General features: G+C 71.4%; 45 protein-coding genes (1 of these 45 running past the window's edge). 15 read left to right on the top strand and 30 right to left on the bottom strand.

What is annotated here, in order from left to right; all coding sequences use genetic code 11:
* On the bottom strand, positions 1-919 hold the 5' portion of the coding sequence (locus tag ABZ823_RS12105) for a histidinol-phosphate transaminase (protein ID WP_361657477.1). It extends 191 nt beyond the left edge of the window; only the first 919 of its 1,110 coding nucleotides appear in the window; the start codon lies at positions 917-919; the stop codon falls past the left edge of the window.
* On the bottom strand, positions 916-2,259 hold the full coding sequence (gene hisD, locus ABZ823_RS12100; RefSeq protein ID WP_361657474.1) for a histidinol dehydrogenase: 1,344 nt from the start codon (positions 2,257-2,259) through the stop codon (positions 916-918). Before hisD ends, ABZ823_RS12105 begins: the two co-directional genes overlap by 4 nt.
* Positions 2,260-2,757: 498 nt before the next feature.
* On the opposite strand from hisD, the gene ABZ823_RS12095 reads away from it, so the two are divergent.
* The 4 genes from ABZ823_RS12095 to ybaK all read left to right on the top strand — a co-directional run bounded on the left by ABZ823_RS12095 (position 2,758) and on the right by ybaK (position 6,842).
* Complete coding sequence (locus ABZ823_RS12095) at positions 2,758-4,338, top strand: oxidoreductase (protein WP_361657471.1); 1,581 nt, start codon at positions 2,758-2,760, stop codon at positions 4,336-4,338.
* Between the two features lie 159 nt (positions 4,339-4,497).
* Positions 4,498-5,535, top strand: a complete 1,038-nt coding sequence (locus tag ABZ823_RS12090; protein ID WP_361657468.1) for a hypothetical protein — start codon at positions 4,498-4,500, stop codon at positions 5,533-5,535.
* Positions 5,536-5,546: 11 nt separating this feature from the next.
* Positions 5,547-6,287, top strand: a complete 741-nt coding sequence (locus ABZ823_RS12085; RefSeq protein WP_361657466.1) for an LON peptidase substrate-binding domain-containing protein — start codon at positions 5,547-5,549, stop codon at positions 6,285-6,287.
* Positions 6,288-6,314: 27 nt separating this feature from the next.
* A complete protein-coding gene (ybaK, locus tag ABZ823_RS12080) occupies positions 6,315-6,842 on the top strand; it encodes a Cys-tRNA(Pro) deacylase (protein ID WP_361657464.1) in 528 nt (175 codons plus the stop codon).
* Between the two features lie 259 nt (positions 6,843-7,101).
* Here the strand turns inward: ybaK and ABZ823_RS12075 are convergent, their stop codons facing one another.
* From ABZ823_RS12075 to ABZ823_RS12060, 4 genes are all read right to left on the bottom strand, one after another.
* Complete coding sequence (locus tag ABZ823_RS12075; protein ID WP_361657461.1) at positions 7,102-7,791, bottom strand: AAA family ATPase; 690 nt, start codon at positions 7,789-7,791, stop codon at positions 7,102-7,104.
* 34 nt (positions 7,792-7,825) lie between these two features.
* Entirely contained in the window at positions 7,826-8,644 is an 819-nt protein-coding gene (locus tag ABZ823_RS12070) for an ABC transporter permease (protein WP_361657458.1), read from the bottom strand.
* A 91-nt stretch (positions 8,645-8,735) separates the two neighbouring features.
* Entirely contained in the window at positions 8,736-9,710 is a 975-nt protein-coding gene (locus ABZ823_RS12065; RefSeq protein WP_361657546.1) for an ABC transporter ATP-binding protein, read from the bottom strand.
* A gap of 110 nt (positions 9,711-9,820) precedes the next feature.
* The gene (locus ABZ823_RS12060; RefSeq protein WP_361657455.1) at positions 9,821-11,035 is read right to left on the bottom strand and encodes an NYN domain-containing protein; all 1,215 of its coding nucleotides are present in this window, start codon (positions 11,033-11,035) and stop codon (positions 9,821-9,823) included.
* A 225-nt stretch (positions 11,036-11,260) separates the two neighbouring features.
* Here ABZ823_RS12060 and ABZ823_RS12055 point away from each other — a divergent pair, with 225 nt between their 5' ends.
* Positions 11,261-11,443, top strand: coding sequence for a hypothetical protein (locus ABZ823_RS12055; protein ID WP_361657452.1), 183 nt, complete (start codon positions 11,261-11,263; stop codon positions 11,441-11,443).
* 107 nt (positions 11,444-11,550) lie between these two features.
* Here the strand turns inward: ABZ823_RS12055 and dnaE are convergent, their stop codons facing one another.
* Positions 11,551-15,090: a DNA polymerase III subunit alpha gene (gene dnaE, locus ABZ823_RS12050; protein ID WP_361657449.1), complete on the bottom strand. Its 3,540-nt coding sequence runs from the start codon at positions 15,088-15,090 to the stop codon at positions 11,551-11,553.
* Positions 15,091-15,385: 295 nt separating this feature from the next.
* On the opposite strand from dnaE, the gene ABZ823_RS12045 reads away from it, so the two are divergent.
* The 4 genes from ABZ823_RS12045 to ABZ823_RS12030 all read left to right on the top strand — a co-directional run bounded on the left by ABZ823_RS12045 (position 15,386) and on the right by ABZ823_RS12030 (position 20,164).
* Positions 15,386-16,711, top strand: coding sequence for a DUF2252 domain-containing protein (locus ABZ823_RS12045; protein WP_361657446.1), 1,326 nt, complete (start codon positions 15,386-15,388; stop codon positions 16,709-16,711).
* Between the two features lie 113 nt (positions 16,712-16,824).
* Positions 16,825-17,511: a hypothetical protein gene (locus ABZ823_RS12040; protein ID WP_361657442.1), complete on the top strand. Its 687-nt coding sequence runs from the start codon at positions 16,825-16,827 to the stop codon at positions 17,509-17,511.
* A gap of 79 nt (positions 17,512-17,590) precedes the next feature.
* The gene (locus tag ABZ823_RS12035; RefSeq protein WP_361657439.1) at positions 17,591-18,409 is read left to right on the top strand and encodes a thioredoxin domain-containing protein; all 819 of its coding nucleotides are present in this window, start codon (positions 17,591-17,593) and stop codon (positions 18,407-18,409) included.
* Between the two features lie 93 nt (positions 18,410-18,502).
* Complete coding sequence (locus ABZ823_RS12030; RefSeq protein ID WP_361657436.1) at positions 18,503-20,164, top strand: alkaline phosphatase D family protein; 1,662 nt, start codon at positions 18,503-18,505, stop codon at positions 20,162-20,164.
* Positions 20,165-20,180: 16 nt separating this feature from the next.
* Here ABZ823_RS12030 and ABZ823_RS12025 read toward each other — a convergent pair whose 3' ends face one another.
* Positions 20,181-20,750 (bottom strand): dienelactone hydrolase family protein, encoded by a 570-nt coding sequence (locus tag ABZ823_RS12025; protein WP_361657433.1) that lies wholly within the window; start codon positions 20,748-20,750, stop codon positions 20,181-20,183.
* A 104-nt stretch (positions 20,751-20,854) separates the two neighbouring features.
* Between ABZ823_RS12025 and ABZ823_RS12020 the strand changes: the two genes are divergently transcribed.
* On the top strand, positions 20,855-22,030 hold the full coding sequence (locus ABZ823_RS12020; RefSeq protein ID WP_361657430.1) for a mechanosensitive ion channel domain-containing protein: 1,176 nt from the start codon (positions 20,855-20,857) through the stop codon (positions 22,028-22,030).
* 12 nt (positions 22,031-22,042) lie between these two features.
* Here ABZ823_RS12020 and ABZ823_RS12015 read toward each other — a convergent pair whose 3' ends face one another.
* From ABZ823_RS12015 to ABZ823_RS11990, 6 genes are all read right to left on the bottom strand, one after another.
* The gene (locus ABZ823_RS12015) at positions 22,043-22,783 is read right to left on the bottom strand and encodes an SDR family oxidoreductase (protein WP_361657427.1); all 741 of its coding nucleotides are present in this window, start codon (positions 22,781-22,783) and stop codon (positions 22,043-22,045) included.
* A gap of 145 nt (positions 22,784-22,928) precedes the next feature.
* Positions 22,929-24,515: a Na+/H+ antiporter gene (locus ABZ823_RS12010; RefSeq protein ID WP_361657544.1), complete on the bottom strand. Its 1,587-nt coding sequence runs from the start codon at positions 24,513-24,515 to the stop codon at positions 22,929-22,931.
* A gap of 84 nt (positions 24,516-24,599) precedes the next feature.
* Complete coding sequence (locus ABZ823_RS12005; RefSeq protein WP_361657424.1) at positions 24,600-25,067, bottom strand: GNAT family N-acetyltransferase; 468 nt, start codon at positions 25,065-25,067, stop codon at positions 24,600-24,602.
* The gene (locus ABZ823_RS12000; protein ID WP_361657421.1) at positions 25,064-26,008 is read right to left on the bottom strand and encodes an RluA family pseudouridine synthase; all 945 of its coding nucleotides are present in this window, start codon (positions 26,006-26,008) and stop codon (positions 25,064-25,066) included. Before ABZ823_RS12000 ends, ABZ823_RS12005 begins: the two co-directional genes overlap by 4 nt.
* A 78-nt stretch (positions 26,009-26,086) precedes the next feature.
* Entirely contained in the window at positions 26,087-26,764 is a 678-nt protein-coding gene (gene lspA / locus ABZ823_RS11995; RefSeq protein WP_361657418.1) for a signal peptidase II, read from the bottom strand.
* 80 nt (positions 26,765-26,844) lie between these two features.
* Positions 26,845-28,542: a histone H1-like repetitive region-containing protein gene (locus ABZ823_RS11990; protein ID WP_361657415.1), complete on the bottom strand. Its 1,698-nt coding sequence runs from the start codon at positions 28,540-28,542 to the stop codon at positions 26,845-26,847.
* Positions 28,543-29,763: 1,221 nt separating this feature from the next.
* Here ABZ823_RS11990 and ileS point away from each other — a divergent pair.
* Positions 29,764-32,904 (top strand): isoleucine--tRNA ligase, encoded by a 3,141-nt coding sequence (ileS, locus tag ABZ823_RS11985; protein ID WP_361657412.1) that lies wholly within the window; start codon positions 29,764-29,766, stop codon positions 32,902-32,904.
* Between the two features lie 204 nt (positions 32,905-33,108).
* On the opposite strand, the gene ABZ823_RS11980 is transcribed toward ileS, so the two are convergent.
* From ABZ823_RS11980 to rsmH, 16 genes are all read right to left on the bottom strand, one after another.
* Positions 33,109-34,299, bottom strand: a complete 1,191-nt coding sequence (locus tag ABZ823_RS11980; protein WP_361657409.1) for a DivIVA domain-containing protein — start codon at positions 34,297-34,299, stop codon at positions 33,109-33,111.
* 52 nt (positions 34,300-34,351) lie between these two features.
* Positions 34,352-34,642 carry a YggT family protein gene (locus ABZ823_RS11975; RefSeq protein WP_361657406.1) on the bottom strand — a complete coding sequence of 97 codons (291 nt, stop codon included), beginning with the start codon at positions 34,640-34,642 and terminating at the stop codon, positions 34,352-34,354.
* A gap of 49 nt (positions 34,643-34,691) precedes the next feature.
* Complete coding sequence (sepF, locus tag ABZ823_RS11970; RefSeq protein ID WP_361657403.1) at positions 34,692-35,333, bottom strand: cell division protein SepF; 642 nt, start codon at positions 35,331-35,333, stop codon at positions 34,692-34,694.
* A 129-nt stretch (positions 35,334-35,462) separates the two neighbouring features.
* Complete coding sequence (locus ABZ823_RS11965; protein WP_361657400.1) at positions 35,463-36,182, bottom strand: YggS family pyridoxal phosphate-dependent enzyme; 720 nt, start codon at positions 36,180-36,182, stop codon at positions 35,463-35,465.
* 6 nt (positions 36,183-36,188) lie between these two features.
* Positions 36,189-36,917 (bottom strand): peptidoglycan editing factor PgeF, encoded by a 729-nt coding sequence (gene pgeF / locus ABZ823_RS11960; protein WP_361657398.1) that lies wholly within the window; start codon positions 36,915-36,917, stop codon positions 36,189-36,191.
* The gene (gene ftsZ / locus ABZ823_RS11955) at positions 36,914-38,107 is read right to left on the bottom strand and encodes a cell division protein FtsZ (protein ID WP_361657396.1); all 1,194 of its coding nucleotides are present in this window, start codon (positions 38,105-38,107) and stop codon (positions 36,914-36,916) included. Before ftsZ ends, pgeF begins: the two co-directional genes overlap by 4 nt.
* Positions 38,108-38,386: 279 nt before the next feature.
* A complete protein-coding gene (locus ABZ823_RS11950) occupies positions 38,387-39,172 on the bottom strand; it encodes an FtsQ-type POTRA domain-containing protein (RefSeq protein ID WP_361657393.1) in 786 nt (261 codons plus the stop codon).
* A gap of 182 nt (positions 39,173-39,354) precedes the next feature.
* Positions 39,355-40,452, bottom strand: coding sequence for an undecaprenyldiphospho-muramoylpentapeptide beta-N-acetylglucosaminyltransferase (gene murG / locus ABZ823_RS11945; protein WP_361657390.1), 1,098 nt, complete (start codon positions 40,450-40,452; stop codon positions 39,355-39,357).
* Positions 40,453-40,458: 6 nt separating this feature from the next.
* Positions 40,459-41,817 carry a putative lipid II flippase FtsW gene (gene ftsW, locus ABZ823_RS11940; RefSeq protein ID WP_361657387.1) on the bottom strand — a complete coding sequence of 453 codons (1,359 nt, stop codon included), beginning with the start codon at positions 41,815-41,817 and terminating at the stop codon, positions 40,459-40,461.
* A 129-nt stretch (positions 41,818-41,946) separates the two neighbouring features.
* A complete protein-coding gene (murD, locus tag ABZ823_RS11935) occupies positions 41,947-43,371 on the bottom strand; it encodes a UDP-N-acetylmuramoyl-L-alanine--D-glutamate ligase (protein WP_361657384.1) in 1,425 nt (474 codons plus the stop codon).
* Positions 43,353-44,426, bottom strand: a complete 1,074-nt coding sequence (gene mraY, locus ABZ823_RS11930; RefSeq protein WP_361657381.1) for a phospho-N-acetylmuramoyl-pentapeptide-transferase — start codon at positions 44,424-44,426, stop codon at positions 43,353-43,355. Before mraY ends, murD begins: the two co-directional genes overlap by 19 nt.
* The gene (gene murF, locus ABZ823_RS11925) at positions 44,423-45,838 is read right to left on the bottom strand and encodes a UDP-N-acetylmuramoyl-tripeptide--D-alanyl-D-alanine ligase (protein WP_361657378.1); all 1,416 of its coding nucleotides are present in this window, start codon (positions 45,836-45,838) and stop codon (positions 44,423-44,425) included. The genes mraY and murF overlap by 4 nt, the downstream gene beginning before the upstream one ends.
* Positions 45,839-45,842: 4 nt before the next feature.
* On the bottom strand, positions 45,843-47,372 hold the full coding sequence (locus ABZ823_RS11920) for a UDP-N-acetylmuramoyl-L-alanyl-D-glutamate--2,6-diaminopimelate ligase (protein ID WP_361657541.1): 1,530 nt from the start codon (positions 47,370-47,372) through the stop codon (positions 45,843-45,845).
* A gap of 171 nt (positions 47,373-47,543) precedes the next feature.
* Entirely contained in the window at positions 47,544-49,514 is a 1,971-nt protein-coding gene (locus ABZ823_RS11915; RefSeq protein WP_361657376.1) for a penicillin-binding protein 2, read from the bottom strand.
* 5 nt (positions 49,515-49,519) lie between these two features.
* A complete protein-coding gene (locus ABZ823_RS11910) occupies positions 49,520-50,107 on the bottom strand; it encodes a septum formation initiator family protein (RefSeq protein WP_361657373.1) in 588 nt (195 codons plus the stop codon).
* Positions 50,108-50,173: 66 nt separating this feature from the next.
* A complete protein-coding gene (gene rsmH / locus ABZ823_RS11905; protein WP_361657370.1) occupies positions 50,174-51,130 on the bottom strand; it encodes a 16S rRNA (cytosine(1402)-N(4))-methyltransferase RsmH in 957 nt (318 codons plus the stop codon).
* Positions 51,131-51,571: 441 nt separating this feature from the next.
* Between rsmH and ABZ823_RS11900 the strand changes: the two genes are divergently transcribed.
* From ABZ823_RS11900 to ABZ823_RS11885, 4 genes are all read left to right on the top strand, one after another.
* Entirely contained in the window at positions 51,572-52,114 is a 543-nt protein-coding gene (locus ABZ823_RS11900; RefSeq protein ID WP_361657368.1) for a carbonic anhydrase, read from the top strand.
* Between the two features lie 271 nt (positions 52,115-52,385).
* On the top strand, positions 52,386-53,411 hold the full coding sequence (locus tag ABZ823_RS11895; protein ID WP_361657365.1) for a MoxR family ATPase: 1,026 nt from the start codon (positions 52,386-52,388) through the stop codon (positions 53,409-53,411).
* A complete protein-coding gene (locus tag ABZ823_RS11890; protein WP_361657362.1) occupies positions 53,411-54,769 on the top strand; it encodes a DUF58 domain-containing protein in 1,359 nt (452 codons plus the stop codon). Before ABZ823_RS11895 ends, ABZ823_RS11890 begins: the two co-directional genes overlap by 1 nt.
* Positions 54,766-57,258 carry a DUF3488 and transglutaminase-like domain-containing protein gene (locus tag ABZ823_RS11885; protein ID WP_361657359.1) on the top strand — a complete coding sequence of 831 codons (2,493 nt, stop codon included), beginning with the start codon at positions 54,766-54,768 and terminating at the stop codon, positions 57,256-57,258. The genes ABZ823_RS11890 and ABZ823_RS11885 overlap by 4 nt, the downstream gene beginning before the upstream one ends.
* Positions 57,259-57,671 lie beyond the last annotated feature (413 nt).

Below are 57,671 nucleotides of genomic sequence, written 5' to 3'. Positions count from 1 at the left end.
ACTCGGTGACGTCGTAGCCGATCGCGCGCAGCTCGGCGATCAGCCGGTCCCGCTCCGACTTCAGCTGCTCGACGTATTTCAGCAGCGTGTCCGTGTGCTCCAGCGCCGCCAGGGCGGTCGCCTGAGTGACCGCCGAGAGGTGGTACGGCAGCCTGACCAGCTGGACGGCGTCCACGACCGCCGGGTGCGCGGCGAGATAGCCGAGGCGGAGGCCGGCGGCCCCGAACGCCTTCGACATCGTCCGCGAGACGACGAGATTCGGCCGACCTTCGAGGAGGGGCAGCAGCGAGTCGCCGTGGCTGAACTCGATATAGGCCTCGTCCACGACGACCATGGAGGGCCTCGCGGCCTGCGCGGCCTCGTACAGGGCGAGGACCGTCCCCGCCGGAACCGCGTTGCCGGTGGGGTTGTTCGGGGTCGTGACGAACACGACGTCGGGCCGGTGCTCGGCGATGGCCTGCTCGGCGGCGCCGAGATCTATCGTGAAGTCCTCGCGCCGCGGGCCCGAGATCCAGCCGGTGCCCGTGCCGCGCGCGATGAGCGCGTGCATCGAGTACGAGGGCTCGAAGCCGAGCGCCGTGCGGCCGGGGCCGCCGAAGGTCTGGAGCAGCTGCTGGATGACCTCGTTGGAGCCGTTGGCCGCCCAGACGTTCTCGACGCCGACCCGGTGCCCGCCGGTCTTCGTCAGGTACTCGGCGAGCCGGGTGCGCAGCTCGACCGCGTCGCGGTCCGGGTAGCGGTTGAGGCTCCGGGCGGCCTCGCGCACACGCTCGGCGATCCGTTCGACCAGCGGCTCGGGCAGCGGGTAGGGGTTCTCGTTGGTGTTCAGCCGTACGGGGACGTCCAGCTGGGGCGCGCCGTAGGGGGACTTGCCGCGCAGCTCGTCCCGTACGGGAAGATCGTCGATTCCGAAGCTCACTTGCTCTCAGGCACCTTCCAGCCGAACCTGGCCCTGATCGCCGCGCCGTGCGCGGGCAGGTCCTCCGCCTCCGCCAGCGTCACCACGTGGTGCGCGACCTCGGCCAGCGCGTCCTTCGTGTAGTCGACGACGTGGATGCCGCGCAGGAACGACTGCACGGACAGGCCCGAGGAGTGGCAGGCGCAGCCGCCGGTCGGGAGGACGTGGTTGGAGCCGGCCGCGTAGTCGCCGAGCGAGACCGGGGCCCAGGGGCCGACGAAGACCGCGCCCGCGTTGCGCACGCGGCCGGCGACCGCGGCGGCGTCGGCCGTCTGGATCTCCAGGTGCTCGGCGCCGTACGCGTCGACCACCCTCAGGCCCTCGTCGACGCCGTCGACCAGCACGATCGCCGACTGCTTGCCCGCGAGCGCCGGGCGGATCCGGTCCTCGATGTGCTTGGTGGCCTCGACCTGTGGCTGGAGTTCCTTCTCCACCGCGTCGGCGAGCTCCACCGAGTCGGTGACCAGCACGGCGGCCGCCAGCGGGTCGTGCTCGGCCTGGCTGATCAGGTCGGAGGCCACGTGCACCGGATCGGCGGTGTCGTCCGCGAGGATCGCGATCTCGGTGGGACCGGCCTCGGTGTCGATGCCGATCTTGCCGGTGAAGTAGCGCTTGGCGGCGGCGACCCAGATGTTGCCGGGGCCGGTGACCATGTTCGCGGGCGGGCAGGACTCGGTGCCGTACGCGAACATCGCGACGGCGGTCGCGCCGCCGGCCGCGTACACCTCGTCGACGCCGAGCAAGGCGCAGGCGGCGAGGATCGTCGGGTGCGGCAGGCCGCCGGCCGGGTCGTTCTCAAAAGCGGGGGGCTGCGCGGGGGACGCCAGGGCGATCGACTCGACGCCGGCCTCCTGTGCGGGCACCACGTTCATGATCACGGACGACGGGTAGACCGAGCGGCCGCCGGGCGCGTACAGCCCGACGCGCTCCACCGGCACCCACTTCTCGGTGACCGTGCCACCGGGGACGACCCGGGTGGTGTGCGAGGAGCGGCGCTGTGCGCGGTGGACGAGACGGGCGCGGCGGATGGACTCCTCCAGGGCGGCGCGCACGGCCGGGTCGAGCCGCTCCAGCGCGTCCTCGAGGGCCTGGGCCGGCACCCGGACCGATTCCAGACGCACGCCGTCGAACTTCTCGGCGAAGTCGATCAGCGCCGCGTCGCCACGATGATGCACGGCCTCGCAGATCGGACGCACCTTCTCCAGGGCGGCCGAGACGTCGAAGTCGGCTCGGGGCAGCAGGTCACGCAGGGCGGGGCCCTCGGGGAGGGCGTCGCCGCGCAGATCGATTCGGGAGATCACAGGGCCAATTCTCTCAGACGGCGACGAGACGCCGGACGGCCGTATCAGTGGCTGATACAGAGCGTGGGCGGGCGGACGGAATCCGTGGCGAGGGGTCCGGCGGCATCGGTCGGTGCGGCGGAGGAGTGAGGCGCCCTGGGCCGCCTGGGGCGACGGCGGCGGGCGGCTCGGGTGCGGGCGCCGCGGGCACCCGGCGGCCGGGCGGCGCAGGCCGGTGCCGCGTCCCCGGAACGTCGGCGTGTCGGGACCATGGTGAGGAGCGGGCGGCGTGCCGGCACCGCGAGGGGCGGCGCCCTCCCGGGCAGGGGCGCCGCTCGCCGAGTGGGTGATGGCCGGATCGGGTGGTTTGGGAGCCGCCGGGGGCCACCGGGGGTGGCCGGATCCGGTGGCTGGTACGGGACCCGGAAGATCACCTTCACCGTCAGCGTTCGGCCCGTCACACAGCGGGCATGAACGGTCGTACGAAACTCGCGAGTAGCCGGGGAGGAAGGAAAAGCCGTGACCCAGGGTGTCGGCATCCACGCCGGGGACCTGCCGGACGACCTGACCGCCACGGAGGCGGGAATGTGGCAGGCCTTCCGCAATGGCAGCGTGTACGACCTGCGCTGCGGCGACCCCGTCATGGACGATCCGCACGGGGGCCACCCCTGGGGTCCCGAACGCAGTGTCCGGGCGCGCATGGTGGCCTGGCTGCTGCTGGACGGACCGCCCGCTCTGCCGGGTCGCGTGGCCTCGCTCAAGCTGACCGGTGTGCGGATCATCGACGCGCTGGACCTGGCGGGCGGCACGATCGTCCCCTTCGTGGAGCTGAAGGGCTGCCGGTTCGAGAAGGAGATCCTGCTGCCCGAGGCCCGCTTCACGACCCTGCGGCTGGTGGACTGCTCGGTGCCGCGTCTGGAGGCGGCGCGGGTGCACACGGAGGGCGATCTGCATCTGCCGCGCTGCCGCTTCCAGGGCGGGGTACGGCTCACCGACGCGCACATCGGCACCGACCTGCTGCTCAACCAGGCCGTCGTCTACCGGGACCGGCGCGGTCGCTCGATCACCGCGGACGGGCTGAGCGTCGGGCAGGACCTCCAGGCCGAGATGCTGGAGTCGCAGGGCGAGCTGAGCCTGCGCAGCGCCACCGTCGGCGTCTCGCTGAGCCTGCGCGGCGCCCGGCTGGCCAACCCGTACACCCGGCTGGCGCTGAACGCCCCGCAGCTGACGGTCGAGCGGACGCTGTATCTGACCCCCGCGGGTGTCGGCAATCCGCTGCTGACCAGTGGCACCACGCCCGCGCGCGGTACGCGGGTGCAGCCGTTCGAGTGCCGGGGCGGGGTACGGCTGGACGACGGGCGGTTCGGAGACTCGGTCGATCTGGACCGGGCCCGGTTCATCCTCGACGACGAGCAGGAGCTGTCCCTGCGCCGGGTCCAGACGCCCGAGCTGCGCTTCCTGGGCGAGCGGCCCGAGCGCGGCAAGGTGGTCCTCTCGGGCGCGCGGATCGTGAACCTGATCGACCGGTGGGCCAGCTGGCCGGGCCCGGGCAATCTGCACATGGGCGGCTTCGCCTACGAGAACCTCGTGCCGCAGGACGCCTTCCCGCTCGCCCGGCGCCTGGAGTGGGTGGCGGCGGCGACCGCCGAGTACAACCCCGAGCCCTACGAACGGCTCGCGGCCGTGCTGCGCGGCTCCGGCGAGGACGAGGACGCGCGCGAGGTGCTGCTCGCCAAGCAGCGGCGGCGCCGCGAGACGCTGCCGCCCGCGGCCAAGCTGTGGGGTTACGCACAGGACTGGACGGTCGCCTACGGCTACCGGCCCGGCCGTGCGGCGGTGTGGATGGCGGTGCTGTGGGCGGCGGCCTCGGTCGCCTTCTCGCACGCGAGCCATCCGCCGGTCAGCAAGGACGGGCACCCGGAGTGGAACCCCTCGCTGTTCGCGCTGGACCTGCTGCTGCCGGTCATCGATCTCGGCCAGGTGAGCCAGTGGCGGCTGAGCGGAGGGTGGCAGTGGCTGTCGGCGGTGGTCATCCTGCTCGGCTGGATCCTGGCGACGACGGTCGCGGCGGGGGCGACCCGGCTGCTGCGGCGCAACTGAGGCCCCGTCCGCGGAGCCGCGGCACAGAGACCGCATACGCCCTCAACAGCGGCGAAACAGTCGTTCTTTGCCCACTCTTGACTGTTGAGAATACAACTAAAACGGGTTACGCATTTGTGCTGGCGCGCCCCGACCTGCGCCTTTTCAATGGTCGACACCATGGCACTGCTACGCGCGTTCATCCACAGGGCACGGATGGCACGTACGACCCCCCACCTCGCCGACGGGCTGCCTGCGGACGACGAGGTGCTGCTCGACGCGCCCGACGAGCGGCTGGCCCCCGCCCTGGCGGCGGCCGGGCTCGGCGACCACGGCCCGGCGGCGGAGCTGCTCGCGGCCACCCGTCAGGCCGGCGAGTGGGAGGACCGCGACCGGTATGCGGCGCGGCTCGCCGCCTTCGCGCGCTCCCGCGACGAGTGGTTCGCGCACTGGTGCGCCACCGCCCCGGACGACCCGGACGCGCTGCTGGTCAGGGCGGAGCTGGCGGTGACCCGGAGCTGGCAGTCGCCGGCTCGCGTCGAACTGCTGCGGGACGTCGGCCCGTTGGTCAGGGCGGCGGCCGAGGGCGACTCCTGGGACCCGGTGCCGTGGCGGGTGGCACTCGACCACGCCCGCGGCGTCGGCGCGGACCACACCGAGTTCGAGCGGCTGTGGGGCGAGGCGGTGCGCCGCTCCCCCCACCACTACGGCTGCCATGTCGCGGCGCTGGAGTACCTCTCGGCGGTCTGGCACGGCTCGCACGGCGAGTGCTTCGACTTCGCCGAGACCGCCGCGCAGGACGCGCCGTCCGGCTCCCTGGTTCAGGCGCTGCCCCTGCGCGCCGCCTACGGGTATCTGACGGACGACGGCGGGGCGGTGGTCTCCCGCGGCCGGCTGGACGCGGCGGCGGACCGGGCGATGGCGTTGTCGTCGCGGTACGCGCCCGCGGATCCACGGCCTGCCGAGGTCCGCAACCTCCTCACCTGCGTCCTGGTCGGACTGGGGCGCCGGCAGGACGCGCTGACGCAGTTGCGCCTGATCGGGCCGTACGCCACCTCGTTCCCCTGGGACGGGGCCGGTGACGATCCGCTGGGCCGTTTTTTGGACCTGCGCAGGGACCTCCGCCGGGAGGTGGCGGCGGCGCAAGCCCTCCCCTCGACCCGGCCGCTTCTCCCACGGAGTGAACGCGCCGGACGCGCCCCCGCCCGCGACCATTAGGCTTTCCGGTCGTGACCACCGTCCGGCTTCCGCTCTTCCCACTCAACTCGGTGCTGTTCCCGGGGCTCGTGCTCCCGCTGAACATCTTCGAGGAGCGCTATCGCGCCCTGATGCGCACCCTGCTGAAGACCCCAGAGGACGAACCGCGCCGTTTCGCCGTCGTCGCCATCCGCGATGGGTACGAGGTGGCCCCCAGCGCGCCGGGCATGCCGGATCCGACGGCCCAGCCCGAGCGCGGACCCGCGGCGGGCTTCGGCGCCGACCCGGCCAAGGCGTTCCACGGGGTGGGCTGCGTCGCGGACGCGGCGACGATCCGGGAGCGGCCCGACGGCACGTTCGAGGTGCTCGCGACGGGCACGACACGGGTCCGGCTGCTCTCGGTGGACGCGTCGGGTCCCTTCCTGACGGCCGAGCTGGAGGAGTTGCCGGAGGAGCCGGGCGACGAGGCCGGCGCCCTCGCCGAGGGTGTGCTGCGAGCGTTCCGCCAGTACCAGAAGCGGCTCGCGGGCGCACGGGAGAGGTCCCTGTCGACGGGCGCGGACCTGCCGGACGAACCGGCGGTGGTGTCCTACCTGGTGGCGGCCGCGGTGATGCTGGACACACCGACGAAACAGCGGCTGCTCCAGGCCCCGGACACCGCCTCACGCCTGCGCGACGAGCTGAAACTCCTGCGCGCGGAGACCGCGATCATCCGTAGTCTGCCGTCCTTGCCCGCGTCGGAGCTGACGCGGAGTCCGACAAGTCTGAACTGACGTACGACTTTCGAGGAACAGGCCGGGATGGCGAAGAAGGCGAAGAAGCAGCAGGAACAAAGCGCTGCTGGTGGGCGACGGGCGGGCGGGACTCCGGCGACGGTGGCACTGACGGCCGCGGGTGTGGACTTCACGGTCCACTCCTACGACCACGACCCCTCCCACCCGTCCTACGGCGAGGAAGCGGCCGAGGCGATGGGGGTCTCCCCGGACCGGGTCTTCAAGACGCTGGTGGCCGACGTGGACGGCACGCTGGTGGTCGGGGTGGTCCCGGTGGCGGGCTCGCTGGATCTGAAGGCGCTGGCCACGGCGGTGGGCGGCAAGCGGGCGACGATGGCGGACCCGGCGCTGGCCGAGCGCACGACGGGCTATGTGCGCGGCGGCATCTCCCCTCTGGGCCAGCGCAAGAGACTGCGTACGGTCCTGGACGCGTCGGCGTCGTCGTACGACACGATCTGCGTCTCGGCGGGCCGCCGGGGCCTGGAGGTGGAGCTGTCCCCGAAGGACCTGGCGGCCCTCACGGAGGCGACCCTGGCTCCCATCGGCCGGGCCTGACTCGACGAACGGCCCGTCCTCGGCTAGTACGGATATATGTCGAAGAGGACACGCAAGCGCAAATGGCGCATGAAGAAGGGCCACGCGAACCACGGCCACCGTCCGGCGTGACCACGCCCCTCCCCCGGTGCCGGGCAGCCTCGCACGGCTGCCCCGGCGCCCTCGGGAAGGATTCGACGGCCGCGTACGGGCCGCCCCGCCGACGCGCGTCCCCACGGTCCGCGCACGGCCCGGGCGCGTCCCCTCGCCCGCGTAGGGCCTACGCCACCGGCGGCGCGGCCGATCCGTACGGCGTCGTATAGGGGTCGGGGTCCCGGGGGCCGAACAGCGCCGTCAGGCCGAGGTGCACCACCAGTGCCGCCACCGGCCAGGCCAGCAGCGCACCCTTCGCCCCCAGCTTCAGCGGCGCCGAGAACGTCACGCCCTTGCCCACGGCCTTGGCGTGCGCGAGCACGTTCTGCGTGGGCCCGAGCCAGACGCCCGCCCGCCACGCGAGCAGGGAGCCGAGCAGTCCGCCGAGGGCGAGCGCCGCGACCAGCGGCACTCCGCCCCGCTTGCGCACCAGGAACACGACCAGCGCGCTGAGCGCCCCGAACCCGAGCGCGAGCAGCGCGAACGTCCCGTCCACCCCGATCGCCTGCTCCCCCTCGGTGTCCTTCAGATAGACGACCCAGGCGTTGTCGACCACGTCCCCCACCAGCGGCACGCGCGGCGCGAGCCATGACCACAGCACCCCGAGCAGCACCCCGGCGAGCGCGACACCCACCGTGATCACGGCGGCCTCCCGCAGCTCGGTCTTCATACCGGGTCCGTCCGCGCCGTAGGCGGCCGTGGCGCCGTGCGGAGCGGGGCCCATCCCGGGAGGGGCCGACACGGCTTGCCACCCGCCGCGCGAAGAGTGCGGGGGCTGTTCATGCGGCGGCGGAGGCGGAGTCAACGGAGCGGTCACCTTCACATCCTGCCAGTCGTGTCTGTCAGCCGCGTCACCGGACGGCCGCCCGGCGGTAGGCCCAGGTCGCCAGGGCCAGCGAAGCCGTCCCGACCGCGGCGCACACGGCCAGGTCACCGAGGACCAACGGCCAGTCCGGGTGCCCCCCGAAGGTCCGCGCAAACGCCTCGACCCCGTACGTGGACGGCAGCAGATCCCGTACGACCTGGACGGCATCCGGCATCCGGTGGGCCGGCAGCACCCCCAGCAGCAGCGCCGCCGACATGCCCAACTGCCCGAGCAGGGTCGCCAGTTCGGGGCGAGGCGCGAGCAGGCCGAGGGCGGCGCCGAGTCCGGACAGCGCGGCCCCGCAGAGCGGGATCACCGCCGCCAGCACCCACAGGTGGGCGAGCGGCAGCCCGAACAGCGCGCAGCCGAAGACGGCGGTCACCACGGTCCCGGGCACGGTGAAGGAGGCGTAGGCGCCCGCCGCGCCCAGCACCACCGCGGCCGCCGGCACCGGCAGCGTCGCGTAGTGATCGAGCCCGCCGCTGGCGCGCAGCTGACCGAAGTACTGCGCCAGCAGGTTCAGACCGACGTACGCGACCACCAGCACGGACGCCCCGGCGACCACGGACCGGGCGTCGTCCCCACCGTCCACGACCCCGCGCATCATGATCATGATGCCGATCGACTGGAAGGTCGCCACGAACAGCAGGGGAATCCGCGCGACCCGCGCCCGGGAGAGCTGCGCCCGGTAGACGGCGACGAGCGACGGCCACAACCGTGCCCGCGGCCCCAGGTCGGTCTCGCCCGGGGCACCGCTCTCCGCCACACGGGCGCCGGGCAGAACCTCGGCGGGTACGACACTCACGTCGCGCTGCTCCTCTTCGTTCCTGCCGTCGGCCCGTCCCCCACGGACACGACGCCCCTTGCGCTGCATACGGACCCGACGCCGCGGGCGCTCATGCCTTCACCAGTCCCTGCCGGGTGCTGCCGCCGAGCGCCAGGTAGACGTCCTCCAGGCTGGGGGTGGCCAGAGTGAAGTCGTCGAGGGCGGCGAAGGCGGCACCCCCGGTGACGGTGGCGACGGCCGCGCGTGCCTCCTCCGGGGCCATGCGCAGTGACCAGCGGCGCCCGGACTCGACGGCTCGGGCACGCAGTGCCGCCACCTCGGGGACCTCCAGCGGTGCCTGCTCGCGCCACACGAGTTCGACCCGTACCTCGCCGGCGATCCGCTCCTTGAGCCCGGCCGGGGTGTCACAGGCGATGACCCGCCCCCGGTCGAGGACGGCGACCCGGTCCAGGACGGTCTCGGCCTCGATGACATTGTGGGTGACCAGCAGCACGGTCGTCCCGCGCTCGGCCCGCCGCCGGTCCACGGCCGCCCACACCGCGCGCCGTGCGAGGGGGTCCATCCCGGTCGTCGGCTCGTCGAGCACGAGCAGCGGCCGCTCCCCCATGAGCGCGGCGGCGAAGCAGGCCAGCCGGCGCTGGCCGCCGGAGAGCCTCTTCAGCGGCCGCCCGGCGATCGGCGTGAGTCCGAGTTCGTCGAACACCGCGTCCCGCTCCGCACGAGCCCGTCGCGGTTCGAGACCGCGCAGTCGCCCGGTCGTCTCGGCGGCGAGGGAGACGGTCAGCTCGTCGAGGGCGGTGGACTCCTGGCCCAGGTAGGCGAGGACGCGCGCGGCCCGCTCGGGGTGGCGCACGATGTCATGGCCGAGGATCTCGACGCTGCCGCGGTCGGGCCGCATCAGTCCCGTCAGCTGGCGTACGAGGGTGGACTTGCCGGCGCCGTTCGGCCCGAGCAGCCCGAAGATCTCCCCGCGCCCGACGTCCAGCCGTACGTCGTCGGTCGCCCGCACCTCGGGCGTCCCGGGCGTGCCGCGCCGACTCCGTACCGCGGGATAGGTCTTGGTCAGCCCGCGCACGGCGCACACGACATCGCCACCCTGCCGTTGTGCCTGTGCGGTGCGCGTACTCACAAAGGACGAGGGTAAGGGGTGGCGGACGCCGAGCGGCCCTCGGGGCCCGCCCGGTCCTCCGTGGGCTACTCGCCGGCGGGCGCGTGCTCCGCCGTCGTGCGCTGGTCGATCTCCCGCCAGAATCCCGCCCGGATCGCGTACCGGTCGTGCTCGTCGATCTGGTCGTCCTTGTGCGCGAGCAGGCCGAAGCGCGCCGCGTAACGCAGCAGTTCCCCGTCGATGCGGTGCGGCACCCGCGGATACATGCCCGAAAGTCTCGTCAGGTGGGTGTGGTCGGCGAGGCGCCCGATCCAGCGCCGGGCGAACACCTGTCCTACCTCGTAGGGGTCGCCGCCGACCGTGGTGATGTCCTCCTCCCGGTCGGCCCACCGCTGCTCCGCGGTCGTCAGCTGAGCGAGCGTGGGCAGGGAGGCGGCCTCCGGCGACTCCGCTCCGGCCGGCCGGTCCACCCATCCCTTGTCGGACGACCAGCGCAGTGTCGCCCCGGTGGGCTGCTGCGCGATCTGCGGCCCGGGGGCCCGCAGGGCGGCCAGGTCCTTCGGCGTGGGCACGCCCTTGGACGCCGGTACGGGCTCCTGGGCGCCGTTGCGCGACGCGGGCGCCGTGACGTGCTCCGGTTCCGGCGCCGACTGGTCCGTCGTGGCCGCGAGCGCCGACTCGGGCAGCGGCGCGGACAGGATCGCGGCGATCTCCGGACGCGGGGCCGGCGGGGGCGCGCACACCCCGCCCTGTTCCTTGGCGCGTACCGCCTGGGTGATCCAGGCCCGGTCGAGCACCCTCCGCTCGTCGGCCTCGGCGACCAGATCCTCGGACTGGTTGTAGTCGCCGTCAGCGGCCTGCACGGCCCACAGGTGCACGGCGACCCCGTGCTCCTTGGCGGCCATCATGCCCGGCAGCAGGTCCCCGTCGCCGGTGACGAGCACCACGTCGGAGCAGGCGCGGTTGCGGGCCAGCTCGGTCAGCTCGGCGTGCATCGCTGCGTCGACGCCCTTCTGCGCCCACCGCCCGTCGCTGCGGGTCAGCGCGCCCAGCCGCACGGTCACCCGGGGCATCACGCGCAGCCTTCGGTGTTCGGGCTGCGGGACCCGGTCGGGGGCGCCGTCGAACCAGTAGATGCGCAGCAGGGGCCGTTCCGTGTCGGACTCGGCGCGTTCGCGCAGCCCCTGGATGAGGGCGGCGTGGTCGACGGTGATCCGGGACCTCGAGGGCTCCCCGGCGAGCAGGCTGGCGGCAGCCCCCAGCAGATACCCGGCGTCCACCAGGACGATGCAGCGGTCCACGCGTTCCACCCTCTTTCCGGGAGGTTTGCTTCGGGCTTCCTTCGAGTCTGCCCGACCTCGGGGAGGTTAACGGCCCGAACTGGATCTTCGGCGTGGCGGATCGGGGGCGCCTCCGCACAACAGGCGTTATCACACACGGTAATTATCCGACATGCGCCTGTTGTCAGGCTATGTGAATCTGGTCCCGACTCTGGCCCTCAGATCCCCCACAGGAGGCAGATCACCATGGCCAAGAACAAGAACCGCAAGCAGGCGGGCCCGCAGAACCGCTCCTCCAAGGCCGAGCAGGCACAGGAGCAGGGGCAGAGGTCCTCCGCCACCGAGACGCACGAGTCCCCGGTGGCGCAGGTCCAGGGCAGCCCTGCGGACGTCGCACGGAAGAAGAAGCAGAGCTTCGGCCACAACTGAAGCCCGCATCAGGGAACCTGAAGCCCCACGGCCCAAAGGGGCCCCGATACACACCGAGGGGCGCGCCCTTTGCAGGATGCGCCCCTCGCGTACGCCGCTGTGAACGGTCAGCCCGCCAGGCAGGAGGGTCCGAGCAGGACCTTCAGATCGCCGTAGAGCGCGGGGTCCGGCTTGACGCGGTGACGGTCCAGCCTGAGAACGGTCGTCTTGCGCGGCCCCTGGAGTTTGATGCGCACCTCGCTGTCGCCCTTGTGCTGGCTGAGGATCTCGCCGAGGCGGCTCACCATCGGCGGGGTGACCTTCATCGCGGGGATGGTGAGCACCACGGGCGCGTTGGTGCCCGCGTTGGACAGGTCCGGGACCATCAGTTCCATCGCGACCAGCCGCGGCACGTCCTCGCGCTTGTCGAGACGGCCCTTGACGAACACCACGGCGTCCTCGACGAGTTGGGTCGACACCAGCTGGTAGGTCGCCGGGAAGAACATGCACTCGATCGAGCCGGCGAGGTCCTCGACCGTGGCGATCGCCCAGGCGTTGCCCTGCTTGGTCATCTTGCGCTGGAGGCCCGAGATGATGCCGCCGATGGTGACGACCGCGCCGTCCGCGTGCTCACCTCCGGTGAGCTGCGCGATGCCCGCGTCGGCCTTGTCGGACAGCACATGCTCCAGACCGAACAGCGGGTGGTCGGAGACGTAGAGACCGAGCATCTCCCGCTCCTGAGCGAGCAGATAGGTCTTGTCCCACTCCTCGTCGGTGAAGGTGACGTCCAGACCGAAGCCCGGCTCGCTGCTCTGCTCCTCCCCCATGCCGCCGAAGAGGTCGAACTGACCCTCGGCCTCCTTGCGCTTGACCGCGACCACGTTGTCGATCATCGGCTCGTACTGCGCGGTGAGGCCCTTGCGGGTGTGCCCCATCGTGTCGAAGGCGCCCGCCTTGATCAGCGATTCCGTGGTCCGCTTGTTGCAGACCACCGCGTCGACCTTGTCGAGGTAGTCCGGGAAGGACGTGTACTTGCCCTTGGCCTTGCGGCACTTGATGATCGACTCGACGACGTTCGTCCCCACGTTGCGCACGGCGGAGAGGCCGAAGAGGATCACGTCGTCGCCCTGCGCGGCGAAGTTCGCCTCCGACTCGTTGACGTTCGGCGGGAGCACCTTGATGCCCATGCGCCGGCACTCGTTCAGATAGACGGCCGACTTGTCCTTGTCGTCCTTGACCGAGGTGAGCAGCGCGGCCATGTACTCGGCGGGGTGGTTCGCCTTGAGATAGGCGGTCCAGTACGAGACCAGGCCGTACGCCGCGGAGTGAGCCTTGTTGAAGGCGTAGCCCGCGAACGGGACCAGCACGTCCCACAGGGCCTGGATGGCCTCGTCGCTGTAGCCGTTCTTGCGGGCGCCGGCCTGGAAGATGGTGAAGTTCTTCGCCAGCTCCTCGGGCTTCTTCTTGCCCATCACGCGGCGGAGGATGTCGGCCTCGCCGAGCGAGTACCCGGCGATGATCTGGGCGGCCTTCTGCACCTGCTCCTGGTAGACGATCAGGCCGTAGGTGACGTCCAGGACCTCCTTGAGCGGTTCCTCCAGCTCCGGGTGGATCGGCGTGATCTCCTGCTGGCCGTTCTTGCGCAGCGCGTAGTTGGTGTGGGAGTTCATGCCCATCGGGCCCGGGCGGTACAGGGCCGACACGGCGGAGATGTCTTCGAAGTTGTCCGGCTTCATGAGGCGCAGCAGGGAGCGCATGGGGCCGCCGTCGAACTGGAAGACACCGAGCGTGTCACCGCGCTGGAGCAGGTCGAAGGTCGTGGGATCGTCCAGCGGCAGCGCCAGCAGGTCGATGTCGGCGCCCTTGTTGGACTTCACCATCTTGACGGCGTCGTCCATGATCGTCAGGTTGCGCAGGCCGAGGAAGTCCATCTTCAGCAGGCCGAGCGACTCGCAACTCGGGTAGTCCCACTGGGTGATGGTCACGCCGTCGGTGTGCCGGACCCAGACGGGCACGTGCTCGGTGATGGTCTCGCTGGACATGATCACGCCGGCCGCGTGCACACCCATCTGCCGCACCAGGCCCTCGACGCCCTTCGCGGTGTCGATGACCTTCTTCACGTCCGGCTCGTTCTCGTACATCCCGCGCACCTCGGCCGCCTCCGAGTAGCGCGGGTGGTTCGGGTCGGTGATGCCGGACAGGGGGATGCCCTTGCCGAGGACGTCGGCGGGCATGGCCTTGGTGATGCGGTCGCCCATCGCGTACGGGTAGCCCAGCACGCGCGCGGAGTCCTTGATCGCGTTCTTGGCCTTGATGGTGCCGTAGGTGCCGATCATGGCGACCTTGTCGGCGCCGTACTTCTCCGTCACGTACCGGATCACCTCGACGCGCCTGCGCTCGTCGAAGTCGATGTCGACGTCGGGCATGGAGATGCGCTCGGGATTGAGGAACCGCTCGAAGATCAGCCCGTGCGGGATCGGGTCGAGGTCGGTGATGCCCATGGCGTAGGCGACGATCGAGCCCGCCGCGGAGCCTCGGCCGGGGCCGACCGCGATGCCCTGCTTCTTGGCCCACATGATGAAGTCGGCGACCACGAGGAAGTAGCCCGGGAAGCCCATCGAGATGATGACGTCCATCTCGTACTCGGCCTGCTTCTGACGGTCCTCCGGGACGCCGCCCGGGTAGCGGCGCTCCATGCCGCGGCGGACCTCCTCCTGGAACCAGGTGACCTCGGTGTAGCCCTCCGGGATGTCGAACTTGGGCATGAGGTCGCGCTTCTCGAACATGCCGGTGGTGTCGACCATCTCGGTGACGAGAAGCGTGTTGGCGCAGCCCTCCTGCCAGGCGTCCGAGGAGTCGATGGCGTACATCTCGTCCGTGGACTTCAGGTAGTAGCCGGTGCCGTCGAACTTGAAGCGGTCCGGGTCGGAGAGGTTCTTGCCGGTCTGGATGCACAGCAGGGCGTCGTGGGCGCCGGCCTCGTGCGCGTAGGTGTAGTGCGAGTCGTTGGTGACCAGCGGCGGGATGCCGAGCTTCTTCCCGATCTCCAGCAGGCCGTCGCGGACCCGGCGCTCGATGTCGATGCCGTGGTCCATCAGCTCCAGGAAGTACCTGTCCTTGCCGAAGATGTCCTGGTAGTCGGCGGCGGCCTTCAGCGCCTCGTCGAAGTGGCCGAGGCGCAGCCGGGTCTGCACCTCGCCGGAGGGGCAGCCGGTGGAGGCGACGATCCCCTCGGACCACTGCGCGATGGTCTCCTTGTCCATCCGGGGCCACTTCTGAAGCCAGCCCTCGGCGTACGCGTCCGAGGACAGGCGGAAGAGGTTGTGCAGGCCCGTCCTGTTCACCGCCCACATCGTCTTGTGGGTGTAACCGCCGGAACCGGAGACGTCGTCCCGCTTCTGGTGCGGCTGGCCCCAGAGGATCTTGCGCTTGTTGCGCCGGGACTCGGGGGCGACGTACGCCTCGATGCCGATGATCGGGGTGACCCCGGCCTTCTTCGCGGAGTGGAAGAAGTCGTACGCCCCGTGGAGGTTGCCGTGGTCGGACATGGCGATGTGCGTCATGCCCATCTCGTTGCACGCGTCGAACATGTCCTTCAGCCGCGCGGCACCGTCCAGCAGCGAGTACTGGGTGTGGACGTGCAGGTGCGTGAACGGCGGCTTTGACACGGCTGCGGCCTCCAAGGCGAACGTCGGTCGACGGGTGTCCGACCGGCTGCGGACAGTCTGGGGGGACAGCGTCGAAGTCTATGCCTCGGGACTGACACCCGGCGGGCTTCCCCGCGTACCTTCATCCGGAAGGACACGGACCGCGTCCGTACTTTCGTGCAATGGACACGGGCCTTGCCGTACGCGTCCTCGTGCGGGGGTCGCGGGCACTTTCCGCGTACCGTCGTCCGTTGGAAGGGAACGGGCGAACCGGTCCCACATGTCACGCACCACCTGCACCTGGAGGCACCCCGCGATGTCGGTTCCGCAGCTCGACGCCGAGCAACGCGGCGAGGAGATCCTCGCCGTCTTCGACACCGCCTTCGGCGAGCTGCTCGCCGCCGACCCGGCCGCGTTCCGCGTGAAGTTCCGCAAGATGGCGGCCTCCGCCTTCGCGTTCTACCGGGGCACGGCGTGCCTCTTCTACCACGACCTCGACGCCGAGAGGCGCGGCGGCCCGTACCTGGACGACCGCACCTCCCGGGTGTGGATCCACGGCGACCTGCACGCCGAGAACTTCGGCACGTACATGGATTCCACGGGCCGCCTGATCTTCAACGTGAACGACTTCGACGAGGCGTACGTCGGCCCCTTCACCTGGGACCTGAAGCGCTTCGCCGCCTCCATGGCACTGATCGGGTACGCCAAGGCGCTCAGCGACGACCAGATCACCGAGCTGGTAGGGGTCTACGCGGCGGCCTACCGCGAGCGCGTCCACTCCCTCGCGACCGGCGCCAAGAGGGACGAGGTGCCGCCCTTCACCCTGGACACCGCGCAGGGTCCGCTCCTGGACGCGCTGCGCGACGCCCGCTCGCTGACCCGCTTCGGGCTGCTGGACTCGATGACCGAGATCCGCGACTTCGAGCGCCGCTTCGCGCCCGGCGGCGGCTCCATCGAGCTGGACGCGGCCACGCGCTACAAGGTGCTCGCGGCCTTCGACGGCTATCTCGAGACGCTGCCGGAGACCTCCCTGGCCCGCCCGGACTCCTACCGCGTGAAGGACGTGGTCGGCCGCCGCGGCATCGGCATCGGCTCGGCCGGCCTGCCGTCGTACAACATCCTCCTCGAGGGCCACAGCGACGCCCTGGAGAACGATGTGGTGATCTACATCAAGCAGGCGCAGACCCCGGCCGTCTCCCGCCACGTCACCGACCCGGCGATCCGCGCATACTTCCAGCACGAGGGCCACCGCACGGTGATCTCCCAGCGCGCCCTTCAGGCGCACGCGGACCCCTGGCTGGGCTGGACGGAGCTGGACGGCTCGGGCCAGCTGGTCGCCGAGGTGTCGCCGTACGCCGTGGACCTGGACTGGGGCGACATCGACGACCCGGAGGAGATCGCCGCGGTGGTCGCCGACCTCGGTCGCGCCACGGCCACGATGCACGCGGCGGCGGACGACCAGTCCGGCGAGTCCCTTGTGCCCTTCTCGACGGAGCGGGCCATCGACGCGGCGATCGCCGCCGACGAGACCGGCTTCCCGGAGCTGCTGGTGGACTTCGCCCACACGTACGGGGCCCGCGCGCGTGCCGACCACCAGATCTTCCTGGACCTGTTCCGCAACGGCCGGATCCCCGGCCTGTGAGCCCCCGCCCCCTCGCTCCCTGACCCTCTCGACCACGCCCGCACAACGCTCCCGTAACGCATGGCACCCCTTTAAGGGCGCTTTACGGGAGCACGTGGGAGACTCTCCACGCCATGGACATATCCGGGACCCAGCTCAGAGCCGTACGCGCGGCGCTGTTCACGGCGGTGGTCGTGACGCTCAGCACCGCGTCGCACGTGCTGCTGTCCGAGGTCCCGCTGCCGGTGGGGACAGTGGCCGCGGTCGCGGCCGCCGTCTTCGCCCTCTCCTACGCGCTGGCGGGCCGCGAGCGCGGCTTCGGGCGGATCGCCGCCCTGCTGGTCCCGCTGGAGCTGACCGCGGACACGGTGTTCACCACGGGCCAGCACGCCTGTTACGGCAGGGCGGGCGGCCCTCTCACGGGCCCGCTGCGCTCGGTGGGCCTGGACGTCCTGTGCAGCGGCGGCAGCATGGGCACCCCGCTCACCCGGGTCACCGGCACGGGCACGGACCGGGTCGCGACGCTCCTGGCGCACGCCGATCCGGCGACCGCCTGGCTGCTGCTCGCCGCCCATGTGAGCGTCGGCCTCCTCGCGGCCGTCTGGCTGCGCCGGGGCGAGCGGGCGCTGGCCCAGCTGCTGAGCGCGCTGATGGCGACCACCTTCCGGCCGCTGCTGCTGGCGGTCGCCGCGGTGCGGGTACGCCTCGCGCCGGTCCCCGGGGTGCCGCGCCCCGTCCACCGCACCGCCGCCGCCCGCACCCGCCTGTTCGTGCACTCCCTGGGACGGCGGGGTCCGCCGCGCTCGGTCGCCTTCGGCTAAGGCCGGAGCACTCCAAGAGCACGGAAGCACCCCACCCAACCCGCGCACCCATGTGCGCGCGTCCCTATGGAGATCACCCATGAGCAAGCGGAACAGTCAGACGGCGAAGACGGCGGCCCGGGAGCGGCTGCGCGCGGAGCGCGAGCGCCAGGCCAAGCGCGACAAGGTCAGGCGCCAGTTCATCGTCGCCGCATCGGTCGTCGCCGTCCTGGCGGCGGCGGGCGGCATAGGTTACGCCGTCGTCCAGTCCAACAAGCCCAGCTACTGGGAGGGCCTGAAGAACGCCAAGGTCCTCGCCCCGGCCCACACCACGGGCAGCGACGGCACCACCGTCGTCATCGGCAAGGACACCGCCAAGAAGACCCTCAAGGTCTACGAGGACCCGCGCTGCCCGGTCTGCGCCCAGTTCGAGCAGACGGTCGGCACGACCGTGAAGAAGGACCTCGACGACGGCAAGTTCAAGATCCAGTACATCGGTGCCACGTTCATCGACGGCCACGACAACGGCGTCGGCTCCAAGAACGCGCTGAGCGCCCTCGGTGCCGCGCTCAATGTCAGCCCCGAGGCGTTCCTCGAGTACAAGAGCGCGCTCTACTCGACGAAGTGGCACCCGGACGAGCAGACCGACAAGTTCAAGGACGACAGCTACCTCATCAAGGTCGCAGACACGGTCTCCGCGCTGAAGAACAACACCGAGTTCCAGGACGCGGTCAAGAAGGGCACCTACGACGCCTGGGCGGTGGCCATGTCGAAGACCTTCGACACCAACAAGGACGGCGTGACCGGCACCCCGGGCTTCGTCATGGACGGCAAGAAGCTCACCGCCGACAACCAGGGCACCCCGCTGCTGACGGTGGCCGACTTCAACAGGGTGGTGGACGCGGCCCTCAAGGGCTGACGCCGACCGGCAACCGAGTCTCCGCATGAAGAGCGGGCGAACTTTTCACGTTCGCCCGCTCTCTGTTCGTACTGGTCAGTAATCTGATCGGCCGTGACCAGTCGATACAGATCATCCGAGAGCTCTGGCTCCCTCTCCCCTCGCCGCCGTTCGGTCGTCAAGGCCGCGGCGGCGACTGCTGTCCTGGCCGGCCCGCTGGCCGCCGCGCTTCCGGCCCGCGCCGCCACGGACGCCCCCGCCTTCCTGCACGGTGTCGCCTCCGGCGACCCGCTGCCCGACGGCATCCTGCTGTGGACCCGGGTGACCCCGGTCGCCGAGGCGATACCGGGATCCGGGCTCGGCCCGGACACCGAGGTGAGCTGGGCCGTCGCCAAGGACAAGGCGTTCACCAGCATCGTCGCCAAGGGCTCCACCACCGCGACGGCCGCCTCCGACCACACCGTGAAGGCCGACATCCGCGGCCTGGAAGCGGCCACCGACTACTGGTTCCGGTTCTCGGCCGGCGGTACCGACTCCCCGGTGGCACGCACCCGCACAGCGCCGGCGGCCGACGCGGCCGTCTCCGGCCTGCGTTTCGGCGTGGTCTCCTGCGCCAACTGGGAGGCCGGCTACTTCTCCGCCTACCGCCATCTCGCGGCCCGCAACGACCTGGACGCGTGGCTGCACCTCGGCGACTACATCTACGAGTACGGCACCGGCGGATACGGCACGCGCGGCACTGTGGTGCGCCGGCACGCGCCCACCCACGAGATCCTCACCCTCGCCGACTACCGCATCCGGCACGGCAAGTACAAGACCGACCCGGACCTTCAGGCCCTGCACGCCAAGGCACCCGTCGTCGCGATCTGGGACGACCACGAGTTCGCCAACGACGCCTGGTCGGGCGGCGCCGAGAACCACACCGAGGGCGCCGAGGGCGCCTGGAGCGCCCGTCAGGCCGCCGCCAGGCAGGCCTACTTCGAGTGGATGCCGGTGCGTCCGGCGATCGCCGGCACCACCTACCGTCGGCTGCGCTTCGGCAAGCTCGCCGACCTCTCGCTGCTGGACCTGCGCTCGTTCCGCTCGCAGCAGGTCAAGGTCGGCAACGGCTCGGTCGACGACCCGGACCGAACGCTCACCGGCCGCGCCCAGCTGGACTGGCTGAAGGCCGGCCTGAAGGCCTCCGACACCACCTGGCGGCTGGTCGGCAACTCGGTCATGATCTCGCCGTTCGCCATCGGCTCCCTCTCCGCCGACCTGCTCAAGCCGCTCGCCAAACTGCTCGGCCTGCCGCAGGACGGCCTGGCCCTCAACACCGACCAGTGGGACGGCTACACCGACGACCGCCGGGAGCTGCTCGCCCACCTGCGCTCCAACGCCATCCGCAACACCGTCTTCCTGACCGGTGACATCCACATGGCGTGGGCCAACGACGTGCCGGTGGACGCGGGCACCTACCCGCTGTCGGCGTCGGCGGCCACCGAGTTCGTGGTGACCTCGGTGACCTCCGACAACCTCGACGACATCGTGAAGGTCCCCGAGGGCACCGTCTCCGCCGTCGCCTCGCCGCTCATCAGGGCCGCCAACCGGCACGTCCACTGGGTGGACACCGACCGCCACGGCTACGGCGTGCTGGACCTCACCGCCGAGCGGGCGCAGATGGACTACTACGCCCTGTCCGACCGCGCCAGCGCGAACGCCACCTCCTCCTGGCAGCGCTCGTACCGCACGCGCAGCGGCACGCAGAAGGTCGAGCGCACGTACGACCCGGTGTAAGCCGGGAGCCGGACGGCTACAGGCTGTCGAGGAAGCCGAGCGCCACCCGCCAGGTGGCCTCGGCCGCCTCCTCGTCGTAGTCCGGCAGGTCCGGGTCGGTGTAGAGGTGACCGGCGCCCGCGTAACGATAGATCTCGACGTCCGCGCCCGCCCTCCCCATCTGGAGATACCAGGCGCTCAGCCAGTCGTCCGTCTCGAACGGGTCCGGCTCGGCGACATGCAGCTGCACCGGCAGCCCGTCCACCGAGGCGCTCGGCGCGATGTCCGACGTGCCGTGCAGCAGCAGGAGCCCGCGCGCGCTCTTGTCGCCGAGCGCCAGGGTCTGCGCGATGGAGGCGCCGAGGGAGAACCCCGCGTACACCACTCCTCGCTCCGAGTACGGCGCCGCGGCCAGGACCGCCCGCTTGAGCAGCTCTTCCTTGCCGATCTCGTCCTTGAAGGCCATGCCCTCCTCGACCGTCTCGAAGGTGCGGCCCTCGAACAGGTCCGGGGTCCACACCTCATGCCCGGCGGCACGCAGCCGGTCGGCGGCGGCCCTGACCGCGGGCCGCGGTCCGTATGTCGAGTGGAAGAGCATGATGTTCATGAGCCCATGGTGCCAGTCGGCACGGACAACGCTGTGAACAGTGGTTTCCCAGGGAGATCCGGGACACAGGTTCAGGACGCCGTCAGCCGGTTACGTTCGAAGGCATGGAGAACGTACTGCGCCCGGTGATCGTCGTCGGTGGCTCGGTCGTGCTCACCGTGCTCGTCGGGTGGGCCACGGACCGCCTGCTGCGCAAGGCGAACGCCGGGCACCCCGAGACGCCCCTGTGGGGACTGCTCCGCCGCGGCAGCATCCCCTACCAGCTCGTCCTGTGCGCGGCGCTGCTGAGAGGGTCCTACGACCAGGCGGAGCTCCTGGAGGCGCATCAGGTCGCCGTCGGGCGCACCCTGACGCTCGTCCTCATCGGATCCGCCGCCTGGCTGGTGATCCGTATCGCGGGCGCGGTCGTCGAGACGTCCTACTCGCGCTACGCCCGCGCCCACCGCGACCCGGCCCGGGTCCGGCGTGTGCGCACCCAGGTCTCGCTGATCATGCGGGTGGTGTCGGCGGTCGTCGGGGTGGTGGCGGCCAGCGCAATGCTGCTGACGTTCCCGGCGATGCGGACGGCCGGCACCTCGCTGCTGGCCTCGGCCGGCATCCTCGGCATCGTCGCAGGTGTCGCCGCGCAGTCCACGCTCTCCAACATCTTCGCCGGCTTGCAGATAGCGTTCGGCGACATGGTCCGGATCGGCGACACGGTCGTGGTGAACGGCGAGTGGGGCACCGTCGAGGAGATCACCCTGACGTTCCTGACGGTACGGACGTGGGACGAGCGCCGGATCACCATGCCGGTGTCGTACTTCACCTCGCAGCCGTTCGAGAACTGGTCGCGCGGCGGCTCCCAGATGACCGGCATCGTCTACTTCCACCTCGACCACTCCGCGCCCGTGGAGGCGATGCGCGACAAGCTCCGCGACTTTCTGCGCGAGTGCCCCGCCTGGGACGGCCGTGCCTTCGGCCTCCAGGTCACCGACACCACACCCAACACCATGCAGGTGCGGGCGCTGGTGACCGCGAAGGACGCGGACGACATCTGGACACTGCGGGTCACCGTCCGCGAGCGGATGATCCGCTGGCTGAGCGAGGCGCACCCTTACGCGCTGCCGCGGGTCAACACGGCGAACGCCGTGCCCCCGCCGAGCAGGAACGGCCACGCGTGGGCCGACGGTGCGGCCCGCGGCGGCCACGCGTCGCCGGAGGACTCGGTTCCCGCGACGCACGAGTCGCCCGAGGGCCGGATGCGCAAGGCCTACGAGTCGTCGCGGACGGGCCGGGGCTGAGTCCCGGGCCCGTCAGTGCCCCCGTTCGGCGCCGCCGTTGACCTGGATCACCTGGGCGGTGATGTGCCGGGCGCCGGGGGACGCCAGCCAGTGCAGGGTCTGGGCGACGTCACCGGGGGTACCGGGGCGGCCGGTCGACGTCTCGGCGATGAGCCGGTCGCGCCGCCCCGGTTCCATCGTGCACCCGAAGAATTCGGTGTCCTCGACATAGCCGGGCGCGACCACGTTGACCGTGATGCCGCGGGGTCCCAGCTGCCGGGCCAGATCGAAGGCGTAAGGGTGCAGCGCGGCCTTGGACGCGGCGTACGCCCCGCTGCCCGAGCCCCGGTAGGCGGCGATGGAGCTGAGGAACAGCACGCGCCCGCCGGGGGAGGCGAGCCGGTCCCGCAGCGCCTCCGTGAGCAGGGCCGCGGTGAGCACGTTCACCCGGAAGTTGACGGTCCAGGCGTGTGCGACCGCTCCGAGCGGGTCGTCGGCGTCGGCCACGGGCTCCAGGTTCCCGGCGCCGCCCGCGCTGTTGACGAGCACATCCACGGTGCCGAGCTCGTCCGCCACACAACGGGAGACCCCGCGCACGGCGTCCGGGTCGCTGAGGTCGGCCGCGTAGGTGAGTGCCCCGGGCACTTCCGCCTTCTCCAGTACGTCCGCCCGCCTGCCGAGGAGCAGCACCCGGTCGCCGTCCGCCGCGAAGGCCCGCGCCGCCGCGAGGCCGATTCCCGTACCGCCACCGCTGACCACCACATTGCGCGCCATGGTCCGATCCTACAAAGGCGGGGTGCCGAGGGGCGGTTGCTCTTCCGCCGAGCGTCCGGGCGGGTCGCCCCGGCCTGGTCTCCGGCGGGGCGCCACGCCCGGCCTGCGGCGGGTCCCACGGCCGGCCCCGGCGGGTGCGGCGTTGTCAGCGCAGACTGCGCACGTCGAGGTGGCGCAGCACCCGGTCGACGATCTCGGGGTCCGCCCCCGGTTCGCTGCGGGCGGCGAGCACCTCGTGGCGCGCCGCGCTCAGCATCTCCCCCTGGATCCTGCGCAGCCGCTTGAGGCGCCGGGCACGCTGCTCGTGCGCCTCGCGCCGCTCCTCGTCGCCCAGGTCCGGGCTGATGCGCGCACCGATGTCGAAGGCCCGTCGCAGCAGCTGCTCGGACAGCTCCTCCGGCAGGTCCTCCACCTCCTCGATCTCCCTCAGCCTCCGCTTCGCCGCCTTCGCCGCGCGTGCGGCCAGCTTCCGTTCGAACTCCTTCTCGCTCACCGTGTCGGCGCGCACGCCCAGCCGTCTCACCAGCCACGGGAGCGTCAGCCCCTGGAGCACCAGGGTCGCCATGATCACCCCGAAGGCGATGAAGACGATCTCGTCACGATCGGGGAAGGGCGATCCGTCGTCCATGGTCAGGGGGACGGCCAGGGCCAGCGCCACCGAGGCCACGCCCCGCATCCCCGACCACCACATCACGACGGTCTCCCGCCACGACATGGGGATCTCCTCGTCGTAGTCCCGCAGAGCGTGCAGACGCTTGGTCAGCCAGGTCGCGGGCAGCAGCCACAGGAGCCGTACGAGCACCACGACCGCCGCGATCGCGGCGGCCCAGCCGAGCATCTGGCCCCACCGCCCGGACGCGGTCCTGATCGCGTGGTGCAGCTCGAGCCCGATGAGCCCGAACGCGACTCCGGTGACCAGGGTGTCCACCACGTCCCAGAACGTGTGTCCGGCCAGGCGCATCAGCACGTCGTCGGGATCGCTGGCGTACTCCGCCAGGAACAGCGCGGTGACCAGCACGGCCAGCACGCCGGAGCCGTGCAGTTCCTCGGCCAGCACGTAGGAGGCGTACGGCACCAGCAGCGTCAGGCCCACCTGGAGGGTGGCGTCCTCCAGCAGGCCGATCAGTTTGTTGGCGACCCAGCCGAGGGCGAGCCCGACGAGCAGCGCCACCACCGCGGAGAGCGCCAGTTCGAGCAGGGCCCGCGGCAACGAGAAGGTCCCGGTGACGGCGGCCGCGATCGCGACGTGGTACAGCACGATCGCCGTGACGTCGTTGAACAGGCCTTCGCCCTCCAGGATCGACACCAGGCGGCGGGGCAGTCCGAGCTGCCCCGCCACGGCGGTCGCCGCGACCGGGTCGGGCGGTGCGACCACCGCGCCCAGCGCGACCGCGGCCGCGATCGGCAGACCCGGCACCACTGCGTGCGCGACGACGGCCACGCACACGGTGGTGACGAACACCAGGGCCACGGCCAGCAGGAAGATCGGCCGTTTGTTCGCCGCGAACTGCCGCCACGAGGTCCGGCGCACCGCCGCGTACAGCAGCGGCGGCAGCAACGCGGGCAGGATCAGCTGCGGCGGGATATTCACGTTGGGGACGAACCCGGGCACGGCGAGCGCGATCCCGAGCAACGTCATCAGCACCGGGGCGGGCAGCCCCAGCCGGTCGCCGACCGGGACGCTCACCACGGCCCCGAGCAACAGCAGGAGCAACAGGGCCAACTGGTCCACGGACAGCGCTCCCGAAGGTTGGAGGTTCACACAGCGGAGTCCAGCCTGCCATGTAATTCCTCCCGGCCTCCGCGGCGCCCCAGGTCACACGGGTCGTCGCATCGCCCGGTGCGGGATCCCGGCATCGGGGAACTCCGGGCCGTACGCCGCGTAGCCGAGCCGTTCGTAGAAGCCCAGGGCGTGGGTCTGCGCATGCAGGTCCACCGCGGTCAGCCCCCGCGCGCGGGCGGCGTCCTCGATCGCCCGCACGAGCGCCGCGCCGACGCCGACGCCGCGTGCCTCCCGCGTCACCGCGAGCCGCCCGAGGGAGCCCACGGACGGGTCGCCGCCCGTCTTCGCCGCGGCCGCTTCCCCGTGCAGCAGCCGGCCCGTGCCGAGCGGCACCCCGTCCCGCCGTATCGCGAGCACGTGGAGGGCGCCGGCGTCGTAGGCGTCGTACTCGATGTCCTCGGGGACGCCCTGCTCGCGCACGAAGACCTCCTTGCGGACCGCGAAGCACGCCTCGCGGTCTGCGGGGTCCTCGGCGAGGCGCACCACGAACGCGGCGCTCAAGCCCAGCTCTCCTCACGCACCTTGTCCAGCGCCTTCTGGAGGTCGGCGGGGTAGGCACTCTCGAACTCCACCCACCGTCCGTCCGCCGGGTGCTCGAAACCGAGGCGCACCGCGTGCAGCCACTGCCGGGTCAGGCCGAGCCGCTTGGCGAGCGTCGGGTCCGCTCCGTAGGTCAGATCGCCGACGCACGGGTGGCGGTGGGCGGCCATGTGGACGCGGATCTGGTGGGTGCGGCCGGTCTCCAGCTTGACGTCGAGCAGGGAGGCCGAGCGGAATGCCTCGATCAGGTCGTAGTGCGTGACGGAGGGCTTGCCGTCGGCGGTGACGGCCCATTTGTAGTCGTGGTTCGGGTGGCGGCCGATGGGCGCGTCGATGGTGCCGCTGGTCGGGTCGGGGTGGCCCTGGACGAGCGTGTGGTAGCGCTTGTCGACCGTGCGCTCCTTGAACTGGCGCTTGAGCGAGGTGTACGCGTGCTCCGACTTCGCCACCACCATCAGGCCGGACGTGCCGACGTCGAGGCGGTGCACGATGCCCTGGCGCTCGGCGGCACCGGAGGTGGAGATGCGGTACCCGGCGGCGGCCAGACCGCCGATCACGGTGGGGCCCGACCAGCCGGGCGACGGGTGCGCGGCCACGCCGATCGGCTTGACGACGACCACCACGTCCTCGTCGTCGTACACGATCTCCATGCCCTCGACCGGCTCGGCGACGACCTGCACCGGCGCGGGCGCCTGCGGCATCTCCACCTCGAGCCAGGCGCCGCCGCGCACCCGCTCCGATTTGCCGACCACGGTGCCGTCGACCTGCACCTTGCCCGCCGCGGCCAGCTCCGCGGCCTTCGTACGGGAGAAGCCGAACATGCGGGAGATGGCGGCGTCGACGCGCTCGCCCTCCAGGCCGTCGGGCACGGGCAGGGTACGGATCTCGGGAAGCGTGCTCACCCGTCGAGTATGCCGGACAGGTCGGACAGCGCCGTACGAGAGTCCCGGGCGGGGACTTCCGCGGGAGGGCCCGGGTGGTCAGTCCTTGTGGACCGTGCCGTCCGGGTCCAGGCCGCGGAAGGACAGCAGCACGATCAGGATGCCGCCGCAGACGATCGCCGAGTCGGCCAGGTTGAACACGGCGAAGCCCTTGGGTGCGATGAAGTCCACCACCGCGCCCTTGAAGACGCCCGGCGAGCGGAAGAGCCGGTCGGTGAGGTTGCCGAGGGCGCCGCCGAGCAGCAGCCCGAGCGCGATGGCCCAGGGCAGGCTGTAGAGCTTGCGGGCGAGACGGGCGATCACCACGATCACCGCTGCGGCGATCACCGTGAAGAGCACGGTGAAGGCCTGGCCGAAGCCGAAGGCGGCGCCCGCGTTGCGGATCGCCTCCAGTCGCAGCCAGTCCCCGATGATCCGGATCGGCGCGTGGTGCTCCAGCTTCGCGACCACGATCAGCTTGCTGCCCAGGTCGAGGACGTAGGCGATGGCGGCGACCGCGAACAGGACCGCCATCCGGCGCCCGCCCCGCGCGGCCTCGGCGGCGCCGGCCCCCGGCGTCCGCGCCCTGGCGCCCTCGGCCGGGGCTCCTTCGGGCGCGCCCGCGGAGTCCGGGGCGGGGCGTTCGCCGGACAGCGCCCGTGCGCCGGAGTGGTCGGGCCCGGCCCCCACCGTTTGTGGGATATCCGGCGTACCGGTGATGCGCTCCGCCTCTGCCACGTGAGTCCCTCAACCTAGGTGCCTGACTGAGGACGAGACTACGGCACGAGCCCGCCCGACCCGGTGTCCAGGAGGTGCCATCAGCGGCGTTCCTGCTTCTGCTTGCACTCCACGCACAGGGTGGCGCGCGGAAACGCCTGCATTCGGGCCTTGCCGATGGGATTGCCGCAGTGCTCGCACAGTCCGTAGGTGCCGGCGTCGAGGCGGTGCAGGGCGCGCTCGGTCTGTTCGAGCATCTCACGCGCGTTGGCGGCGAGCGCCATCTCGTGCTCGCGCGTGATGTTCTTGGTGCCGGTGTCGGCCTGGTCGTCGCCCGCGCCGTCCCCGGAGTCCCGCATCAGACCGACCAGCGCCTGCTCGGACGCGTCGATCTCGCCGCGCAGACGCGTCGCTTCGCTTTCCAGCTCCGCGCGTGCCTCGGCAACCTCCTCGGGGGTCCACGGAGCCTCGCCGGGGCGCACCGCCAGTTCACCGGGCTCCGCCGCGGCGATCCGTGCCTTGGGGACCGCCGAGGGGGTCGTCGCCGCCGTGGCCGTGCCAGGAGTCTTCTTCGCAACCACCGTCGTGGCTCCCGTCTGCTCCGCGGCCTCGCCGGCGCCCGCCTTCTTGGCCGTGCTCCTCTTGGCCGCACTCTGTGTGGGGGTGCTCTTCGCGGCGCTGCCCTTCACGGCGGCGCTCTTGCCGGCGGCGGCCCCGGCCGGGGCCGTCTTCCCTGCGGCGGCCGTCTTGGCTGCCGCCCGCTCGGTGGCGGCGCCGGTCGCCGCCCTCTCGGCTGCGGTCTTCTTCGCCGCTTTCCGGGTGACCGTGCCGGTCGCCGTCGCCTTCTTGCCGGTGGTGGCCTTCTTCGCCGCCGGTCGCTCGGGACCGCCCTTCTCCCTGGCCGCCCCGACGGGAACACTGTCGGCCCGGCTGACGGGTGCGTTCGCCGCCCGGGTCGGCGCGACCGCTTCCTCGACCGCCTTCTTCGAGGCCGCCGCCTTCCCGGACACGGCCTTCACGGACGACGCCTTCTTGGACACCGCCTTCGTGGACACCGCCTTCTCCGAGGCCACCTTGTTCGAGGCCGCTTCCTTGGACGCCGCCCGCCCGGACGCCGCCGCCTTCCGGGAGGCCGCCGACTTCCCGGCGGACGTCCTCTTCGCTGGGGCAGTGTTCTTCACAGGGGCCGCCTTCTTCGGATGGGCCGTCTTCTTCGCAGGGGCCGTCTTCCCGGTGACCGCCTTCCGGGCGGCCGCCTTCGAGGGAGACGCTTTCTCGGGCACGGCTTTCTCGGCACGCGTCTTCCCGGTGGCCGTCCTCCCGGCCGCCGGTCCCTTGACCGCCTTCCGCCCAGTCGTCTGCTGGGCGGGCACCCCGGACGCGACCGTCTTCCCGGCCGCCTCCTCGTCGGCCACGGCCCCCTTGGCAACCGCCTTCCTGACGGCCGCCTTCTTCCCGGCCACCTTCTTGGCAGCCGTCTTCTCGCCGACCGCCTTCCCGGCGACCGTCCCCGTGGCGCCGGTCTTCCTGCCGAGCGCCTTCCCGGCCGCCTCTTCGTCGGCCACGGCCCCCTTGGCAACCGCCTTCCTGACGGCCGCCTTCTTCCCGGCCGCCCCCTTGGCAGCCGTCTTCTCGCCGACCGCCTTCCCGGCGACCGCCTTCCCCGCGACCGCCTTCCCGGCCGCCGCCTTCCCCCCGACCGCCTTCCCGGACGCCGCCTTCCCGGACGCCTCCCCGGAAGCCGCTCTGTCGGCGCCCGTCCTGGCCCCGGCCGGCCTCGTGGCGGCGGTCCTGCCCACCGCTGTCTCCCCGGGAGGGACCGGAGCCCCGGCCGCCCCCGAAGAGCCCGCCTTCCGTGCCGCCGCCCTCGCCGAAGCGGTCTTCTCGTCACCGGCCGCGCTCGCGGCAGCCGTCCCCCCGGTGGACTTCCTCGTGGAGGCCGTCCTTCGGGCGGCCGTCGTGGCGCCCGGCTTCGTGGTGCCCGTCCTCATGGCTCCGGTCTTTCCGGCGGCGGCCTTTGCGGTGCGAGCCTTCGCCGTGGCCGGCCGCCCGGCGGTCCCCGCCGCCGGAGCCCTGGCCGCCCTCGTCGAAGCCTTCTCCGCGATGCCCGCCCCCTCAGTGCGAGCCGTTATCCCGACGGCCGGCTCCTCGGTCGCCGGCCTTGCCTCGGCCGTCCCGTTCCCGGTGATCCCGGGGACCGGGGCCTCGCCCGTGCGCCTGGCCCCGGCGGCAGCCGCACGCAGCGTCTTCACCGGCCTGCCCGTACGCCGCCCCGACGTGCTGTGGGTGTTCCGGCTGCCGTTCACATCCCTGGCCGCAACACCGCCGGAGGCAGCCGCAGCCGTGGATCTGTCGGACGCCGACTGCTGTACGGCGATCTTCTTCGCCACCATGGCCGCGGCCCCTTCACATATTGTGATCTTGCGCGCGCAATCGTGCTGGGACGATAAATCGACTTCTGACCCGCGGCAACGGGGCACGCCAGCGATTCGCCCGCCACCCGCGTGCCACGCGACGAGCCTGCATCCGTTGTGCCCAGCTCTCCGCCCGGTAATCCGCCGACACCGACGGCCCGGAATGCCCGCATCCGCACTTCGCCATTCGGGTCATCCGGCACCCTGCGGCGGCCGCGGCCGGCGGAGGAGGAAAACCGGACGGCCGCCGTGCGTGCGGCGCCGTACACTGGGCGAAGCGAGAAGCGTGGATGGGGACGAGTAGCGGCGTACGCAGCCCAGAGCGACCCGGGGACGGTGGGAGCCCGGGGGTGAGCGCGTCGTGAAGATCACCCCGGAGCCGCCGGAAGAAAGCCTTGGCCTGTGGGCGCCGCCCACAGGCCGCCCAGGGCCAGTAGAACCGGCATCGCGACCCCAATGAGGGGGTTCACCGGAGCGTACGGCGCACCGGGGAGCCAAGGAGGGTGGTACCGCGGGAGCGCGCCGCACACGGCGTAGGGAGAATTCACCGAATTCCCTGCTCTCGTCCCTCCGACGGAAGGCAGCACGTCCGCCGGAGGAAGATCCATGACGCAGTACCGCCAGGTGCCCGCCCAGGTCGACCTGCCCGCACTCGAGCACGCCGTGCTCGACTTCTGGCGCGAGCAGAAGATCTTTGCCAAGAGCCTGGAACAGTCCGAGGGCCGCCCCGAATGGGTGTTCTACGAGGGCCCGCCCACGGCGAACGGCATGCCGGGTGCCCACCACATCGAGGCCCGCGTCTTCAAGGACGTCTTCCCGCGCTTCCGCACCATGCGCGGGTACCACGTGGGCCGCAAGGCCGGCTGGGACTGCCACGGCCTCCCGGTGGAGCTGGCGGTCGAGAAGGAGCTCGGCTTCAACGGCAAGCAGGACATCGAGGCGTACGGCATCGCCGAGTTCAACGCCAAGTGCCGTGAGTCGGTGACCCGCCACACGGACGCCTTCGCCGAGCTGACGACCCGCATGGGCTACTGGGTCGACCTGGACGACGCCTACCGGACGATGGACCCCGAGTACGTGGAGTCCGTGTGGTGGTCCCTGAAGGAGATCTTCAACAAGGGGCTGCTGGTCCAGGACCACCGCGTCGCCCCCTGGTGCCCCCGCTGCGGCACCGGCCTGTCGGACCACGAGCTGGCGCAGGGCTACGAGACGGTCGTCGACCCCTCGGTCTATGTCCGTTTCCCGCTCACCTCCGGTCCGCTGGCCGGCCAGGCCGCCCTCCTGGTGTGGACGACGACCCCGTGGACGCTGGTCTCCAACACCGCGGTCGCCGCGCACCCCGAGGTCACCTATGTCGTGGCGACGAACGGCGAGGAGAAGCTCGTCGTCGCCGAGCCGCTCGTCGGCAAGGCGCTCGGCGAGGGCTGGGAGACCACGGGGCAGACCTTCACCGGCGCCGAGATGGAGCGCTGGACGTATCGACGTCCCTTCGAGCTGGTGGAGTTCCCGCAGACCCCGGGCGGCACCCACTATGTGGTCAACGCGGAGTACGTCACCACCGAGGACGGTACGGGTCTGGTCCACCAGTCCCCCGCCTTCGGTGAGGACGACCTGAAGGTCGGCCGCGCGTACGGCCTGCCGGTGGTCAACCCCGTCCGCCCCGACGGCACCTTCGAGGAGGACGTCCCGCTGGTGGGCGGCGTCTTCTTCAAGAAGGCGGACGAAAAGCTCACCGAGGACCTCCAGCAGCGCGGTCTGCTCTTCAAGCACGTCCCGTACGAGCACAGCTACCCGCACTGCTGGCGCTGCCACACCGCGCTGCTGTACTACGCGCAGCCGTCCTGGTACATCCGCACCACGGCCGTCAAGGACCGTCTCCTCCGGGAGAACGAGAAGACCAACTGGTACCCGGACACGGTCAAGCACGGCCGGTACGGCGACTGGCTGAACAACAACATCGACTGGGCGCTGTCCCGCAACCGCTACTGGGGCACCCCGCTGCCGATCTGGCGCTGCGAGGACGACCACCTCACCTGCGTCGGCTCCCGCGCGGAACTGACCGAGCTGACGGGCACCGACCAGTCCGGCCTCGACCCGCACCGCCCGTTCATCGACGACGTCACCTTCGGCTGCCCGCAGTGCGGGAAGACCGCCACGCGTGTGCCGGAGGTCATCGACGCCTGGTACGACTCGGGCTCGATGCCGTTCGCGCAGTGGGGCTACCCGTACAAGAACAAGGAACTGTTCGAGAGCCGCTACCCGGCGCAGTTCATCTCCGAGGCCATCGACCAGACCCGCGGCTGGTTCTACACGCTGATGGCGGTCGGCACGCTGGTCTTCGACAAGTCGTCGTACGAGAACGTGGTGTGCCTCGGCCACATCCTCGCCGAGGACGGCCGCAAAATGTCCAAGCACCTGGGCAACATCCTCCAGCCGATCCCGCTCATGGACCAGCACGGCGCGGACGCGGTCCGCTGGTTCATGGCCGCGGGCGGCTCCCCGTGGGCGGCCCGTCGCGTCGGCCACGGCACGATCCAGGAGGTCGTCCGCAAGACGCTGCTGACCTACTGGAACACGGTCGCGTTCCAGGCGCTGTACGCCCGCACGTCGGGCTGGGCGCCCGGTGACGCCGACCCGGCCCCGGCCGACCGCCCGGTCCTGGACCGCTGGCTGCTGTCCGAGTTGCACGCGCTGACCGACCAGGTGACCGACGCTCTGGAGGGGTACGACACCCAGCGCGCCGGCAAGCTGCTGTCGGCGTTCGTCGACGACCTGTCGAACTGGTACGTCCGCCGCTCCCGCCGCCGCTTCTGGCAGGGCGACAAGGCCGCGCTGCGCACCCTGCACGAGGTCCTCGAGACGGTCACGAAGCTGATGGCCCCGATCACCCCGTTCATCACCGAGCGGGTCTGGCAGGACCTGGTCGTGCCGGTGACCCCGGGCGCCCCGGAGTCGGTGCACCTGGCCGGCTGGCCCGAGGCGGACCTGTCCGTGATCGACCCGGAGCTGTCGAGGCAGATGGTGCTGGTGCGCCGGCTCGTCGAGCTGGGCCGGGCCACACGCGCGGAGTCCGGCGTCAAGACGCGTCAGCCGCTGTCCCGCGCGCTGGTGGCGGCGGCCGGCTTCGAGACGCTGGACCGGGAGCTGCACACGCAGATCACCGAGGAGCTGAACGTCGAGGGCCTCGCGTCGCTGAGCGAGGTCGGCGGCAGCCTGGTCGACACGACGGCGAAGGCGAACTTCCGCGCGCTCGGCAAGCGTTTCGGCAAGCGCGTCCAGGACGTGGCCAAGGCGATCGCGAACGCCGACGCGGCGGCGCTGTCCCTGGCGCTGCGCGAGGGCACCGCGACGGTGGAGGTCGACGGCGAGACGGTCACCCTCGCCCCCGACGAGGTGATCATCACGGAGACCCCGCGTGAGGGCTGGTCGGTGGCGTCCGACTCCGGCGCGACGGTCGCCCTCGATCTGGAGATCACCGAGGAACTGCGGCAGGCGGGCCTCGCCCGTGACGCGATCCGGCTGATCCAGGAAGCCCGCAAGAACAGCGGCCTGGACGTCGCCGACCGCATCGCGCTCCGCTGGACCTCGACGGACCCGGCGGTGATCGCGGCGCTGACCGAACACTCGGATCTGATCGCCGACGAGGTCCTCGCCACGGAGTTCGTCCAGGGCGAGGCGGACGACAGCTACGGGGAGCCGTTCACCGACGCCTCCCTGAGCCTCACGTTCCGCCTGCGCAAGGCGTAGCGGCACATCCGAAGGCCCGGGCCCGCCGGAAATTCTCGACGGGCCCGGGCCTTCGGCGTTGCGTACGCACGCACAACCGCTCCCCCAGCCGAACATCCGGGGCAAAAGCCCCGAACGCGCGTAGCACAAGGGCGGGGCCCCGGATCACTCGATCCGGGGCCCCGCCCTGAGGTGCTGCCGACACCTACGGCTGACTCGTGAACGTCAGTTGTCGTCCTCGTCGATGAGGAAACCACGCATCGGCGAGGGAGCCTGGCCCATCGGCGACGGGCCCTGCGGACGCACCGGTGCCATCGGCTGGGTCATCGCCGGGGACATCTGCTGCTGACCGCCGTAGGACGGACCGGACGGAGCCGGGGGACCACCCATCGTCTGGTTGCCGCCGTACGACGGGGCACTCGCGCCCGCAGGAGCCATCGACGGCGCCGACGGCGACGGCAGGGAGGCCGCGGCCGGGGTCCGCGGCGGGGCCAGCGAGTCGTCGGCCTGGGTCTCCAACTGACGCAGCTGCGACTCCAGGTAGGACTTCAGACGGGTGCGGTACTCGCGCTCGAAGCCGCGCAGGTCCTCGACCTTGCGCTCCAGCGTGGCGCGGGCGGACTCCAGGGAGCCCATCGCGACACGGTGCTTCTCCTGCGCGTCCCGCTCCAGGGCATCGGCCTTGGCACGGGCGTCGCGCTCCAGACCCTCGGCACGGCTGCGAGCCTCACCGACGATCTTGTTGGCCTCGGAGCGGGCCTCGGCGATCGCCTGGTCGGCGGTCTGCTGGGCCAGCGAGAGGACGCGCGCGGCGCTGTCGCCGCCGGGGCCCTGACCGGGCATGCCCGGACCGCCCATGGGGCCGCCCATCGGACCGCCCATGGGGCCACCCATCTGCTGCTGCATCGGGGGCTGTCCCCCCATCGGCCCCTGCCCCATCGGACCCTGGCCCATCGGGCCGGGCCCCTGGGGACCACCCTGACCGCCGCCGGGGCCGGCAGGCAGCTGCGGGGCGCCGCTCGGCAGCTGGGGCGGGCCACCCATGGGGCCGCCCATCTGCTGCTGCGGCGGACCCGATATCCCGGCGGGTACGGGACCACCAGGACCGCGCATGCCCTGCTGAGGCATACCCTGCTGCATTCCCTGCTGCATTCCCTGCTGAGGCATCCCCTGCTGAGGCATCCCCTGCTGCTGGTCCTGCTGCTCCGGAGGCTTCCGCATGTTCTGCTGGTTCTGCGCGGCGGCACGCGTCGCGGCGGCCAGCTTGGCGCGCAGGTCCTCGTTCTCCCGGAGCAGGCGGGTCAGTTCGGCTTCGACCTCGTCGAGGAAGGCATCGACCTCGTCCTCGTCATAGCCTTCTCGGAGGCGGACGGTCGTGAACTGCTTGTTCCGCACGTCCTCGGGGGTCAACGGCATCTCTTCACCTCAACGTAGTCATCGGCAGTCGGCAAGACCGTATCGTCCACAGTCACCTCGCGAGGTTGCCCACGATGGAGATCAGGATGTAGACGATGATCATCAGTACGAAGAAGGACAGGTCGAGCGCCACGCCTCCGAGACGCAGCGGCGGGATGAACCGCCGCAGAAGCTTCAACGGTGGATCAGTGACAGTGTAGGTGGCCTCAAGAACGACCACCATCGCCTTGCCGGGTTGCCATGAGCGGGCGAACTGGAAGACGTAGTCCATGACCAACCGGAAAATCAGCACGATGAGGAAGCACATCAGCGCGATGTGGACAACCTCCAGGAACACGCCCATGATCCGTGCTTCCCTCTCCCCTGTTCCGTGCCTTTTCCGGTGGTGCGTCTCAGCTCTGGTTGAAGAACCCGCCCTCTGCGATGCGGGCCTTGTCCTCCGCCGTGACATCGACGTTAGCAGGCGACAACAGGAACACCTTCTGCGTCACCCGCTCGATGCTGCCGTGAAGACCAAACACCAAACCGGCCGCAAAGTCGACAAGTCGCTTCGCATCCGTGTCGTCCATCTCAGTCAGATTCATGATCACCGGCGTACCCTCACGGAAGTGTTCCCCGATGGTACGGGCCTCGTTGTAGGTCCGGGGGTGAAGCGTGGTGATCCGGTACGGCTCTCGTTCGGACACGACCTTGGGCATGATCACCGGTGCGTTCTTCTCCAGGCTCTGGCGTTCTTGTGTGATGGATGCCACGGGGGCAATCCGGGCAGGACGCCCGGATTCCGCGGGTAGCGAAGGGGAATGGGACACCGGATCGCGCTGCGCCGGCGGCTGAACCACTCGTACCGATTCGTCCCGTTGGGACTGAAGTGCCTGGTGCGACTGGTGAGACGGCTCGTGCCGCCTGCGGTCCCGCTCCGGTTCCGGGTCGAGCTCGGGCTCGAAGTCGTCGTCGGGATCGAATCCCCGGCCGTCGTACCCATCGTCCTCCACGAGGCCGAGGTAGACCGCCATCTTGCGCATCGCGCCGGCCATGCTCTGAGTCCTCCGCTCTGTGGTGGATCGGCTGACGACTGCCAAGTGCCCGCGATCCACGAGGTCGTTTCGCCCGCCTATCAGCGGTAATGACCATATTTTCTGCTGTGGTCCGACTTCTTGGCGACGTTACCCGAGCCCGGGGCGGACTCCGAGTACCGCAGTGCCGACGCGCACATGTGTCGCCCCGGCCGCCACGGCCTGTTCGAGGTCCGCACTCATTCCTGCCGAGACCATGGTTGCAGCCGGATGAGCCCGGCGCAGGTCGGTCGACAAATCCATCAACCGCTCGAACGCAGCCTGTTGACGCCCCGCGTACTCCCCGGTCAGCGGTGCGACCGTCATCAGTCCGTCCAGCCGCAGTCCCGGGGCGTCCGCGACGAGGTCGCCCAACTCTTCGATTCCCTCGGGTGCCACGCCTCCCCGCTCCCCCCGTCCGCCCTCGCCCGCGTCCAGCGCGACCTGGAGGAGACAGCCGATCTCGCGCCCGGTCCGCACGGCCTCCTTCGACAGCGCCGTGACAAGCCGGGAACGATCGACGGACTGCACCAGATCCGCATAACCGACCACGGATCGCACCTTGTTGGTCTGCAACTGGCCGACAAAGTGCCAGGTAAGCGGCAGATCCGAGCACGCCGCGGCTTTGGGTGCCGCGTCCTGGTCGCGGTTCTCCGCGACGTCACGCACGCCGAGTTCCGACAGAATCCGCACATCACTCGCGGGGTAGGTCTTGGTGACCACGATCAGGGTCACCTCCTCCCGCTTGCGCCCCGCGGCCCGGCAGGCGGCCGCGATGCGCTCCTCGACCTGTGCGAGTTTCGCGGAGATTTGTTGCTTACGGTCCGTCATGCCCCATCAGTCCAGCCAGACATAGCCGGCGAGCCGTCCCGTGGTCCGGTCCCGGCGGTACGAGAAGTGGTCGCCCGACTCGAGCGTGCACACCGGCGACTGCGCCCGGTCGCGCACCCCGAGCCGTTCGAGCTGCGCGTGCACGCCGGCGGTCACATCGACCGCGGGAGTGCCCCAGCTCGTCTCGGCGTGCGCCGCCGGCTCGGCGGCGGACACCTCGGCGCGCATCACGTCCGGCACCTCGTAGCACCGGCCGCAGACCGCGGGTCCCGTGCGGGCGACGATCCGGGACGGCTCGGCGCCCAGTTCCATCATCGCGCGGACGGCCGCGGAGACCACCCCGGCGACCATGCCCGGCCGGCCCGCGTGGGCGGCGGCGGCGACCCCGGCGACAGGGTCGGCGAGCAGGACGGGCGTGCAGTCGGCGGTGAGTACGGCGAGAGCGAGGCCGCGACGGGCGGTGACGACCGCGTCGACCTCGGGCACCGGCCTTCCGCCCCATGGCTCGTCGACCACGGCCACGTCCCTGCCGTGCACCTGGTTCATCCAGACCACCCGGGCGGGGTCGAGCCCCAGCGACTTCGCGGCCAGCTCCCGGTTGGTCCGGACGGCCTCGGGGTCGTCGCCGACCGCGCCACCCAGATTGAGCTCCTCGTACGGAGCGGCGCTCACCCCGCCCCACCGGTCGGTGAAGGCGAAGTGCGCGCCGCTCGCGGTGTCGCGCTGTCCTATCACTTGAGGAAGTCCGGTACGTCCAGCTCCTCGGCCGCGCTGTCCGAGTAGGTCCGCGACGGCGGGATCGGCGGCGGGGAGACCGGGAGCTCGCTCACCGGCTCCGGGGCGGGCTCGGGTGCCTCCTTCGGCGTGACGCTGCCGAGCGAGCCGAAGGACGGACGGCTCTCGGCGGGACGCGCCGGCGCGGGCTCCTCACGCCGCGCCGCGGAGGAGCCGAGGACGTTGTCCCGCTTGGCCGGGGGCTGGCCGCCGTCGAATCCGGCGGCGATCACGGTGACCCGCACCTCGTCGCCGAGGGCGTCGTCGATCACGGCGCCGAAGATGATGTTGGCCTCGGGGTGCGCGGCCTCGCTCACCAGCTGGGCGGCCTCGTTGATCTCGAAGAGGCCGAGGTCGGAGCCGCCGGAGATGGACAGCAGCACTCCGCGGGCGCCGTCGATGGAGGCCTCGAGCAGCGGCGAGGAGATGGCCATCTCGGCCGCGGCCACCGCTCGGTCGTCGCCGCGGGCCGAGCCGATGCCCATGAGGGCCGAACCGGCCTCGGACATCACGGACTTGACGTCGGCGAAGTCGAGGTTGATCAGACCGGGCGTGGTGATGAGGTCGGTGATGCCCTGCACACCGGAGAGCAGGACCTGGTCCGCCGACTTGAAGGCGTCGAGGACGGAGACCTGGCGGTCCGAGATGGACAGCAGCCGGTCGTTCGGGATGACGATGAGGGTGTCGACCTCTTCGCGCAGCTCGGCGATGCCGTCTTCGGCCTGGTTGGCACGGCGGCGCCCCTCGAAGGTGAACGGGCGCGTGACCACACCGATGGTCAGGGCGCCCAGTGAGCGCGCGATGTTGGCCACGACGGGCGCGCCGCCGGTGCCGGTGCCGCCGCCTTCACCGGCCGTCACGAAGACCATGTCGGCCCCCTTGAGGACCTCCTCGATCTCCTCGCGGTGGTCCTCGGCGGCCTTGCGGCCGACGGCCGGGTTGGCGCCCGCGCCGAGTCCGCGGGTGAGTTCACGGCCGACGTCGAGCTTGACGTCGGCGTCGCTCATCAACAGAGCTTGCGCGTCGGTGTTGATGGCGATGAACTCGACGCCCTTGAGACCGACCTCGATCATCCGGTTGATGGCATTGACACCACCGCCGCCGACACCGATGACCTTGATGACTGCGAGGTAGTTCTGCGGTGCTGCCACGTCGAAGGCCTCTCGCCTCGAATTACGTTGCCGTCGTCCACGGGTGCCCCGCGGTCCGACGGCAGATGCCGAATTGGGACGGTCCGAACGCCGACCCGAACCCTCACCCTGAAGTTTAGGGTTACCAGTGTGCCTGTTCCTTGGACTCTTCCGAACAGGACACTAAGTCGACAAGTGGCGCACGTTCAACGAACACGCCGAACCTCCCGTTTTTCTTTTCACCCTATGTGATCAGCCGTAGCAGTGCCCAACCAGGGTGCTGGCCTGCGCTGATGTGCGTCAACTCCCCGATGACGCAGGGGCGGTGGGCACGCTGACGTCGAAGTGACGGGCGTGCGGGGCGGCTTTCATCAGCGCGGTCAGGGTCACCGCTTTCGCACGGCCTTTTTCTCCGCTGCCCCACAGCACGGTCCGGCCGTCGCCCAGCTCCAGCGAGATGGAGTCGTAGGTACGGACCTTGACGGTCCGGGTGTCATGGGCGACGGCGGCCGGGACGTCCTGGGCCACGCGGACCGCCTCGCGCACCAGTCGGCCGGTGCCGAAGCGACGGGGGCCGGCCGACGGGGGCGGCGCCAGTTCCAGCGCGGGGACGCCCTTCGGGGCCTGTGCCACCGTGGCGAACCGCACGCCTTCCCGATCCACTTCCTCGAACTTCGCGCCGTTTGCGATGAGGAGGACCGGCGTACGTTCGGTCACTCTCAGCCCCACCCCATGGGGCCAGGAACGCCCGGCGTCCACCGTGTCGATGCGGGGCAGCTTCCGGCGCAGACGTGCCTCGATCGCATCGGTGTCGAGGGAGATCAGGGGCGTGCCGAGCGGTACGTCGGCCGCCTCGCGCACCTGCGCCGGGGTCAGCACCCGGGTCCCGGAGACGGAGACCCGATGCACACGCAGCCACGAGGAGCCGTACAGCAGCCAGATGGAGCCGCCGCCCCCCAACACCACGACAATCAAAAGGATGATGAGCATACGAAGGCTGAGCAGCCGTCGGAGGCGGGGCGGCAGCGGCGGGCCGGACTCCGGTTGCTGCCGCCCTGCGCGCTCGGCGGTCGTCGGTCCGGCCACGCGCCCTCCTTTTCCTGGCTCGGTTCCGCCCCCGGCCTTCGGCCGGGGGCACCCCCTCCGTGGCACTCAAGCCTCTGTCGTCGGCCGACCGTGCCGGGTCACTCGTACCTCGGTCCTCCGCGCGGTCTCCCGTACGACAGAGGCACGCCCCTTCCGCTCACTTGCCGCACAGCTACGGCATGTCAGCCGACGGCCCGTGCCGAGGCGATCGCCTCGTACACCATGCCGACGAGCAGGTCGTCGGCGTCCCGGCGGCCGAACTCGCTGGCGGCGCGGGACATCTGGTACAGCCGGTGCGGATCGGCGAGCACGGGCAGGACATTCTGCTGGACCCACTCCGGCGTCAGTTCGGCGTCGTCGACCAGCAGCCCGCCACCGGCCTTGACCACCGGCTGGGCGTTCAGCCGCTGTTCGCCGTTGCCGATCGGCAGCGGGACATACGCGGCCGGGAGCCCGACGGCGGACAGCTCGGCGACGGTCATCGCGCCCGCGCGGCAGAGCATCATGTCGGCCGCGGCGTACGCGAGGTCCATCCTGTCCACGTACGGCACCGGGACGTAGGGGGGCATCCCCGGCATCTGGTGCACCTGCGGCAGTTCGTTCTTCGGGCCGACCGCGTGCAGGATCTGGATGCCGGACTGCTGGAGGTACGGGGCGACCTGCTGGACCACCTCGTTGAGCCGGCGGGCGCCCTGTGAACCGCCGGAGACCAGCAGCGTCGGCAGGTTCGGGTCGAGTCCGAACGCGGCGCGGGCCTCCGGGCGCACGGCGGCCCGGTCCAGCGTGGCGATGGAGCGGCGCAGCGGGATGCCGATGTAGCGGGCGCCGCGCAGCTTGCTGTCCGGTGTGGAGACGGCGACCTGGGCCGCGTACCGTGAGCCGATCTTGTTGGCCAGGCCGGGCCGCGCGTTGGCCTCGTGGATCACGATCGGCACACCGAGGCGCTTGGCGGCCAGGTAGCCGGGCAGCGCCACATAGCCGCCGAAGCCGACGACGGCGTCCGCCTTGGTGCGCTCGAGGATCTGCTCGGCCGCCTTGATGGTGCCGCGCAGCCGCCCGGGAACGGTGATCAGCTCGGGGGTCGGCTTGCGCGGCAGGGGGACCGCGGGGATCAGCGCGAGCTCATAGCCCCGCTCGGGTACGAGCCGGGTCTCCAGACCGCGCTCCGTGCCCAGGGCCGTGATCCCCACGGTCGGATCCTGCCTGCGCAGGGCGTCCGCGAGGGCGAGCGCGGGCTCGATGTGGCCGGCGGTCCCCCCACCGGCGAGTACGACATGCACCGAAATTCACCGCTCTCCGGACGAGCGCGCCGCCGAGGCACGCCGTCGCATCGTGTTCCATCTCCGAGGCCCCCGTTCGGACGCAGAGCCTCCCGCCCGCTTTCTACCAAAGCGAGGTTGCCGCATCGCAAGCGCCGCCCGCGCAGCGGGCTCGTCGCGCGCGAAGGCGATCAGCAGCCCGATGGCGAACATGGTCGGCAGCAGGGCGGATCCTCCGTAGGAGAACAGCGGGAGCGGGACGCCGGCGATCGGCAGCAGACCGAGCACCGCGCCGATGTTGATCACCGCCTGTGCGGTGATCCAGGTCGTCACGCCTCCCGCGGCATACCTCACGAAGGGGTCCTCCGTGCGTCCGGCCACGCGGATACCCGCATAGCCTAGAGCCGCGAAGAGGGCGAGCACCGACAGTGTCCCCGCGAGGCCCAGTTCCTCACCGGTGACGGCGAAGATGAAGTCGGTGTGCGCTTCGGGTAGTTGCCCCCATTTCTCCACGCTGGCACCCAGGCCGGAACCGAAGATTCCGCCCGACGCGAGCGCATAGATGCCGTGCACACCCTGCCAGCAGATGTCATTCGGTCCGGGGTCGGTGGCGCCGATGCAGGCGAGCCGGTTCAAGCGGTGGGGGCTGGTCTCGATGGCGATGCCGGCGAGCATCAGGGCGACGGTCAGCACCCCGGCGAACAGCCGCGTGGGCGCTCCGGCCAGCCACAGCAGCCCGAACAGGATCGCGGTCAGGATGATCGTCGTACCCATGTCCCCGCCCAGCATGATCAGCCCGAGCAGCATGAACGTCACGGGGACCAGCGGCACCAGCATGTGCTTCCACTGCGTGAGCAGCCGCTTCTCCTGCTTGCGGGCGATCAGGTCGGCTCCCCACAGCACGAGGGCGAGCTTGCCGAACTCACTGGGCTGGATCTGGAAGGAGCCGCCGAGCGAGATCCAGTTCTGGTTGCCGTTGACCGCCACCCCTATCCCCGGCACCTGCACCATGACCAGCAGGCAGACGGCTCCCGCCAGGATCGGATAGGCCAGCGCCCGGTGCAGCTTCACGGGCATCCGCGACGCGAGGAGCAGCAGCAGGGCACCGAGGGACGCCGCGAGGAACTGCTTGCGGAAGAAGTACGACCCGGGCAGCGACATCTGCAACGCGGTGATCTGCGAGGCCGAGTAGACCATCACCAGACCCAGCACGGTGATCAGCAGACTGCCGCCGAGGATCAGGTAGTAGGCGGTCAGCGGACGGTCCCAGGCGCGCCGCGCCCGCATGACGAGCCGGGCGACGGGACTCACGCGCGGGGGCGGGGCGGCAGAGGGCCGCTTGGGGGCGCGCTGGGCGGGCGGACGGCTCGTACGGCTACTCGGCATCGACGCTCACCTCCACGGGCTGGTGCGGCGCCGTCTTGGCGGCGGTGAGCCACCGGCGGCGCCGCGGCCACATCCGAGTCACGCGTCCCTCCAAGGGTCCCGGGGCACCCGCCGTGGCCGAGACCGCCGTCAGGCGCCCGCGTCGAGTTCGCGAACGGCCTCCGCGAACGCGTCCCCGCGCTGGTTGTAGTTGGCGAACATGTCCATGGAGGCACAGGCCGGTGCCAGCAACACCGTGTCACCCGCGCCGGCCAGCCGCCGCGCCTCCCGCACGGCCGCACGCATCGCCCCAGTGTCGGTCCGTTCGAGGTCGACGACGGGTACTTCCGGCGCGTGTCGCGCAAGGGCTTCACGGATCAGCGCACGGTCCGCTCCGATGAGCACCGCACCCCGGAGCCGTTTCGCCGCTCCCGCGACCAGCTCGTCGAAGGTGGCGCCCTTGGCGAGCCCGCCCGCGATCCAGACGATCGACTCGTACGCCGCCAACGAGGCTTGCGCGGCGTGCGTGTTGGTGGCCTTGGAGTCGTCGATGTAGGCGACCCCGTCCACGTCCGCCACGTGCGCGATGCGGTGCGCGTCCGGCGTGAAGGACCGCAGACCGTCCCGTACGGCCTGGGCGGGAACCCCGAAGGCGCGCGCGAGGGCCGCGGCGGCAAGGGCGTTGGCCACGTTGTGCGGGGCCGGCGGGTTCACGTCCGAGACCTCGGCGAGTTCCTGCGCGTTCTTGTGCCGGTGCTCGACGAAGGCGCGGTCGACCAGGATGCCGTCCACGACGCCGAGTTGGGAGGGCGCGGGCGTGCCCAGCGTGAAACCGATGGCCCGGCAGCCCTCCTCGACGTCCGCCTCGCGCACAAGATCCTCGGTCGCCTTGTCGGCGACGTTGTAGACGCAGGCGACCCGATTGCCCTCGTAGACACGGCCCTTGTCGGCGGCGTACGCCTCCATCGAGCCGTGCCAGTCGAGGTGGTCGGGCGCCAGGTTGAGCACCACCGCGGAGTGGGCGCGCAGCGACGGCGCCCAGTGGAGCTGGTAGCTCGACAACTCCACTGCCAGGACGTCGTACTGCTCCTCGCCGAGGACGACGTCCAGCAGCGAGACCCCGATGTTGCCGACGGCGGCCGTGCGCAGGCCCGCGGCCTTCAGGATCGAGGCGAGCATCTGCACGGTCGTGGTCTTGCCGTTGGTGCCCGTGACCGCGAGCCAGGGGGCCGCGTCGGGGCCCCTCAGCCGCCAGGCCAGCTCGACGTCGCCCCAGACGGGGACGCCTGCCCGCGCCGCCGCGGCGAACAGCGGCTTGTCCGGCTTCCAGCCGGGCGCGGTGACGATCAGCTGGGTGCCTTCGGGCAGGGTGGCGCCGTCGCCGAGGCGCACGGTGATGCCGAGCGCCCGGAGCTCCGCGGCCTGCGCCCGGGCCCGCTCGTCGTCGCCGTCGTTGACGACGGTCACGACCGCGCCGAGCCCGTGCAGCACCTTGGCCGCCGGGACGCCGGAGACGCCGAGCCCGGCGACGGTGACGTGCTTCCCCTGCCAGTCGGTCACTTTTCCGCTGCCCATCCCGCGTAGAAGATGCCAAGTCCCACGATCACGCAGATGCCCTGAATGATCCAGAAGCGGACCACGACAAGGACCTCGGACCACCCCTTGAGCTCGAAGTGGTGCTGGAGCGGGGCCATCCTGAAGACGCGCTTTCCGGTCAGCCGGAACGAGCCGACCTGGATGACCACCGACATGGTGATCAGGACGAAGAGACCGCCGAGGAGCGCGAGCAGCAGTTCGGTGCGGGAGCAGATCGCGAGACCGGCGAGCGCACCGCCCAGGGCCAGCGAACCCGTGTCACCCATGAAGATCTTGGCGGGCGACGTGTTCCACCACAGGAAGCCGAGGCAGGCACCCATCAGCGCGGAGGACACGACCGCCAGGTCGAGCGGGTCCCGCACCTCGTAGCAGGCGGCCGGGTTGGTCAGGGTCTGCGCGTTGGCGCAGGACTCCTGGAACTGCCAGACGCCGATGAACGTGTACGCGCCGAAGACGAGCACGGAGGCACCCGTGGCGAGGCCGTCGAGGCCGTCGGTGAGGTTCACGCCGTTCGACATGGCGAGGATCATGAAGATCGCCCAGACCACGAAGAGCACCGGGCCGATGGTCCAGCCGAAGTCCTGGACGAACGAGAGCTTGGTGGAGGCCGGGGTGTTGCCGCGGCTGTCGGCGAACTGAAGGGCGAGCACAGCGAAGGCGATGCCCACGATCAGCTGGCCGGCCATCTTCGCCTTGGCCCGCAGACCCAGCGACCGCCGCTTGACGATCTTGATGTAGTCGTCCAGGAAGCCGACCAGACCCATGCCTGCCATCAGGCCGAGCACCAGCACTCCGGAGAAGGTCGGCGGCTTGCCGGTGATCACCTTGGACAGGAAGTACGCGGCGATCGTCGCCAGGATGAAGGCGATACCGCCCATGGTCGGCGTACCGCGCTTGCTGTGGTGCTCGCGCGGGCCGTCGTCACGGATGTACTGGCCGTAGCCCTTGCGGGCCAGCAGCTTGATCAGCAGCGGGGTGCCGATCAGAGTGAAAAAGAGACCAATGACTCCTGCGAACAGGATCTGCTTCATCATCGGGCGGCAACCTCACCCTCGGCACCGGTCTCGAGCAGCGCCTGCGCCACGCTCTCGAGCCCGACCGACCGGGACGCCTTCACGAGTACGACGTCTCCCGGGCGCAACTCGCTGCGCAACAGGTCGACCGCCGCCTGTGCGTCGGACACGTGCACCGACTCCTCACCCCACGAACCCTCGTTATATGCGCCCAGTTGCAGCCAGGACGCTTCCCTGTCCCCGACCGCGACGAGCTTGCTGACGTTGAGCCGGACGGCGAGCCGTCCGACCGCGTCGTGCTCGGCGAGCGCCTCGTCCCCGAGCTCGGCCATCTTGCCGAGCACCGCCCAGGTCCGCCGCCCCTTGCCCATGGCTGCCAGGGCGCGCAGGGCGGCCCGCATGGACTCGGGGTTCGCGTTGTAGGCGTCGTTGACGATCGTCACGCCGTCCGGGCGCTCGGTGACCTCCATACGCCAGCGGGAGAGGGAGCCCGCCTCGGAGAGCGCGGTGGCGATCTCTTCCGCGGACATGCCCAGCTCATGGGCGACGGCGGCCGCGGCGAGCGCGTTCGACACGTGGTGCTCACCGTACAGGCGCATGGTCACATCGCTGCACCCGGAGGGTGTGTGAAGGCTGAAGGCCGGCTGTCCACTGTCCGTGAGTCTCACGTTCTCGGCGCGTACGTCCGCTTCGTCGGACTCTCCGAAAAGGACGATCTTCGCCGTCGTACGGGACGCCATGGCGCGTACGAGCGGATCGTCGGCGTTGAGGACCGCGACGCCGCCCTCGTCCTTGGAGGGCAGGCTCTCGACCAGTTCTCCCTTCGCCTGTGCGATCTGCTCACGGCCGCCGAACTCCCCGATGTGGGCGGTGCCCACGTTGAGCACCAGCCCAATCCTCGGCGGGGTCAGGCCGGTGAGGTAGCGGATGTGGCCGATGCCGCGGGCGCCCATCTCCAGGACGAGGAACCTGGTCTCCGCGGTGGCGCTGAGGGCGGTCAGCGGCAGCCCGATCTCGTTGTTGAGCGAGCCGGGCGTCCACACGGTCGGCGCCTTGTGCTGGAGCACCTGGGCGATGAGGTCCTTGGTGCTGGTCTTGCCCGCGGAGCCGGTGAGCGCCACGAGGGTGGCCCCCAGGCGCTGTACGACATGGCGGGCGAGGGCGCCGAGGGCCGTCTGGACGTCGTCCACGACGATCGCCGGCACGCCGACGGAGCGGGACGCCAGCACGGCGACGGCGCCGTCCCCGACGACCGCGTGCGCGAAGTCGTGGCCGTCCACGCGTTCGCCGACGAAGGCGACGAAGAGGCAGCCGGGCTCCACCTCTCGGGAGTCCCGGACCACGGGCCCGGTGACCTGGACGGACGGATCCGGTATGTCATGCTTCTGCCCGCCGACGACTTCTGCGATCTCGGCGAGGGAGAGGGCGATCACAAGTTCATCCCTGGGTCTTCTGGATAGCTTCGCGAAGCACCTGGCGGTCGTCGAACGGACGGACCACCCCGGCGATGTCCTGGCCCTGCTCGTGGCCCTTGCCCGCGACCAGCACGGTGTCCCCGGGCCGCGCGCGCGCGACGGCGGCGGCGATGGCGGCGGCCCGGTCCTCGAAGACCTGCACCTCGCCGCGCTCGTGTGCGGGCACGGAGGCCGCGCCCTGGAGCATGGTGGCGAGGATCGCGAGGGGGTCCTCGGAGCGGGGGTTGTCGGAGGTCAGTACGGCCGTGTCCGCGAGCCGGGCGGCGGCGGCACCCATCGGGGCGCGCTTGGTGGTGTCCCGGTCGCCGCCGCAGCCGAGCACCACGTGCAGCCTCCCCTCGGTGACCTTGCGCAGGGCGCGCAGCACCGACTCGACGGCGTCGGTCTTGTGGGCGTAGTCCACGACCGCGAGGTAGGGCTGCCCGGCGTCCACGCGCTCCAGGCGCCCCGGGACGCCCGGCACGGCGGCGACGCCGTCGGCGGCGGTCTGCGGGTCCACACCGGCCTCGGCGAGGGCGACGATCGCGGCGAGGGTGTTGGCCACGTTGAAGGGACCGGCCAGCGGCGACTTCGCGGCGATCCGCTGCTCCTTGGGGCCGACCACCGTGAACGTGGCGTCCAGCGGGCCGATCCGCACCTCCTCGGCTCGCCAGTCGGCGTCCGGATGGCCCTCCGCGGAGAAGGTGACGACCGGGACGCCGGCCTCCTTCACCAGCCGACGGCCGTATTCGTCGTCGAGGTTCACCACACCGCGCCGACTGCGTTTCGCTGTGAACAGCTGTGCCTTGGCCCGGTAGTAGTCCTCCATGTCGGAGTGGAACTCCATGTGTTCCGGGCTGAGGTTGGTGAAGACGGCGATGTCGAAGACGCAACCGTCGACGCGGCCGAGGACCAGCGCGTGGCTGGAGACCTCCATGGCGACGGCCTCGACTCCGCGCTCGCGCATGACCGCGAACAGGGCCTGCAAGTCGGTTGCTTCGGGGGTGGTGCGCTCGGACTTGATGCGCTCGTCGCCGATGCGCATCTCGACGGTGCCGATCAGTCCGGTGGACCGGACCGTTCTCAGACCGCCCTCGACGAGGTACGCGGTCGTGGTCTTGCCGGAGGTGCCGGTGATGCCGATCTGGAGCAGGTCGCGGCCCGGGTGGCCGTAGATCGTGGCCGCCAGCTCGCCCATCCGGGCGCGCGGGTCGTCGGCCACCAGGACCGGCAGCCCGGTGGCGGCGGCCCGCTCGGCGCCCGTCGGGTCGGTCAGCACGGCGACCGCGCCGAGGCCGGCGGCCTGGGTGACGAAGTCGGCTCCGTGCAGGCGGGCCCCGGGCAGGGCGGCGTACAGGTCACCCGGGCGGATGGAGCGCGAGTCATGGGTGATGCCCGTGACCTCGACCGCGCCGACCGGGGCCTTCGGGGCGGTGACACCCGGCTGATCGGCGAGCTCCGCGAGGGGGACGGCGGAGACGTGAACCGGTCGCGGCGGTCCCGGGTATGTCACGGAAGCGGCCTTCTGGGTGGTTTGGGACTGATCAGCGTGTGGCACGGCGGTGAGCGTACCGGGCGTACCCGGGGTGGAGCGAAGTGAGGGCTGGGACGGGGTGTGGTTCCCGGGGTCGGGAGTGATCGTTGTCACGAGCTGGTTCCTGGTCGGTCTCTTCCGTGGTGCTGATCACGGGGTGAACGTGACGGGCAGGTTCGCGGCCTCGGCCCCGGTGGGCGGGACCTGGAGGGTCTTCAGGGCGAACTCCATGACCTGCTTGAAGATGGGACCGCAGATCTGGCCGCCGAAGTAGCTGCCCTTGGTGGCGTTCTGGATGGCGCAGTAGACGGTGACGCGGGGGCGGTCCGCGGGGGCGAACCCGGCGAAGGAGGACGTGTAACCGCGGTACTTGCCGGTGGCCGGATCCACGCGGTTGGCCGTACCCGTCTTGCCCGCGACCCGGTACCCCGGGATGCGCGCCTTGATGCCCGTGCCCTGCTCGTCGTCCACGACGGACTCCAGCATCTGGGCGAGAGTCTTCGCCGTCTTGGCGCTGACGACCCTGGTCTTCCCGGGTTTGGGGGCCGGGGTGAAGCGGCCGTCCGGGCCCTTGGTACCGCGCACCAGGGTCGGTTCGACGCGGACGCCGCCGTTGGCGATGGTCGAGTAGACGGAGGCGGCCTGTACCGCGTTGATCGATACGCCTTGGCCGAAAGGAATCGTGTACTGCTGCGAGGTCGACCACTTGCCGGGCGGCGCGAGGATGCCCTTCGTCTCGCCCGGGAACCCGAGTCCGGTGGAACCCCCGATGCCGAACCCGCGCAGATACGAGTAGAGGACCCGGTTGGCCGCCTCCTGGGTCTTGCCGAGCTGGCCGGCGGCCAGGATGGTGCCGATGTTGCTGGACTTGGCCAGCACGCCGTTGAGCGTGAGGTACCAGGTCGGGTGGTCGATGTCGTCCGCGAACAGCCGGTCGCCGCGGTGCAGCCGGTTGGGCACCGTGACGTGGGTCATGGGGGTGGCGGCGTTCTCCTGGAGCACGGCGGCCATCGTCATGACCTTGGCGGTGGAGCCGGGCTCGTACGCGTCCTGAAGGGCCGCGTTGCCGAGGGCCGCCGAACTGGCCTTGGAGAGGTCGTTCGGATCGAAGCCGGGCGAGTTCGCCATGGCCAGGATCTGGCCGGTGCGGGTGTCCTGCACCACCACGTAGCCGCGGTCCGCCTTGGACTTCTTCACCTGCTCGGTGATGGCGTTCTGGGCGGCCCACTGGATGTCGCGGTCGATGGTGAGCTCCACGTCGGTGCCGGCCACGGCGGGGGTCTCGGCGGAGCCCGCGGTCGGCACCAGCCGGCCGCCGGACTGGGCGTAGCGGATCTTGCCGTCCTTGCCGGCCAGCTCCTTGTTCAGCTGCTGTTCGATGCCGCCCCCGCCCTTGCCCTCGGCGTTGACCCAGCCCAGTATCCCGGCGGCGAGATCGCCGTTCGGGTAGACGCGCTTGCTGGTGGGCTCGGCCAGGACGCCGGCGAGCACGTTCACCGTGCTCCTGTCGGTGCCGGCCTTGGCCGCCAGCGTGTTCTTCAGGTCCTTGATCTGATTCCAGACCTGGGGGGTCTGGCGGTGGGCGAGGAGGACATAGCGGGTGTGCGGGGTCTTGAGCTTCCTGACGACCTCGGCGGTGTCCTGGCCGATGATCGGGGCGAGCAGCGCGGCGGCCTGCTCGGGGGCATCGGAGGTCTTGGTGGACTCCGGGGTGAAGAGCGTGGGGTCGGCGGTGATGTCATACGCGTCCACACTGGTCGCCAGCTCGACTCCGTTGTGATCGGTGATCTCGCCGCGTACGGCGGCCAGGGTGCGGCCCACATAACGGTTCTGGTCGGCCTTGGCGGCGTACGCGCTCGCGTCCACGGCCTGCACCTGGAGCAGCCGTACGACGAAGGCGAGCATCACGAGGGTCAGGGCGAGCCCGACCAGGCGCAGCCGGGGGCGGGGGCTGCCGAGCCGGATGCCGCGGGGCGCGGGGCCACGGGCCGGGGCCGGGCGGCGCGCGGGGCGGGCGCCGGGGCCGGGACGGGCGCCGGAGCCCGGACGGCGCCGGGCGTCGGGGCGCACGGGCCGGGCGGGGCCGGGCACGCGGCGGCGTGGCGGTTCCCTGTCGGACACTTCCGTCACCTGCCGGGGGTCGGGGAGGGGCGTGCGGGCGGGGTGGGGGGCGCGGTCGCGGAACGGGACGGCGCGGGAGTGCCCGGGGACGGCGGCGCCGGCGTACTCGGGGAGGAGGGCACCGTGGCGCTCGGGGACGGCTGCCCCGTGGCGACCGGATACGGGCTGAGCACCTCGGGCGGGTGCAGCGCCGCGGGACTCGCCGCGGGACTCGCCGCGGGCTCCTGGGCGGCGGCCGAGGGGACGCCCTTGACGGTGCCGTCGGGATTGAGGAACGCGGGGTCGCCGCCGGGGACCATGCCGAGTTCGCGAGCGCGGCGCTGGAGGGCGTCCGGGGCGGAGTAGGCGTCCACGTCCCGCTGGAGGGCCTGCTCCTCGTCGGTGAGGTTCTTGGTCTGCCTCTGGAGGTCGTCGAGCTTGAACGCGCCCTCGCTGAGCGCGGAGTTCAGCACGAGGAGTCCGATGAGCCCGCCGCCGAGCAGCAGGACGACGAGCAGCACGAACGGGGTACGGGCGGCGGCGCCGCCCCCGCCGACCGGGATGAGGCGCGCGAGCCGGGCGGCCCGTCCCTTGAGTTCGGGTGTCCTGCTCACACGGCCTCCCGCGCGCCCGGGCGTCCCGCGGCTGTTCCGTTCACTCGCCCACCCCTCTCGTCAGACTCACTCGGCGTCCTCGCGGATGCGCTCGGCGCCGCGCAGGCGCGCCGGCGCCGCCCGGCGGTTCTCGGCGACCTCCTCCTCGCTGGGAAGTTCGGCACCGCGTGTGAGGAGCTTGAGCCGGGGCTGGTGCTGTTCGGGGACGACCGGGAGCCCGGGGGGTGCGGTGTTCGCGGCGCCCGCCGCGAACACCTGCTTGACCAGGCGGTCTTCGAGGGAGTGGTAGGAGAGCACGGCGATCCGCCCGCCGACGGCGAGGGACTTCACGGCCGCGGGGATCGCCCTCTCCAGGACGGCGAGTTCGCCGTTGACCTCGATGCGCAGCGCCTGGAAGGTGCGCTTGGCGGGATTGCCACCGGTCCGCTTGGCCGCCTGCGGCAGCGCGTCCCGGATCAGCTCCACGAGCCGTGCGCTGGTGGTGAACGGCTCCTTCTCGCGTTCGCGCACGATCGCGGCCACGATCCGCTTGGCCTGCTTCTCCTCGCCGTACGCCCGCAGGATCCGCACGAGTTCGCCCGGCGGGTAGGTGTTGAGGACCTCGGCGGCGCTGACGCCCGTCGTCTGGTCCATGCGCATGTCGAGCGGGGCGTCCTGTGCGTACGCGAAGCCGCGCTCCGCCTCGTCGAGTTGCATGGAGGAGACACCGAGGTCGAAGAGAACTCCCTGGACGCGCGGGAGGCCCAGCCGGTCGAGCACCTCCGGGAGTTCGTCGTAGACGGCGTGCACCAGCGTGGCGCGCTCCCCGAAGGGGGCGAGCCGCTCCCCGGACAGGCGCAGCGCCTCCTTGTCGCGGTCCAGTGCCACGAGCCGCGCCTCGGGGAACCGGGTCAGCAGCGCCTCGCTGTGGCCGCCGAGCCCGAGGGTGCAGTCGACGACGACGGCCCCCGGCTCGGCGAGGGCCGGGGCCAGCATGTCCAGACACTGCCGGAGCATGACGGGCACGTGTCGACTCTTGCTCAAGGGGGCCTCTCAGATCCGGCGCGCCGGCCCGCACGGCCGGCCGCCCTGCCCCGGAACGACGCTGGGGAGGTCCCCCTGAAGAAGTGGCCCGCCGGCGCCGGAGGCGTCAGCCGACCGGGAGCGGGAGGAGGCCGAGCCGTACGTACGCGCCGCGCACGCGGGGAGAAACCGGTGCGCGTCCGGTGTCTCCTGGGTTGAACAGTCCGCGGGGAGAGCGTCTCGCCTCCCACTTCGCGTCACTTTAGTCCACCCTGTCTTGCGGTCAATCAACGGGCCTGCGCGTCGCCCGTCCGGCCCGCCACGGCGGGCGAGACGAGGACAGTCACCCGTCCGACAGAGGGCTCACCCTCTGTGTGGATTACGTCACAACAAGGGGGCATGACGGTCTTTGTCCACTCTCACAGCAGGCCTGTATCGGCGGTGACCAGTAACGTCATGGGTATGACGACTTCTGCATCCGTACCCGCCGGTCCCGAAGGCGCCATGGTGGGTACCGTCACCGATCGCCTCGTGGAGGCCAACCAGCGCTACGCCGCCGCGTTCACGGATCCCGGGATGGACGCCCGTCCCGTGCTCCAGGTCGCGGTGGTGGCCTGCATGGACGCCCGACTGGACCTGCACGCCGCGCTCGGTCTGGAGCTGGGCGACTGCCACACCATCCGCAACGCGGGCGGCGTCGTCACCGACGACGTGATCCGCTCCCTCACCATCAGCCAGCGGGCGCTGGGCACCCGCAGCGTCGTGCTGATCCACCACACCGGCTGCGGCCTGGAATCCCTGACCGAGGAGTTCCGGCACGAGCTGGAGATGGAGGTCGGCCAGCGGCCCGCCTGGGCGGTCGAGGCCTTCCGCGACGTCGACCAGGACGTCCGGCAGTCGATGCAGCGCGTGCGAACCTCTCCGTTCCTGCTCCACACCGACGACATACGAGGCTTCGTCTTCGACGTCAAGACGGGTCTGCTGCGGGAGGTCGACCCGGCGTAACGGCGCGTCCCGGCGTCCGCTTCGTCCCTTCACCACGCCGTTCACGAACACCCATTCGGGCAAGATTCTCCGCTCCAGTGGGCCAAAAAGGCCGTAAGGCCGACATATCGCAGCCAGTTATCCACAGCCGAGTGACACGAACCGGTAACGGCAACAACAATGCGGGGGTGGCGTCACGCGGAACTTGTCCCGCGTGGTGTCCGTGTTCGGGGTGGGCCGGTCCGCATCGCAGAGCGTCGGCCCGGAGAAAGTACGGGCCGAGGAGGGCCGGGTGACGACCTATGACGATCGAGCGAGCCTTACTGATCTGACCGCCACTGTGGAGCGCGTCCGCAGTTCGGTGGAAGGAGTGATCGAGGGCAAGCCCGAGGTCGTACGGCTTTCACTGACCGTGCTGCTCGCCGAGGGACATCTTCTGATCGAGGATGTCCCCGGCGTCGGCAAGACGATGCTCGCCAAGGCGCTGGCACGCTCCATCGACTGCTCGGTGCGGCGCATCCAGTTCACACCGGACCTGCTGCCCTCGGACATCACGGGCGTGTCCATCTGGGACCAGCAACGGCGGGACTTCGAGTTCAAGCCGGGCGCGATCTTCGCCCAGATCGTGATCGGCGACGAGATCAACCGCGCCTCCCCCAAGACCCAGTCGGCGCTGCTGGAGTCGTTGGAGGAGCGCCAGGTCACCATCGACGGCCAGACCTACGAGCTGCCCAGCCCCTTCATGGTGGTCGCCACCCAGAACCCGGTGGAGATGGAGGGCACCTATCCGCTGCCCGAGGCGCAGCGGGACCGCTTCATGGCCCGTGTCTCCATCGGCTACCCCAGCGCGGACGCCGAGCTCCAGATGCTCGACATCCACGGCGGGGTGAGCCCGCTGGACGACCTCCAGCCGGTGGCGCACGCGCACGAGATCGTGAAGCTGATCGAGGCCGTCCGGGGGGTCCACGTCGCCGAGGCGGTCCGGCGCTACGCGGTGGACCTGGTCGCCGCCACGCGCACGCACCCCGACCTCAGACTCGGCGCCTCGCCGCGCGCCACCCTGCACCTGCTGCGCGCGGCGAAGGCGTCCGCTGCCCTGTCCGGCCGGGAGTACGCCCTGCCGGACGACGTACAGGCCCTCGCCGTGGCGGTCCTGGCCCACCGTCTGCTGCCCACCGCGCAGGCCCAGCTGGGCCGCCGTACGGCGGAGCAGGTCGTCCAGGAGATCCTCCAGAGCACCCCGGTGCCCGCGGCACATCAGCAGTCCGGTCTCACCATGGGCCGGGGCTACGGCCAGCAGCCGCCCCGGGGGCTGTGATGACACACGGGGGGACGGCGCCCGGCGCCCGGGACGACCGGGGAGGGCTGCGCACCGCGCTCGCCGGGCTGACCACGCGCGGGCGGTCCTTCCTCGCCGCCGGGATCGCGGCCGCCATCTGTGCCTACGTCCTCGGACAGAGCGATCTGCTGCGGGTGGGCCTGCTGCTGGCGGTGCTGCCCCTGGTCTGCGCGACGGTGCTCCACCGCACGCGCTACCGGGTGGCCGGCAGCCGCCGCCTGTCCCCCGGGCGCGTTCCCGCCGGCTCCGAGGCCCGCGTCCATCTGCGGATGGACAACGTCTCACGGCTGCCCACCGGGCTGCTGATGCTCCAGGACCGGGTGCCCTACGTCCTCGGGCCGCGCCCCCGCTTCGTGCTGGACCGGGTGGAGCCGGGAGGCCGGCGAGAGGTGTCCTACCGCGTCCGCTCGGACCTGCGCGGCCGCTATCCGCTGGGCCCCCTCCAGCTGCGTCTGACCGATCCCTTCGGGATGTGCGAACTGACCCGGGCCTTCTCCACCTACGACACCCTGACGGTCGTCCCGCGCGTGGAGCCGCTGCCGCCCGTACGGCTCACGGGCGAGGCGAGGGGCTACGGCGACGGGCGCCAGCGCTCGCTGGCGCTGGCCGGAGAGGACGACGTGATCCCGCGCGGCTACCGCCGCGGCGACGATCTGCGCCGGGTGCACTGGCGCTCCACCGCGCGCTACGGCGAGCTGATGGTGCGCCGTGAGGAACAGCCCCAGCGGGCCAGGTGCACGGTGCTGCTCGACACCCGGGGCATGGCCTTCCAGGGCGCCGGCCCGGACTCGGCCTTCGAATGGGCGGTCTCGGGCGCCGCGTCCACGCTGGTGCACATGCTCGAACGGGGCTTCTCGATCAGGCTGTTGACGGACACGGGCAGCTCGGTGCCCGGCGAGGGAGCGGATGGGTTCGCCGGCGCGAGCCAGGAATCCGCGGACGCGGCCGGGCTGATGATGGACATGCTCGCCGTGATCGACCACTCGGACGGCACGGGCCTGTCCCGAGCCTACGACGTGCTGCGCGGCGGGAACGAGGGACTGCTGGTCGCCTTCTTCGGCGACCTTGACGAGGAGCAGGCCTCGGTGGCCGCCAAGATGAGCAGGCGCAGCGGCGGCGCGCTGGCGTTCCTGCTGGACAGCGCCACCTGGGGGCGCGAGCAGACCGATGTGCCGGGCCCCGTGGACCGCACCGGGGAACGGCTGCGGATGCTGCGTGAGGCGGGCTGGACGGCGCTGGCCGTGCCCCGGGGTGCGCCGCTCGCGGAGCTGTGGCGCGAGGCGGAGCGGCAGCGCACGGGCGTGGGCGCCGTGAGCGGCGCGGAGGGACGGTCATGAGCGGGCGGGCCCGGCTGGCACTGTGTGCCGCGGCGGCGACGCTGGCGGCGTCGTGCGCGCTGCTGCCCCTGGTGTCCCCGACGACCTGGCTCTTCCAGGCGGCGTTGCTGGTCGCGGTGCAGACCGGGGTCGGTGCACTGGCCCGGCGCGTGCCGCTGGCGCGTCCGCTGACCATCGCCTGCCAGGTGGTCGTCGGCCTGATGCTGCTCACGCTGACCTGCGCCCACGAGCAGTCCATCGCCGGCTTTCTGCCCGGCCCCGATGCCTTCCGCCACTTCGGCGAGTTGCTGCGGTCGGGCACGGAGGACGTGGGGCGGTATGCGATTCCCGCGCCGCTGACCCCCGGCATCCGGCTGATGATCCTCGGCGGGGTTCTGCTGATCGGGCTCCTGGTGGACGCGCTCGCGGTGACGTTCCGTGCGGCGGCGCCGGCCGGGCTCCCGCTGCTCGCGCTGTACTCGGTGGCCGCCGGGCTTTCCGACGGCGCCGCCGACTGGCTGTGGTTCCTCGTCGCCGCGAGCGGCTATCTGATGCTGCTGCTGGCCGAGGGGCGCGACCGGCTCTCCCAGTGGGGGCGTGTCTTCGCGGGCGCCGCCCGGGGCCGGGACCGGGACCCGGGCGGCGCGGTCGCCCCCGTGCGCACCGGACGGCGCATCGGCGCGGTCGCGCTGGGCGTCGCCCTGGTGGTGCCCCTGGCGCTGCCCTCCCTCAAGGGCGGCCTGCTGGACGGCGCCGGCGGCGGTGTCGGCGTGGGCCTCGGCGACGGCAACACGATCTCCGCGGTCAACCCCCTGGTCTCGCTGCGAGACAGCCTGAACGTGGACGAGGACCGCCAGGTCATGGCCTACCGCACCAACACGGACGACACCCAGGACATGTACCTGCGGATCGTCGCCCTGGACGACTTCGACGGCACGACCTGGCGGCCGGCCCAGCGGCACATCACCGGCGTGCCGGACACGCTCCCCACTCCGGCCGGGCTCGCGGGCGGTGTGCGGCGGACCGAGATCGAGACGAGGATCTCGGCGGCGGAGTGGTACGCACAGGACTGGCTGCCGATGCCGTACCCCGCGACCAGAGTGAAGATCAAGGGCAGCTGGCGCTACGAACCGGTGGGCCGCACACTCGTCGGCGACCACGGGCAGACCACGCGCGGCATCCAGTACGACGTCAAGAGCCTGATCGTGCAGCCGAGCGCGGAGCAGCTGGCCACGGCGGCGGAGCCCCCGGAGGCCCTGAAGCGCGAGTTCACGAAGGTGCCGGGGTCGCTGCCGGCGGTCGTGGCGCGGACGGCCCGCAGGGTGACCGCGGGGTCGTCCAACCACTACGAGCAGGCGGTCAAACTCCAGGACTACTTCGCGGTCGACGGCGGGTTCACGTACAACACCCGGGTGCGGGTCGGCAGCGGGCCGTCGGCCATCGCGCGGTTCCTGAGGGACAAGCAGGGCTTCTGCGTGCACTTCTCGTTCGCGATGGCCGCGATGGCCCGGACACTGGGGATTCCGGCCCGGGTCGCGGTGGGTTTCACCCCGGGCTCCCCGCAGGCGGACGGTTCCATGTCGGTGGGGCTGCGGGACGCGCACGCGTGGCCGGAGCTGTACTTCGAGGGCGTCGGCTGGACCCGCTTCGAGCCGACCCCGAACCGGGGCACGACACCCTCGTACACGCAGTCGAACACGCCCAGCGGGGAGAACCCGGTCGCGCCGCGGCCGTCGCTGTCGTCGACGGCCGCGCCGTCCACGGCCCCGTCGGCGAGCGAGAGTTGCTCGGCGACCATGCGGAAACTCGAGGCGTGCCCGGGTCAGTCCCCGGGTGCCCTGGCGGTCTCCGGCGACGACGGGCCGCCGTGGTATCGGATCCTGGCGTGGACGATGCTGGGGCTGGCCCTGGCGGCGGTGCCGCTGACGCCGATGCTGTGGCGGCTGCGGAGCCGGTCGGTGCGGCTGGCCTCCGCCCGGCACGCGTCGTCGGCCCTGCCGTTCGGCCGGAGCCGCCGACCGGACGAGCGGTACGCCGATGACATAGAGGTGACCGTCCTGCCGGGCCAGGCCTCTCCGGGCCCGGTGGCAGAGGCGGCCGTGGGGCACACCCTGGCCCTGTGGCGCGAGCTCATCGACACGGCGTGGGACTACGGCATGGTGCCGGACGACGCACTGACCCCGCGCGGGGCCGCCGAGCGGATCGTGCGCCTCGGCGCGCTGGACGAACCTGCCGCCACTGCCGTGCACCGCGTGGCCGGTGCCGTGGAACAGGTGCTCTTCGCCCGGGAGCCGCGCCCCGAGGCCGGTCTCGTCGACGACGTGCGCACGGTGCGGGCGGCACTGCGGTCCCAGGCCGACCTGCGGACCCGGGTACGTGCGGTCGTGGCACCGCGTTCGGCACTGCGGGTCGTATGGGCCCTCGGCGACCGCTGGACGGACCTCAGGGCCCGCTGGGCGACCCGCCGCCCGACGCTGCTACGGCGTCCTTCGGGCCAGCGGAGCGGCTGACACGGGCGCCCCAGCGGCGAAGGCCGCTGGGGCGACGGTAGGGCACCCCGCCGGGCGGGGCGCCTCGAGCGCGGGCCATCCCGCCGGGCGGAGCACCTCAAGCGGGGGCCGTCCCGCCGGGCCCAGCAGCTGAAACGAGGACCGTCCCGCCAGGCCCAGCGCCTCAAGCGGGGGCCATCCGCCGGGCCCAGCGGCTCAAGGGGCCGTCCCGCCGGGCCCAGCGCCTCAAGCGGGGGCCATCCGCCGGGCCCAGCGGCTCAAGGGGCCGTCCCGCCAGGCCCAGCGCCTCAAGCGGGGGCCATCCGCCGGGCCCAGCGGCTCAAGCGGGGGCCATCCGCCGGGCCCAGCGGCTCAAGGGGCCGTCCCGCCAGGCCCAGCGCCTCAAGCGGGGGCCATCCGCCGGGCCCAGCGGC

The sequence above is a fragment of the Streptomyces sp. NPDC047079 genome (assembly GCF_040643755.1).
Lineage (GTDB): Bacteria > Actinomycetota > Actinomycetes > Streptomycetales > Streptomycetaceae > Streptomyces.
Note: the sequence above shows the minus strand (reverse complement) of the source record. Positions and strands in the feature narration are given on the sequence as shown.

Excerpts from the sequence above, each read along its gene's own strand:
- ABZ823_RS12090 (WP_361657468.1), top strand. The coding sequence starts at position 4,498 with ATGGCACTGCTACGCGCGTTCATCCACAGGGCACGGATGGCACGTACG.
- ybaK (WP_361657464.1), top strand. The coding sequence starts at position 6,315 with ATGGCGAAGAAGGCGAAGAAGCAGCAGGAACAAAGCGCTGCTGGTGGG.
- ABZ823_RS12055 (WP_361657452.1), top strand. The coding sequence starts at position 11,261 with ATGGCCAAGAACAAGAACCGCAAGCAGGCGGGCCCGCAGAACCGCTCC.
- ABZ823_RS12045 (WP_361657446.1), top strand. The coding sequence starts at position 15,386 with ATGTCGGTTCCGCAGCTCGACGCCGAGCAACGCGGCGAGGAGATCCTC.
- ABZ823_RS12040 (WP_361657442.1), top strand. The coding sequence starts at position 16,825 with ATGGACATATCCGGGACCCAGCTCAGAGCCGTACGCGCGGCGCTGTTC.
- ABZ823_RS12035 (WP_361657439.1), top strand. The coding sequence starts at position 17,591 with ATGAGCAAGCGGAACAGTCAGACGGCGAAGACGGCGGCCCGGGAGCGG.
- ABZ823_RS12025 (WP_361657433.1), bottom strand. The coding sequence starts at position 20,750 with ATGAACATCATGCTCTTCCACTCGACATACGGACCGCGGCCCGCGGTC.
- ABZ823_RS12020 (WP_361657430.1), top strand. The coding sequence starts at position 20,855 with ATGGAGAACGTACTGCGCCCGGTGATCGTCGTCGGTGGCTCGGTCGTG.
- ABZ823_RS12015 (WP_361657427.1), bottom strand. The coding sequence starts at position 22,783 with ATGGCGCGCAATGTGGTGGTCAGCGGTGGCGGTACGGGAATCGGCCTC.
- ileS (WP_361657412.1), top strand. The coding sequence starts at position 29,764 with ATGACGCAGTACCGCCAGGTGCCCGCCCAGGTCGACCTGCCCGCACTC.
- ABZ823_RS11980 (WP_361657409.1), bottom strand. The coding sequence starts at position 34,299 with ATGCCGTTGACCCCCGAGGACGTGCGGAACAAGCAGTTCACGACCGTC.
- ABZ823_RS11975 (WP_361657406.1), bottom strand. The coding sequence starts at position 34,642 with ATGGGCGTGTTCCTGGAGGTTGTCCACATCGCGCTGATGTGCTTCCTC.
- sepF (WP_361657403.1), bottom strand. The coding sequence starts at position 35,333 with ATGGCCGGCGCGATGCGCAAGATGGCGGTCTACCTCGGCCTCGTGGAG.
- ABZ823_RS11965 (WP_361657400.1), bottom strand. The coding sequence starts at position 36,182 with ATGACGGACCGTAAGCAACAAATCTCCGCGAAACTCGCACAGGTCGAG.
- ftsW (WP_361657387.1), bottom strand. The coding sequence starts at position 41,817 with ATGCCGAGTAGCCGTACGAGCCGTCCGCCCGCCCAGCGCGCCCCCAAG.
- murD (WP_361657384.1), bottom strand. The coding sequence starts at position 43,371 with ATGGGCAGCGGAAAAGTGACCGACTGGCAGGGGAAGCACGTCACCGTC.
- mraY (WP_361657381.1), bottom strand. The coding sequence starts at position 44,426 with ATGATGAAGCAGATCCTGTTCGCAGGAGTCATTGGTCTCTTTTTCACT.
- ABZ823_RS11900 (WP_361657368.1), top strand. The coding sequence starts at position 51,572 with ATGACGACTTCTGCATCCGTACCCGCCGGTCCCGAAGGCGCCATGGTG.
- ABZ823_RS11890 (WP_361657362.1), top strand. The coding sequence starts at position 53,411 with ATGACACACGGGGGGACGGCGCCCGGCGCCCGGGACGACCGGGGAGGG.
- ABZ823_RS11885 (WP_361657359.1), top strand. The coding sequence starts at position 54,766 with ATGAGCGGGCGGGCCCGGCTGGCACTGTGTGCCGCGGCGGCGACGCTG.